Consider the following 57,671-nt stretch of genomic DNA (forward strand, 5'->3'; position numbering starts at 1 on the left):
CCTAGAGTGTCTCGTTCATCTGCATTAGCTTCAAAGGCTACAGGGTATCCTATAGCAAAAATGGCAGCCAAAATAGCTTTAGGTTATGGACTAGATGAAATAGAAAATGCCGTTACTAAAAAAACTTATGCTTGTTTTGAACCAACCTTAGATTATGTGGTTGTAAAAATACCTAAATGGCCTTTTGATAAGTTTTTTGCAGCTAATAGAACATTAGGAACTAAGATGATGGCAACAGGTGAAATTATGGCAATAGGAGCTAATTTCGAAGCAGCATTCTTAAAAGGAATAAGGAGCTTAGAAATAGGTAAATATTCTATGTTTCACAAGAAATTTGTAAATTCAAGTATGGAAGAATTAAGAGCGTGGGTTATGGCTCCAGATGATGAGAGAATATTTGCACTTGCAGAAATGTTAAGAAGAGATTATAGAGGGGAACATGTTGCTAGAATAACAGGAATAGATCCTTTCTTCATTGATAAATTAAAGTGGATTGTACAGGAAGAAGAAAAATTAAGAGCAAGCACTCTAGAAGATTTAGATAAAGAGTGGCTTCATAATTTAAAGAAAAGGGGATTTTCAGATAAGGGTATAGCTGATATGTTATCTGTAGTTCCAGAAGAAATAAATAAATTAAGAAGCATCTGGAATATAAAACCAAGCTACAAGATGGTTGATACTTGTGGAGGAGAGTTTGAAGCGTTATCTCCATATTATTATTCAACTTATGAACAATACGATGAAGTAGAAGTATCAGATAAGAAGAAAGTGATGGTTATAGGATCTGGTCCTATAAGAATTGGGCAAGGAATAGAATTTGATTATGCATCAGTTCATTGTGTAATTGCTCTTAGAAAATTAGGCATAGAGACTATAATAGTAAATAATAACCCAGAAACAGTAAGTACAGATTTCAACATGTCAGATAAGCTATATTTTGAACCATTAACTGAGGAAGATGTATTAAATATAATAGAAAAAGAAAATCCAGATGGAGTTATACTTCAATTTGGTGGTCAAACAGCTATAAAGCTAGCGAATTTCCTAAAAGAGAAAAATATAAAGACATTAGGAACTACAGCAGATCAAATAGATATGGCAGAAGATAGAGAAAAGTTTGATGAGATGTTAGAGAAATTAGGAATAGTAAGACCTAAAGGAAAAGGTGTTTGGGGTGTTGAAGAAGGTATTTCTGAAGCTTCGAAACTTGGATACCCAGTTTTAGTTAGACCATCATATGTTTTAGGCGGTCAGGGTATGGAAATTACTCATGATGAAGAGGAATTAAAATACTATTTAAAAAATGCCTTTGAAAAAGATAAAAAAAATCCAATCCTTATAGATAAGTATCTAATGGGAAGGGAAATAGAGGTAGACGCTATTTCAGATGGAGATGACATACTTATACCAGGAATAATGGAACACTTAGAGAGAGCTGGAGTTCATTCAGGAGATTCTATAACAATGTATCCAAGTCAAAATCTAAGCAGCTATATAAAAGATGAAGTTCTAAACTATACTAAAAAGATAGCTAAAGAAATTGGTATAAAAGGAATGATAAATATACAGTTTATAGAATTTGAGGGTGCTTTATATGTAATTGAAGTTAACCCTAGAGCTTCAAGAACGGTTCCATATATATCAAAGGTTAGTGGAGTTCCAATAGTTGATATAGCAACTAGAATAATGCTTGGAGAAAAGCTTAAAGATTTAGGTTATGGAGTAGATGTATATAAAGAACCAGAATTAGTTTCAGTTAAGGTTCCTGTATTCTCAACTCAAAAGTTACCAAATGTTGAAGTATCTTTAGGACCTGAAATGAAATCTACAGGGGAAGTATTAGGTATAGGTAGAAATTTAGAAGAGGCACTTTATAAAGGTATGGTAGCTGCAGGAATGTATGCTAAAAAGAATACTGGTAAGATTTTAGCAACTATTAAAGAACATGATAAAAAGGAGTTCTTAGAAATTGCTAAACAACTAGACGAATTAGGGTATAAATTTATAGCTACAAAAGGAACTGCAAGTATTTTAAGAACTATTGGAATAGATGCAGAAGTGGTTAGAAAATTAAATGAAGAAGAACCTAATATAATGGATGTTATAAGGAATAAAGAAGTGGATTTAGTTATTAATACTCCTACTAAAGGAAATGATTCTAAGAGAGATGGATTTATCCTTAGAAGAGCAGCTGTAGAAAGAAATATAGGTGTAATAACAGCTTTAGATACTTTCAGCGCATTAGTAGATATAAAAAGAAAAAAAGTATGCGATAGAGATTTAGAGGTATTTGATATAGCACATTAATTATCATCGAGAGTTTTGTAAAAAAATGCAGAACTCTCAATTTTTTTTGTTGACAACAAAACATGTGTTCGTTAAAATGTAATTATCGAATATATGTTCGAGAAAATTTTTAGGAATATATATAAAGTTTAAGCATATGATTTATTATGTAAATAGATTGAGATTATATAAGGGGGAAATCACAATGAAAAAAACTAGTGGGATATTTGTTAAAATTAATTACAAATTAGATAAGGAAAATAAGGGGTATATAAAAGATAACAGATCTAATAGTAAATCTAATGCCTTCAGTAAGTATTTGTTATGCGGTGGAAAGTATAATAAAGATGGAGGAACTATGATATTCCAAGTTGAGGATTTAAGAGAAGCTGAAGAGATAATAAACAATAATCCTTTTAAAGTTGCTAGTTTTTATTCTTATGAGATTTTAAGCAAAAATTATATAAACTTATATAATTAAAATTAATAGTATTTAAACACAAAAGAGTACCGCTAACTACGTACGAGGTAGTTTTGCGATACTCATTATATTTCATATTGTATTGAAGAAATCACTAAAGAAAGCTCAGTTAATAGATTTATGTTAATACCAACTCTATCATTATCTATAGAACTTTTAAGTATTTTAATTGTTGGCCTAAGTGGATAGTTAGGTGGAGTTTCTTCAACCATAGCTATTTCACCATTGCTAAGTTTAACAATAGTTCCAGTAGGAAAAGGAACTATGACTTTAGTGAAGGCCTCAACCAAATCTGGGTCAAAGTGAGTTCCTGAGCCAGCCATTATGAATTCTAAAGCTTCACATGGCGAAAGTGCCTTACGATATGGTCTGTCTGAAGTCAAAGCATCGTATACATCTGTAATGGCCACTATTTTTGCAAGTAAACTTATCTGATCACCTTTTAAAGACATTGGGTAACCAGAGCCATCTTCTTTTTCATGATGTTGAAGTATAACGAGTTTTGAATTAGAAGTAAGATTAATAGCATTTGATAGATACTCATATCCTTTTGATGGATGGGTTTTCATTAAAGCAAACTCCTCGTTAGTTAAGGATGAGTTTTTAATAATAATTTCTTTAGGAACAAATACTTTTCCGATATCATGAATAAGAGCACCTACACAGAGATCTTTAAGATCATTTTTAGATAAATTTAAGGACATTCCCATAACTAAGGAAAGTACAGCTACGTTAACACAATGTTGGTAGGTATAGGCATCCATACTTTTTATATCTACTAAATTTACTAACATTTGTTTATTAGATAAAATATTTTCTATTAACTCAGTTGCAACATTTAATATGTCATCAAAATATTCTTCTCTCTGTTTTATTAAAAGGTTTTTATTTCTAGAAGATAAATTTTGTGTGTCCAACGAGGTTAATATTCTTTCTACACTTGAAAAAGTCTCACGAACAACTCTAATAGATTTTTGTCTTAGTTCTGGCTGAATTATATCTTCAATTTCTCCATTACTGTATTCATCTGTTATATATAAAGAAAATATATTTATGCTTCTTATTCTTTTTACAAGGTTATCAGTTAATCTAACCCCTTCTCTCAGTAGTATTCTACCGTTTTCATCAAAAATAGTTTTAGCTAGATAACACCCTTCTTTTACACATTCAATAGGGATAAGCCTCATTTTAACACCTCATAAGTTAAGAATATGTATAATTATACTATAAATTATCGTAATAAGCCATAATTTGAAAGGTAATTAGTTATAATTAGACATGAAAAAATTAAGACACAATGATGTAAAATAATCATAATGAAAAATGTATTTATTTATAGTATATAAAGGTATAAAATAATTGGTAGAAGAACATAAGTTGATGGAGTGATATGATATGAGCGAAAATATGAAAGATAGGCCTATAGGTTTTTTTGATTCTGGATTAGGTGGTTTAAGTGTTATGAAGAAAGCGATAGAAGATATGCCAGAAGAAGAATTTATATATTTAGGAGATTCTATAAATGCTCCATATGGAATTAAAGAAAATATAGAGATAAAAAGGTTAACTCTAAATGGTATAGAGTTTCTTATAGATAAAGGAGTAAAGGGGATAGTAGTAGCTTGCAATACTGCTACATCTGTTGCTATAGAAGATTTAAGAATGAAGTACAAGGATATTCCTGTAATAGGAATAGAACCTGCCTTAAAGCCAGCTGTAGAATTAAAGAGAGAGGGAAAAATAATTATAATGGCAACCAATGCTACATTAAAGGAAAAGAAATTTGAGAAATTAATGGGAAAATATGCAGAGGATAATATAATAGTACCTCTCCCATGTCCTGGATTAGTGGAGTATATAGAAAATGGTATTTTAGAAGGCAAAGAAATTGATGATTTTTTAAGAAATTTATTAAAGGAACATATTGATAGTAAAATAGGATCAATTGTATTAGGATGCACCCATTATCCATTCATTAAAAAAGCAATCTCTAATATAGTAGGAGATGAAGTAGCGATTGTTGATGGTAGTAAGGGTACTTCTAGGGAATTAAAAAGACAATTAATGGAGATGAAATTAGTAAGTGATAGAAAAAGCAGAGGGAATATTGAAATTTTTAATACTTTGGGAAAAGACAAAATAGATTTATCGTTTTCATTAATAAATGTAAAATAAAGCTTTAAAAATTTAAGGAATTCTAAAATCCTTAAATTTTTTTGAAAAAAGTTTGTTAAAATATTGACAAAAAACTAGCAAGCTGATATTATAATAATATAAAGTAAATATTCAGAAAATTTAAAAAAAGCAATGAATTAAGATTAAAATATATTAAAAATATTAAGGGGTGCGTTGTTATGGAAATAAGAGTAATGGATTATTTAGGAGAAAACTTTGCAATAGAGGACGCAATATTACTAAGAAGCGTTATATCAGACAATATTGGAAGTGATATAGTTCTAGACTTTGATGGAGTTGATAGAATTCCTTCTACATTCCTATGCTGCTTGTTCAATGACTTGATATATGCCCAAGGAAGAGACTTTATTATTAACCACATTAATGTGAAAAACTTATCAAATTATGCTGACTATTCAAGAGTAGTAAAAGGAACAACATTTAATTAATAGAATTTGCCCATACGAAGCTATCCATTTGGATAGCTTTTATATTTTTATAAAATAGTATATAATCATTAATAAATGACAGGAATTATTTGGTGAGAAAAATATAATAATATATTATGAAACTAAATAAACCTAAGTATTTTATTAATTTTTTATATTTGGAAGGAGATTAAAAATGACTAAACCTTTAGTAACAATAACTATGGCAAATGGGAAAGAAATAAAAGCAGAGCTATATCCAGAGATAGCTCCAAATACAGTAAAGAATTTTATAAGCTTAATTAATAAAGGATTTTACAATGGATTGGTATTTCACAGAGTTATACCAGGATTTATGATACAAGGAGGATGCCCAGAAGGTGTTGGAACTGGTGGACCTGGATATTCAATTAAAGGTGAGTTTTCAGCTAATGGCTTTAAAAATGATTTAAAGCATACTAAGGGAGTTCTTTCAATGGCTAGAGCTATGCACCCAGATTCAGCAGGAAGCCAATTTTTTATTATGGTAGCAAACTCTCCACATTTGGATGGACAATATGCTGGATTTGGAAAAGTTATAGAAGGCTTAGATGTGGTTGATGAAATAGTTAGCGCAAAAACTGATTTCAGTGATAAACCATATGAAGATCAAGTTATGAAAGAAGTTAAAGTAGATACTTTTGAAGAAAAATACGACGAACCACAAACTCTATAAATCAAGGAGAAAATAGTATGTTAAACAATCATAAATCTATATTAATTTATGGTCTTGATAAAGAGGCACAGCAGGCATTGATAGCGCCTAATTATAGTACTATTGTTATCTCAAAAGAAATGGCTAATATGAAGCTTAAAGAGATTATAGATGGTTATAAGTTTGAGAGCAATGATAAGGAACTTCCAGAAGAAAAAGTAGTTATATTTAACAACTTCACTGATGAAGAACTTCAAGGAATGATAAAACTAATAAGAGCTGTAGCACCAGGCTGTATACTTGCAGTAGTTACGCCAACATCAATAGATTGGACATTTGCTTATTTAGTTGAACATTTGATGGAAGAAAGAGAGTGGTACAGAAGTCAGCAGAAAGGAAGAGCTTAGTTGAGTAGAGTCGGAGATAGGATAAAGATAGCTAGAGAAAGTAGTGGATTATCACAAAAAGCATTAGCTAAAAAACTTGGATTAGCAGAGAAGTATGTTAATGAAGTTGAGCTAGGTAGAAAAGTTATAAGCGAAGCTTTAATAGCTAAAATAGGGAAAGTTCTAAATACAGATCTAAATGATATCAGCATGGTTGTTACAGATGAAGATTTGAAAAAGGAACAACATATTGAAGCTCCAAAGAAAAAGATTTCTTCTGTTTCAGCGCCTAAGATGAATTTATCAGAAGTAAATGAAGATTGGAGCAGTGCATTTAGTTCGGTATTAAAAAAGGTACCTATTTACAACTATAATTTTGATAAAGAGTATGGTTACAGGGAATTGCCTATTCATTCAAACAAAATAAATGGATATTCAGTAGATAAAGTTTTTTATATATCAATTGAAGAAAATGATATGATGGGCTTTAGAATAGTAAAAGGTGATATAGCCTTAGTACATTCTGTAAAAGAAATTGAATCTAATGGTATATACTTAATTGAACACCAAAATAGTAGAGTGATAAGACAAATAAAGAAATTAGATGGAAATAAGATTCTATTAATAAGTAATAAGGGATCTATAAGTACTGAGACTGTTAATAGTAAAGAAATTAAGCTTTTAGCTAAATTAGATTTATTAGAAATTAAGTTATAAAAAGATAAGAAGTCATGGAGAAATTTCCTGACTTCTTATCTTTTTTATTATATATTTATTTCCAAAAACATAAAATGTTATATATAGTGTTTGAGGGGTGGTCATCGGTATAATTGAACATCTTTTAGCACAATATGAAATTTAAAACCATATAATGGATAATAGTAATTATGATAAAGGAGTTTTATGTTTTGGCAATTGGTAGATTAAAAATGCAATGTCTTTTAAAAGGAAGATATATACCTGTTGATAATTGTAAAATAACAATTACGCCTCAAAATGGTGAGGCACAAACCTATACACTTTCAACTGATAGCTCTGGACTAACCCCAGAGATAGATATCACAGCACCTCCTTTAGAATATTCTCAACAACCTATGGAATTAATGCCATATAGTTTATGTGATATTGCAGTAGAAAGAAGCGGATTTAATCCTGTTTTCATAAGAGGATGTCAAATATTCCCTGAGAATACAGCTATTCAGGAAGTTAATCTAGATGAAAATATGCAAAGAGCTGAAAGGGCAGAGATAATAAATATAGAAGCCAATACTCTTTTTGGAAACTTTCCTCCTAAGATACCTGAGGATCCAGTTAAACCACTTCCACCACCATCTAGCGGAGTAGTATTATCTCAACCAGTAGTACCAGAATTTATAATAGTTCATCAAGGAGGACCAAATTCTGCAGGTACAGACTACACAGTAAGGTATAACGATTATATAAAAAATGTAGCATCCTGTGAGATTTATTCAACATGGCCTGAAACAACTATAAGAGCGAATATATTTTGCATAATATCTTTTACATTAAATAGAATCTATACTGAATGGTATAGAGGAAAAGGAAAGCCATTTGATATAACTAACTCAACAGCTTTTGATCATGCCTTTAATTATGGAAGAAATGTATATGAGAACATAAGCGTAATTGTAGATGAAATTTTTTCAACTTATATAAAGAGACAAGGTGCTAGGCAACCTCTTTTAGCTCAATATTGTGACGGAGTTAGAGTTCAATGTCCAGGATGGCTTACACAATGGGGAAGTAAATATTTAGGTGATCAAGGAAGAACTCCTTATCAAATAATAACTAACTTTTATGGAAGTGATGTTGAGCTTACTACAGCTGAGCAAGTACAAGGAATTCCTAAATCATATCCAGGATATACTTTGACAATTGGTTCATCTGGTACTCCTGTAAGAACAATACAAGGATATTTAAATAGAATATCTCAGAACTATCCACTTATACCTAAGGTAAGTGTTGATGGACAGTATGGAGCTAAAACTGCCGAATCAGTAAGAGTGTTTCAAAGCATATTCTCGCTTCCACAAACAGGGAATGTAGATTATGCTACATGGTATCAGTTGTCTAATATTTACGTAGGAGTTACTAAGATAGCAGAATTAAGAGGCTCAGATGATGACAGGAATAGAATATTTGTACCACCTAAAGGAATTACGGATTTTTATAATCCAGTAACACCTTCATTTGTATATTCAGATGATTTATTATAAATATGTAAAAGCAAAAGAGCTAGGGTATCCTAGTTCTTTTGCTTTTAAACACCTTCATTATTAAATTTGGGAACAAAGGTATTAGAATCTGTGCCGCTCTCTTGAATAAAACCTTTAGTTATACCTATAGAAACTGCATAATCAATTAAAGAATCATAATGTTTAGGGTTTAGTGATTTATTTATTTCAGGGAACTTAAAGGCCCTGTTAAGAGGAGTATATTGATTCATTAAGCTTATATACACAGAATCACTAAACATAGAATATATCTCATCTAATACTTTCTTGGAATCGAATAAAAGACCAGGAAGCATTAAATGCCTTATTATTAATCCTTTTTTTACTATTCCATTGTCATCAAACTCCACTTCTCCAACCTGTTTAAACATTTCTTTCAAAATAGAAATAACATTATCATGATAATTATTAGAATCGGAATATTTAAGTGCATATTTATCATTAAAATATTTAAAATCAGGAAGATAAACATCAATATAACCTTCTAAAAGCTTAATGGTTTCTATGGAATCATACCCATTAGAATTATATACTATAGGGATAGACAAACCATTATTTTTAGCTATCTTTATAGCTTCAATTATTTGAGGAACATAGTGAGTTGGTGTAACTAGATTTATATTATTAGCTTTTTTTGCTTGAAGTTCTAAGAATATTTTACTAAGTCTATCTATAGAAACTATTTTACCGTTATAATCTTGACTTATTTCATGATTTTGACAAAATACACAAGAAAGATTACAGTGAGAAAAGAATACTGTTCCAGAGCCATTTTCACCAGAAATACAAGGCTCTTCCCAGAAATGAAGTTCAGCCCTTGCCACCTTTAAATCTACTCCTGCTTTACAGTATCCTAACATTCCTTTTGTTCTGCTTACTCTACACTTTCTGAAACATAATATACAACTATCTAATTCATTCATATAGTTCATAATAACACCTCAGAAAGATTATACATCCTAATGGGCTTTTAACCAATACTGCTTTACGTAGAAAAATACACATTGGAAAATAAATAGTAGACTAAGTACACCAAATACAGGATACAATACAGAAATTAAATTAGTGAAACCTATTTGAGAAATAGGTAAAGCAAATAAAATAACTATAAAGATTCCTTTCTTAAAAGAAATATTAAAACTCTCCTCTAAGCTTTTACTTATTGAATATACATCTGATACCTCTGTAGAAAACATTTCTAATAATATTATCATAAGAAGCATAACTTGAATAACTTTTCCAAAACGATTAGCTATATATAATAGTGGAATCTCGTATCTGTATATATAAGGCTGATTAAGCATTAGCATAATATTAATTAATATACATATAACAGTTAAACCGATAGCACCTAATGTAATTCCCCAGATTAAAGTGCTTTTCTTTTTAATTTCTTTGCTAAGAGGAGCTAGTACACCACTACAGCAAAGGATATTATAACCAGAGTATAAAATAGTAGATAAAATCCAATTGCTTTTCTGAACTGGGAATGATACTAAGGTCTTTATATTTATTGCATCTCTATAAAAAAATACGTAAAGAAGCATAATAGTAACTATGACCGTTATTAATGATGGGACTATAAAAGAATTTATTTCAATAAGTCCTTTAGTTCCTCTGAGTAATGTTAATATTGCGAATGCTGCCATAATTAAGGTTCCTACTAATTTTGGAATTCCAAAAAATTGATTAAGTAAAGCACCAGAACCAGCTAAGATTATTGAGGCACTTGATATTATATATAAAGTTGTAATTGACCCTAATATTTTGCCTAAAATATTAGGACTTACTTTATTTATAACATGAGAATAAGAATTTAAATTATAATCTACACTAATTTTAGATATTATAGAGCCCATAATTATATAAAATATTCCACATATAATTATTCCAATAAAACTTTTAATACCGTAAGAAGTAAAAAATTGTGTTATCTCTTTACCAGAAGCTAAGCCAGCACCTACTATAGTTCCTATAAATACGGCAGCGACTTGAAAGATTTTTTGGATTTCTTTACTCAAATATATCCCTCCTTGGTCTAAATATGTTAACTCACCTATGATAAATATATATATTAACTTATCCGTTTATTCCAGTATTAGCAGAATAAATACTTTAAATTATTTTGGAAAAGCTAATAATATAAATTAAAATTTGGAGGGATAAAGGTGAAGAGATTTCTGGCTTTTTTTATAATAGTTATAATGAGTACATTTTTTGGGGGCTGTTCGCAAAAGGAGAAAGATACTGAAGAAACTATACAAGATGCCTTTGATTACGAAAAGGGACAAAAGATAGCAGATCAATACATAGAAAATTTAGCTAAAGGACAGTTTCAACTTTTAGAAGATTTAAGTACGCCAGACCTAAGCAATAGTAATAAGTTAATAACAGAAAAAGGCGAAAAAATTATATCTTATAAAAAGATGGATACTAAAGAAACTGGAAAGAGCATGTACTACAGATATAGAGTTAATAGATGCAAGGAAGGATCTCCAAGAACTGATTTAGATGATATAATCATCCAAGTTGAGAGAAGTGAAAATGGGTATCTAGTATCAGACGTAACTGCTTCAACAGAAATAGAAGTATTTTCAACAGCTTCATCTCTACGTGTAAAATATAAAGATGAGGTTAGAAATTACTTGCTCTTAAGAATAAATAATTTACCAAAGGAAACTTACCCTAAGATAAATAAAGCTCCTATATATAAAGAAACAATACCAACAGAAGAATTTGGGAGTATAAATCTTGCTTATGAAGGCAAAAAGATAGCTATAACATCAAAAGATAAAACTAAGACATTTATAGGTATAGTTGAAATAGATTCAGAAGAAAAAAAGAAATCAACAGCTGATACAGGAAATTCAGAGATGACAGAGCAATTAGAACTTTTGGAAAGACCTATAGGTAAAAAGATAATACCTTTGGATTTAATATATGATAAAAATGTAGAGCAGCTTATCTTTTCTAAAGATGAAGATTCACTAGTAGTTCAGTATTCTGAAGCTAATAAGGGAAAAGGAATAAATATATATAAATCAAATAGTGGTGAGCTTCAAGATGTAAGGCTTGATGACATGTTCCCCAGAGAAAAATATAATGTTTTAATAAATAAATTAAATGAAAAAGATTTATACATAAAAATAACCCCATTAGAAGGAGTAAAAGGTATAAGAGAAGACGTCATAGGGGAATATTCCATAAATTTAAAGGATTTAAATATAACCAAACTATAATATAATACTTATATAAGATAATATTATAGAAAAAGGTGAGAACATGGACAATAAACTTTTGGGGAATAAAAGATATTTAAGCTTAAATCATTTTTTAAGAGAGAAGTTTGGAGAAAAGATATTTAAGATATCCTTAGATGCTGGATTTTCTTGCCCCAATAGAGACGGAAAGATAAGTAAAGGCGGATGTTTATTTTGCAGTGAAAGAGGTTCAGGTGACTTTGCTGGAGATAGGAACTTTTCAATAGAAAATCAGTTTGTTGACATAAAAAATATGATGGCTAACAAATGGAAAAGTGGAAAATATATAGCTTATTTTCAAGCGTATACTAATACATATGCACCAATAGATATCTTAAAGGAAAAATATAATGAAGCTCTTAAACAAAAGGATGTTGTAGGCTTAGCTATAGCAACAAGACCAGATTGTTTATCAGAAGAGGTTTTAGACTTATTAGAAGAGATAAATAAAAAGGTGTATGTTTGGATAGAGCTAGGTTTTCAAACGGTAAGTGATGAAACAGCGAGACTTATCAATAGAGGATATACATTAGATGTTTTTGAAAAAGCTTTAGAGGATTTAAGGAAAAGAAATATAGATGTTGTTGTACATACTATATTTGGATTACCTAAAGAAAATAAAGAAGATATGCTTAATACCATAAGATATTTAGCTGATAAAGATATTCAGGGAATAAAATTTCATCTTCTTCATTTGATGAAAGATACACCAATGGTAAAACTATATGAAAAAGGAATGATAGAGTTTCTATCTAAGGAAGACTATATAGATTTAATATGTCAATCAATTTGCATGTTACCACAAAATGTAGTTGTACATAGGCTAACAGGAGATTCTCCAAGAGAGCTATTAATTGGACCAATGTGGAGCTTAAAAAAGTGGGAAATATTAAATGAAATAGATAAGACAATGGAAGATAATGATTATTATCAAGGAAAATTTAAAAAATAGTTAGAAGGAAAAACAGAGTAGATATTTTTATCAACCCTGTTTTTTTTATTTACTAAAGTTTTGTGTATGGGAACAGTAGGCAATTGGAATAATATTTTAAGATTAGTAAAAAAATAGTTTAGCAAAAGTTTTTTAGAGGAGGGTTAAACCTAATGAAAAAAATAATGAAAACTATGGATGGGAATGAAGCAGCAGCTTATGCATCCTATGCATTTACAGATGTAGCAGCAATATATCCAATAACTCCATCAACACCTATGGCTGAGGGGGTAGATGAATGGGCTGCTCATGGTAAAAAGAATATGTTTGGTCAAACCGTAAAGGTTGCTGAGATGCAGTCAGAAGCAGGTGCAGCTGGTTCAGTACATGGATCACTTCAGGCTGGAGCATTAACAACTACTTATACAGCATCTCAAGGATTATTATTAATGATTCCTAATATGTATAAAATGGCTGGAGAGTTATTGCCAGCAGTGTTTCATGTAAGTGCTCGTGCTATTGCAACTCATGCTCTTTCTATATTTGGAGACCATCAAGATGTTATGGCATGCAGACAAACAGGCTTTGCTTTATTAGCGTCCTCAAATGTTCAAGAAGCGATGGATCTTGGATGTGTAGCACATCTTTCAGCAATAAAAGGAAGAGTTCCTTTTGCACACTTCTTTGATGGATTTAGAACTTCTCATGAATACCAAAAGATTGAAGTTATTGACTATGAAGATTTATATAAAATAGTGGATCATGATGCCATTCAAGCATTTAGAGATAGAGCTTTAAGTCCAGAACATCCAGTAGCAAGAGGAACAGCTCAAAATCCGGATGTATATTTTCAAGGCAGAGAAGTTTCAAATCCCTTCTATAATGCAATACCTGATATTGTAGAAGAATATATGGTAAAGATAGAAAATATAACAGGAAGAAGATATCATCCTTTTGATTATTATGGAGATCCAAGTGCAGAGAACATAATAGTAGCTATGGGTTCTGTATGTGATACCATAGAGGAATCTATAGATTATTTAAGAGGAAAAGGAGAAAAGGTTGGAGTAATTAAAGTTCATTTATATAGACCATTTTCAACTAAATACTTTTTTGATGTGTTACCTAAAACAGTTAAGAAAATAGCTGTTTTAGATAGAACTAAAGAACCAGGATCAATAGGAGAACCACTTTATCTAGATATAACAAAACTTTTTTATAATGAAAGCGAAAAACCAGTTATTATTGGAGGAAGATATGGTTTAGCATCTAAAGATACAAGACCATCACAGATTCTAGCTGTGTTTGATAATCTAAAACAAGAAAATCCTAAGGATAACTTCACTATAGGTATAGTAGATGATGTTACTAATACTTCTTTAAAAGAAGGACCAAGTGTAGAAACCACAGCAGAAGGAACTATAAGCTGCAAGTTCTGGGGCTTAGGTTCAGATGGAACTGTTGGAGCAAACAAATCAGCAGTTAAAATAATTGGAGATAATACAGAACTATATGCACAAGCTTATTTTGCTTATGATAGTAAGAAATCTGGAGGAAGTACCATATCTCATTTAAGATTTGGAAAGGAAAGAATAAGATCCCCTTATCTAGTTTATGAAGCAGATTATATAGCTTGTCATAATAGGTCTTATGTGTATAACTTTGATGTAATAAAGGGATTAAAGAAAAACGGTACATTTGTACTTAATTGTCCTTGGAGTGAAGCTGAATTAGATAAAAAACTGCCAGCATCACTTCGTAGATACATAGCAGAAAATAATATTAATTTTTATACAATAGATGCAGTAGGAATAGCTAGAAATATAGGACTTGGCGGTAGAATTAATATGATAATGCAAAGTGCCTTCTTTAAGCTTGCAAAAGTTATCCCAGTAGAAGATGCCGTTAATTATCTTAAAACCTCAGTAGAAAAAACTTATGGCAAAAAGGGCCAAAAAATAGTTGATATGAACAAAGCAGCTATAGACCAAGGAACAGAAGCCTTAGTAAAAGTTAATATACCTGAAACTTGGAAAAATGCAAAAGATGAAGCTGTAAAAGAAAAAGATGAACCTGAATTTGTAAAGAAAATTCAAAGAGTAATGGCTAAAAATGAAGGCGATGATCTACCTGTTAGCGCATTTGTAGGATTTGAGGATGGAACATATCCACTTGGAACCACTGCATATGAGAAGAGAGGAATAGCTGTAATGGTTCCAGAGTGGCAGATGGAAAAGTGTATTCAATGTGGTCAATGTGCGTATGTGTGTCCTCATGCAACTATTAGGCAATTTTTATTAGATGAAGAAGAGGCTAATAATAAACCTGAAACTCTAGTAACAAAACAAGCAACAGGAAAAGGGTTAGAGAAGTATCAATATCGTATTGCAATAAGTCCATTAGACTGTACTGGTTGTGGTAACTGCGCAGACGTATGTCCAGCTCCAGGAAAAGCTTTAATTATGAAATCAGCAGAAGAACAAATAGAAATTCACAAAGATCACTGGGAATTTGTTATGACCCTTAAACCTAAAGAAGATTTAATGGATAGAAATACATTAAAAGGAAGTCAATTAATAAGACCGTTATTAGAATTTAATGGAGCATGTCCTGGATGTGGAGAAACTCCATACATAAGACTATTAACTCAATTATTTGGTGAAAGAATGATGATTGCAAATGCAACTGGATGTTCTTCTATTTGGGGAGCTAGTGCTCCATCAATTGCTTATACAACTAATGCTGAAGGAAAAGGTCCAGCTTGGGCAAATTCTCTCTTTGAGGATAATGCAGAGTTTGGATATGGTATGTATTTAGGAACAAAGCAAATAAGAGATAAGCTAGCAAGTCTTATAGAAGAAGCTGCTAACTCTGACATAGATGAAGAATTAAAAGAAGCCTTTAACTCATGGTTAACAGGGATGGACAGTGGAGAAGAGTCAAAGCTTGCTAGCAAAAAGATTCTTAGCCTGTTGAAAAATGGAAAATATTCTAGTGATGAAAAGCTTCAAGAGATTTTAAAGAGAAAAGACTATTTAGTAAAACAATCTCAATGGATTATTGGAGGAGATGGATGGGCTTACGACATTGGGTTTGGGGGCTTAGACCATGTATTAGCTTCAGGAGAAGATGTAAATATATTCGTAATGGACACAGAAATATATTCTAACACTGGTGGTCAATCTTCTAAATCAACTCAAACAGCTGCTATAGCTAAATTTGCGGCCAGTGGTAAAAAAGTAAGAAAGAAAGACCTTGGAATGATGGCTATGAGTTATGGCTATGTGTATGTTGCACAGATTGCTATGGGTGCTAACATGAATCAAACAATAAAAGCTATAAAAGAAGCTGAAAGCTATAAAGGGCCATCAATAATTATAGCTTATGCTCCTTGCATAAGCCATGGTATTAAGATCGGTATGGGAAGTAGCATAAAAGAAGAAAAGAAAGCAGTAGACTCAGGATATTGGCATCTATATAGATACAATCCACAACTTAAGGATGAAGGAAAGAATCCATTTATGCTTGACTCAAAAGAGCCTAAGGAAAGTTATAAGGACTTCTTAAATGGAGAAATTCGTTTCTCATCACTAATGACTGTATTCCCAGAAATTGCAGATAAGATGTTTGACGCAGCTGAAAAAGATGCAAAAGAGAGATATGGAAACTACAAGAGATTATCAGAAATGAATTTTAGTGAATAGTTTTAGCTAAGTAGATATGTATCTAAGTAAGTAATTAGATACGTAATTGCATACTTAATTATCTATGTATCTAATTACTTAAGTATCTGATTATCTAATTACCTAAGTATCTAATTAGATAATTACCTGATTACTTAATTACCTAATTATCTAATTACCTAAGTATCTAATTAGATAATTACCTGATTACTTAATTACCTAATTATCTAATTATCTATACACCAATAGAGTATTAGTAGCATAAAAAGAGGCATCTCATTTTTTGAGACGCCTCTTTTTTTACTTCTCGTTAGCATCTACCCAATCCTTTGCATTACGTACTTCAGACACATTAGGTATAGATACCTTTGATATAGGTTTTAAACCTTCTATGTTTGCCCAAGCGGCAGTTTCATGGTTTTCTATAGGTAAAGACATATCCTTTTCTTTTTCATTAATATTTTTTTTAGTCATATAATCACAATCCTTTCTAGAAATATATTAGCTTTATTAGTATTTGCAAGATTAATGATATATTTCATATATTCTTAATGGTTAATGAGGAAAAATAAAACAATATTGCTATTGATTAACCAAGAAAAAGTTGTTAAAATAAAAACATAAACATTAATGAAAATCATTATCATTAGGAGGGAATTATGAAAAAGGTAGCAGTAATTTATTGGAGTGGTTCAGGTAATACTGAAGAAATGGCTAATTTAATAGCAAAAGGAGCTACAGAAGAAGGTGCAGAAGTTAAAGTTCTTTTAGTTTCAGATGCAACTCTTGAAGATGTTAAAGATGCTGATGTAGTTGCTTTAGGTTCACCAGCTATGGGGGATGAAGTAATTGAAGAAGGCGAAATGGAACCATTTGTTGAATCTATAAGTGGTGTTATAACAGGAAAACCTGTAGGTTTATTTGGATCATACGGCTGGGGTTCAGGAGATTGGATGGTTAGCTGGGTTGCTAGAATGAATGATTATGGTGCAAATGTTATAGAAGAAGGATTAATAGTAAATGAATTCCCACAAGGGGAAGAAGCTGATAAATGTGTTGAATATGGAAAGAAAATAGTGAAATAATAATCATAAAGTATTTTTTAGAGAGAGGTAGAAGAATGGAAAAAGAGAATAAACTTTTTTTTGAAATACTTAGTAAAATGGGTGAGGAAGATTATCTAAAAAACTTTTTTACTTATCTGTTATCTCCAGTCATAGCTGGTATTAAACCATCTTCTACTATTACGTTAACAAGAGGAGCAAAAGGTTTATACAATCTATGGCAGTCCATGGGGAAAAACTTTTTAGATGAAATAGGATTAAAGTCTATAAATTTAAGAGAAGATGAAAAGTCATTAGTTGCTCTTGTTTATAATGAAAATGCTCTAGGAGATACATTGTCTCAAGAATGTAATTTAACTTTTCTTGAAGACATAGGGTATTGTAGAGAGGATAAGATAGATGATTTATTAAGTGGCTTAATATCTAGATATGAAGAGGTTCATTGTCCTCACGAGTTAGGCATATTTTTAGGAATTCCACTTGAAGATGTAAAAGCATTTATGGAGTGTACTAGAGAAAATTGCTTAATGTGTGGATATTGGAAGGTGTATGGAGATAAAGAAAAAGCTACTAGGATATTTAATCATTATGATAAAAGCAAAGATATAGCAATGAAAGGTATCATGAAAGGGATAACCCTTAATAATATAATTTATGATATAAGAGAGAATTGGTATATATAGAAAAGAGAGTTCCTGTGGGTAAGGAACTCTCTTTTTAGAATTAAATAACTTGGAATATGTAGAATTTTAAATAATATGATTCATCTGATCCCCAAAGTATAGGATGGTCAGAAGATTGAGTTCTAAATTCCACTTGACGAAGTTGTCTTTTAGCATCTTTTGCAGCATCCATAATTGTCTCAGAAAGTAGCTCTTCACTCATATAATGTGAGCAAGAACAAGTGATTAAATAACCACCTTTTTTAACCATCTTAAGACCTCTAAGGTTTATTTCCTTGTAACCTCTTTTAGCACCTTTTATAGTATCTCTGCTTTTTGTAAAGGCTGGAGGATCTAAAATAACAACATCATATTGTTTACCTTCTTTAGACCAGTCAGCTAAAACATCAAAAGCATTATGACATTCAAACTTAACTGTATCAGATAAATTATTAAGCTTTGCATTTCTTGTTGCAAAATCAACAGCATGCTGAGATATATCTATTCCTAATACAGATTTAGCTCCAGCTATTCCAGCATTTAAAGCAAAAGATCCAGTGTGAGTAAAGCAGTCTAGTACGTCTGCATCCTTACATATTCTGTGGATAGCCTTTCTGTTTTCTTTTTGATCTAAAAAGAAGCCAGTTTTTTGACCATTTTCAATATCTACATAATACTTAACTCCATTTTCAACTATTTGAACCATAGTATCAAAAGGTTCTGTTAAGAATCCTTTTTTTTGTTCTAATCCTTCAATTTCTCTAGTTGAAATATCACTTCTTTCATAAATACCTTTAGCATTAAAATCTTCTTTTAAAATTTTAACAACAGTATCTCTGTATTTATCCATACCTAAAGTAGATATTTGAATTACATAATAATCTTCAAACTTATCTACAGTAAGACCAGGAAGAAAATCTGCTTCTCCAAAAATAAATCTGCAAGAAGAAGTGTCGATTATTTTTTCTCTATACTGCCAAGCCATAGAAAATCTTTCTCTAAAGAAAGCTTCGTCTATTTCTTCCTCAATATTTTTTGTCATTATTCTTATAGTAATCTTTGATTTATCATTAACATAACCCTTGCCTAAAAATATACCCTTAAAGTCATAAACTTCAACTATGTCACCATTAACATAGTCTCCATCGTATTCATTTATTTCATTGATATATATCCAAGGACGTCCGTGTAGAGACTTTTTGGTTAAACCTTTATGTAAATAGAATTTACAATCCATAATTTCACTCCTTAAATTAGACTAATATAAATTATAGCATAAAAGATTTGATTTACTAGAGGGCATTATTTCTATTGAAAAATATCTGATAAGTTATTACTATTATAATGTGAAGTAAATCTTGATTCAGATAAACTGGAGGGTAATTATATGAAAGAAAGAAAAAGAGGTATACTTATAACTATATTTTTAGTGCTTCAAGGAATTGGTGCCTTTTATGGAATGTTTGTTTATTATACTAATAAATGGGCTTATAATATGGCAAAGTCTAATTCACTACTTGCAGATACCTATCAGGTATTATCAAATACGGAAGTTGTAATAAATACGATAGTTTCATTAATAACTTTAATAGCTATTGTTGGAGTATTTAGGTGGTATAGTGGTTCTATTTATTTATATGTTGTAATTAATGCCATATCTTCAATTACAGGAATAATGTTTCAACCTAGTGCATCCATAATTGTATCGTACATAGTTAAAATGATTATAGTAGTGGCTATTGCAAAAAGCCTATTAGATAAAATAAAAACCCAATAGTTTGCATAATAAAAATGCTCTTCATTTCTAATACTATTATAGTAAGAAAGGAGGAGTGTTTTTATGTCTTGGGATAAAATAAGAGAAATGAACCTGTTTGATAAACTAAAGGATGAGGTAAAAAATATTCCTAGTGTGGACTCAAGCAAAATTGAAGAGTATATAACCGATCCTGAAAAATTGCAAGCTTTTAAAGATTATATTCATCAAGGATATGATTCTAGATCATTAGGAGAAGAAATGGGTCTAACTACTAATCAAGTTGAGATAATAAAGGAACTTTTAGGAAAATTATAATAAAAAAGATGTTGCTATAAATTTAATTAGCAACATCTTTTTTTTGTTTTTAAAAGCACAAAAAAAGTAATATTAAATAAAATATTAGCAGAAGAACTTGTTTGTAAAATAAAAAATTGGAATATAAAAAAGTTCTTCTCAATATTAATTTTATATGAACACTAAATATAGTGAAAAGGGAGACTAATAATGGGAGTTATAAGATACCCTAAATATACTCAAAGAGACTTATCTAGAAGTTTATTTGATATTAAAGGCGATAGATGTTTTAAACTAAGTATTAACTTATCAAGAGTTAAAAAAAATAAGGTTCTAATTATAGGGAGAAATCCCAAAAGACTAGAGGATGATAGTTGTAATAATGTAACTAAAAGAATAGTAAAATTTTTGAGAGCCAAAGAAGAGTATGGTAATTATATAAGTACTGTAGAGATGGTTAACCTTTTTGTGGTTTATGATTTCGAAGAAGTTCAATACAATAAGGGCTATAGAAATTTTATATGTGGAAATGAAGATAAATTTGAAATAGATGGGAAGCGTATAAAAAATGATGTGGTTATAAAACAGGCAATAGAAGAATCAAGCGAAATTATATTAGCATGGGGTGAACCTATAAAGGGAATAGAAAGTCTTTATAATGAAAGAATAGAAAAGGTATTAAAAATATTAAGAGACTGTTTAATAGAGTCTAATGAAGAAAAAAATATATATACAATAGGAGATCTTAGTGTAAAAGGATATCCTAAACATCCTTTAGCTTGGAGTTTTAGAGATGCTGTTAAAGTATACTAAAACATAAGATAAAACAGATACCCCTGTGATTTCACAGGGGTATCATAATAGGGAGATATAAAATGTTTACTAATACGAATAAGGGGAATACTATTCAAGAGATAACTGGCTATTAATTAACTCTTGAATCTTAGGAGTACATCTTCTTCCACAACAACCACCGGAACCAGCGCCTGTTGCTTTTTGTACTTCCTGAACGGTGTGTGCACCGTTTTTTATAGCATATTTAATTTTTGATCTAGGAATAGCCTTACATAAACAAACCTTAGTCAGTTTATCAAGTATCTCCTGATTTAAGTTGTTGTCCATAAGACTATAACCTCCAATCATTATTGGTTAAGGGGATAAATAGGTATTTGGAAAGTGGTTATTTCCTTGTACCTATATTAAAACATATTGCTATATGAAAGTCAATACTAATTAATAAAAATTATTAATTAAATAAATTAAACTTAAGTTTAAAACTTCACATGAAAAGTTTTACTTTATGATAAAGTATCACATTGACTTTTTAAAATCGCTATTATATAATTCATTTAAAGACTATGAACAGGGCAAGTACTTAGTTTTCTTTGTTTTTAGAGAGTAACTGGTTGGTGGAAAGTTACAATAAGAATTAAGGAAAATCACCTGGGAGTTGGAGGCTGAAATTAATAATATAGTAAGCTTTTCCCGTGTTCTTGCGTTAAAGGATAAAGTATGTTAGTACTTGATTTAATACTACTTCGCATAAAGTCGTTGAAATTTAGAAGTAGTTCGAACCTAAAGGTGGGATTGCGAATATAACTTCGTCCGTTAGGATGAGGTTTTTTTTATTGCTTTTTATAAAGAAAGGAGAATACAAATGTATAAAAAGATAGACACATCTAATGGCTTTTTGGATATGGAAAAACAAATAGCAAGTTTTTGGAAAGATAAAGATGTAATTAAGAAAAATTTCGATATGAACGAAGATGGAGAGTTTTTTACCTTCTATGATGGTCCTCCAACTGCAAATGGAAAACCTCACGTAGGTCACGTTTTAACAAGGGTTATGAAAGATATAATCCCTAGATTTAAGGTAATGAAAGGTTTTAAGGTAGTTAGAAAAGCTGGGTGGGATACTCACGGACTTCCAGTAGAACTTGAAATAGAAAAGAAGCTAGGTATATCAGGAAAAGAACAAATAGAAGAGTACGGTGTTGAAAAATTTGTTCAGGATTGTAAAGAAAGCGTATTTACTTACGTTAGTATGTGGGAGGAAATGACTAATAAAATAGGTTACTGGGTAGATATGGAGAACCCATATGTAACTTATCACAACACTTATATAGAGTCAGTATGGTGGGCTTTAAAACAAATGTGGAATAAGGATCTTTTATATAAAGGTCATAAAATAATGCCATATTGCCCAAGATGCGGAACTGGGTTATCTTCTCATGAAGTTTCTCAAGGGTATAAAGATGTTAAAGACTTAACTGCTATAGCTAAGTTTAAAGTTAAGGGAGAAGAAAATAAGCATATATTAGCATGGACAACAACTCCTTGGACGTTACCTTCAAATGTTGCGTTATGTATAAATAAGGCATATACCTATGTTGAAGTTAAAAAAGAAGAGGAAGTTTATATACTTGCTAAAGATTTAGTTTCTAAAGTATTAGGTGAAGAAGTTGAAGTTATAAAAGAATTTAAAGGCGAAGAGTTATTAGGCTTAGAGTATGAGCAACTACTACCTTTTGCTAAAGTTGAAGGTAAAGGCTTCTATATAGTTCATGGAGACTATGTTACTTTATCAGATGGTACTGGTATAGTTCATATAGCGCCTGCTTATGGTGAAGAGGATAGTTTAATAGGAAGAAAGTATAACCTTCCTTTCGTTAATTTAGTTAATGGAAAAGGAGAATTTGAACCAGAAGTTACTCCTTGGGCTGGAAAGTTTGTTAAAAAATGCGATGATGATATAGTTAAATATCTAGATGAGCATAATAAGCTTTTAAAAGCAGAAAAACATCTTCACTCATATCCTCACTGCTGGAGATGTGATACACCATTATTATATTATCCAACAGATAGCTGGTTTGTAAGAACTACATCTTTAAGAGATAAACTTCTTGAAAATAACAACAAAATAAATTGGTATCCAGATAACATTAGAACAGGAAGATTTGGTAAGTTCTTAGAAAATGTTATAGACTGGGGAATATCAAGAAACAGATATTGGGGTACTCCACTTCCTGTTTGGGAATGTGAATGTGGACACCAAGAATGTATAGGAAGTATTGAAGAATTAAAACAAAAAGGAATTAACGTTCCAGAAGATATAGAATTACACAAACCTTATATAGATAATGTTCATTTAAATTGTGAAAAGTGCGGAAAGGAAATGAAGAGATATTCAGAAGTTATAGACTGCTGGTTTGATTCAGGATCTATGCCATTTGCACAATTACATTATCCATTTGAAAATAAGGAAGCTTTTGAGAAAAACTTCCCAGCACAATTTATATCAGAAGCAGTAGACCAAACTAGAGGATGGTTCTATACTCTACTAGCAATATCTACAGCTATATTTGATACAAATTCTTTTGAAAATTGTATAGTTTTAGGTCATGTATTAGATAAAAAAGGTTTAAAGATGTCTAAGTCTAAGGGTAATGTTGTTGCACCTAATGATGTTTTAGACACAGTAGGAGCAGATGCTACTAGATGGCATTTCTATACTGCAAGTGCACCATGGTTACCTACAAGATTCTCAAAGGATGATGTTGCAGACACTCAAAGAAAGTTCCTAAGCACTTTATGGAATGTATACTCATTCTACGTTCTATATGCTGATTTAGATAAATTTGATGCAACTAAATACTCAGATTTTAAATCATCTAATGTAATGGATAAATGGATATTATCTAAGCTAAACACACTTATAAAAGTGGTTGAAGATAATTTAGAAGGTTACAAGATAACTCAAGCTGCATTATCTATTGAAGAGTTTGTAGATGAATTATCTAACTGGTATGTAAGAAGAAATAGAGCTAGATACTGGACTACAGAATTAAATGAAGATAAGATCGGAGCATATACAACTTTATATAAAGTTTTAGTTACTTTATCAAAAATAGGTGCACCATTTGTACCATTTATGACAGAAGCTATATACCAAAGTTTAGTTGTGTCTTTAGATGAAAATGCACCTGAAAGTGTACACTTAACTATGTGGCCAGAATATGATGCTTCAGCTGTTAATGAAGATTTAGAAAAAGAAATGGATTTAGCTTATTCTATAGTTAAAATGGGAAGAAGTGCTAGAAATACTGCTAACATCAAGAATAGACAGCCACTTTCAGAAATGTTAGTATCAACAGATTCTCTTCCAGATTATTATGGAGACATCATAAAAGATGAGCTTAATATTAAAGTTGTTGAATTTGGAGCTGATCTTTCAAAATATGTTAATTTTGAAATAAAACCTAACCTTCCTGTTTTAGGTAAGGCTTATGGAAAGATGATTCCTGGCATAAGAAAAGAAATAGCTGCTAGAAATCAAATGGATTTAGCTCAAAAGATACAAAACGGAGAAGTAGAAGTTATTAATGTAGATGGAACTGAAATAGAGTTAAATAAGGAAAGCCTATTAGTAACTATGCAGGGATTAGAAGGTTATGCTTTCTCTGGAGAAGGTTCTATAGGAGTAGTTTTAGATACAACAATAACTGAAGAACTAAAAGAAGAAGGACATTTAAGAGAAATAATATCTAAGATCCAAAACATGAGAAAAGAAAGTGGATTTGAGGTCGCAGATAGAATAAACTTATACGTTTCTGGAAATGAGTTATTAGAAAAAGTAGTTGAGAAATTCCAAGCAAATATTAAGACAGATACTTTGACTGATAATATTTTCTATAACGAAGATAAAAACTATGTAGAAGCTAATATCAATGGTGAAAAGCTTAGTATGTTAGTAGAAAAATTAAGTTAAATATTAATAAGCAATATGCCTTAAGGGTATATTGCTTATTGAATGTATATTATATTTTACGCTGAGGTGAAATTATGGAAAACAAAGGTAAAAAAGAAGGATTCTCCTCGTCTTTAGGAGTTTTCTTTGCAACACTAAGTGGGGCTATTGGATTAGGAAATATATGGAAATTTCCTTATGTAACTGGGGCTAATGGGGGAGCGGCATTTATACTTATATATTTTATATTTGTATTATTATTAGGAATTCCTTTGATGTTAAGTGAATTTTATATTGGAAGAAGTACTAAAAGAAATCCTTTTGGATCAATTGGGGCCATAGAAGAAAGTAATTATCATAATTTTAAGTTTAACTTTCTAAATAAGATAAGAAAAAGTGGAATCTTTAAACTTATAGGATGGCTGGGAGTTACAACAGCAGCATTTATAATGTTTTATTATTCAGCAGTTGCCGGATGGGTTTATGAATATTTATTTAAGGCAATAAAGGGTGACTTCTCACCACTTAAAAATCTTACAGGAGAAGAAGCTGTAAAGTTTACTTCAGACACATTTAACAATAGTGTTAATGGTACGTATACTCCTATGATATGGCAATTAGTTGTTTTGATTGTTGTATCTATAGTATTAGTAGCGGGAGTTAAAAATGGGATAGAGAAGGTCACAAAAGTATTAATGCCATTATTCTTACTTCTTATACTTCTTTGTGATATAAGATCATTAACTTTATCTAAAGCTGGAGAAGGATTAAGTTTTCTATTTACTCCAGACTTTTCTAAAGTAACAGCTGGAACATTACTTACAGCTTTAGGGTTAGCATTTTTTAAGCTAGCTTTAGCTATGGGAATATTAATTGTTTACTCAAACTATTATAAAAAAGATACAAACCTAATGGGCAACTCAGTTAAAGTAGCTATATCTGATACGGTAATATCATTAATGGCAGGAGTAGCTATATTTCCAGTAGTTTTTGAATTTGGGATAAGTCCAAGTTCAGGTCCAAGTTTACTATTTAAAAGTATACCACTAGCATTTGCACAATTACCTTTTGGGAATGGACTCTTGGCTATTTTCTTCTTATTAACAGCAATAGCAGCAACTACAGCTATGATTTCTCTAGTGGAAGCACCTGTAAGAATGTTCATGGAAGAATTTAATATGAGTCGAATTAAATCTGTAGGAATAACTTCAACAATAATATTTATAATAGGTGCTATTACAGTACATCCTAAGAGTATATTTGGAGCTGTACTTATTGGAAACAAAAATTTCTTTGATTTATTTGGTTTCCTAACAGATAATGTTATGATGCCTTTTGCTGCATTATTAACAGCAATATTTATAGGATACTTTATTAAAAAAGACAGCTTTAAACAAGAACTTACAAATTACGGACAGTTAAATAAAAATGTTAAGTATCTACCATACCTTAGGGTGTGTTTAAGATATATAATTCCTATATTAATTACAGTTATTTTCTTAAATAGTATAGGTGTATTTAATTAATTTGTTAAATTATATAAAAAATAGTAGAAATCAGCCCTAAATTTGTCATTTAGGGTTGATTTTAATTTTATAATTGATAAAATGGTAATTAGCTTATGAAAATAATTGAAAACTTTATTAAACTTTCGTATAATTAAGGGAGGAAAACGTTTAGTACGGATTAATTTAATAAAAGTGTTTAAAATATAATAAGAGCTGAACTTAGTAAAGTACCAAGTGGAAATAAATATAAAAAAATATTGTGATAAGCGGGAGTGATTTAGTTATGGCGACTTCTATTAAAGACGTTGCAAGAGAAGCGGGAGTTTCAATAGCAACAGTTTCAAGAGTTTTGAATGACATCGATGTTGTAAATGAGGAAACAAAAAAGAAAGTTGTAGATGCGATTAAGAAATTAGGCTACAGACCCAATATAGTTGCAAGAAGTTTAAAAACTCAAAGAACAAAGACAATAGGTATACTTATACCAGATATATCTAATCAATTCTATCCAGAAGTGGTTAGAGGAGCTGAAGATGTAGCTAATATTTATGATTATAATGTTATGCTATGTAATTCTGACTTTGATGTAGAAAAAGAAAAAGAATATTTAAGAGTTCTAAAAGAAAAAATGGTAGATGGAGTTTTATATATGAGTTATTCTCTACAAGATGAAATTTTAGGATTAATAAATGAATTAGACGTAAAAACAGTGTTAATTGAAACTAAAGATAAGGAAAGTAAGTTACCAAGTGTTACTATAGATAACGAAAAGGCAACTTATGAAGCTACTAGATATCTATTAGATAAAGGGCTAAAAAAGATAGCTTATATAGGAATAGAAAAAGAAGAATTAAATGCTTGGGCAGAGAGATTTAATGGTTATGAAAAAGCTATGAAAGAATCAGGATTTGAAATAGATCCTAAGAGAACATTCTTTGGTCCATTAAAAGTTAAAACTGGTAGTGAAGGCGTAGAGGCTATAGTTTCTTCAGGTGAATCTATAGATGGAATAATATGTGGTTCAGATGAAGTTGCTATGGGGGCTATAAATGCCTTAAGAGATAAGGGAATAAACGTTCCAGAAGACGTTAAAGTTATGGGCTTTAATAATATCTACTCATCAGCTGTTTTCTATCCTAAGATAACAACAATAGCTCAACCTATGTATGATATGGGATCAGTAGCTATGAGAATGCTTATTAAGCTTATAAATCAAAAAGAGTTAGAACAAGGACATTATGTTTTAGAACATGAGTTAATTGAAAGAGATAGCTGTAAATAGCATTTAGGAGTTCCAAAAGTTTGGGGCTCCTTTTTTATAAAAATATTTTGGAGAGAAATTTTAAAATGAATTTTAATTATAAGGTAATTGTAAGTAAGAGAAGAAAAACAGTAAGAGTAAAAATAGCATCAGAAAAAGAAGTAATCATATATTCTCCTTATAGAATTAGCAATAAGGAAGCAGAAGCTATAATTAATTCAAATATAAAACAAATAGAAAAACTTATAGACAAACTAGCAAAGCTTAGGGGACCATCCATACTAGAAAGAGGTTGGTTGTATATTTTAGGTGAAAAAGTTCCTGTAACTATAATTGAGAAAAAAGAAGAGGGGATAAGTTTAAAATACGATGGACAAAGAGTTTATTTATCTATAAATCCTAATCACAATCAAGATGAAGTAAGGGAATTAATAAAAAAATGGTATAAAAAAATTGCCAAAGAGTATCTAATAAGGCTCACTGTTGAAATGGCTGAGAAATACAACTTCACAGTAAACAGTGTAAGAATTAAAGATGTGAAAACTAGATGGGGAAGCTGTTCCTCAAAAAGAAATATTAATTTAAGTTATAAACTTATCATGGCACCTAAAGAGGTCGTAGGGTATGTGATTGTTCATGAATTATGTCATTTAAAAGAAATGAATCATTCAGAAAAGTTTTGGAGAGAGGTCTCCAATATAATCCCTAATTATAAAGTTTATTTAGAACATCTGAAAAAGTTTGGACACAATTATGAAGTTTAAGATGATTGAAAATTGACAAAGTGCAATCGATAATTTTTTTAGTGGAGAGTGGAAAGGTGAGAATTGAGAGTTAAGGAATAATTTACAATTAAAGGAGTTTCCTTAAGGAATTTCCTCTTTAAACTTTCCACTGTCAACTCTCAACTAAACTAAAGAATTCCTTCAGTTTTTAATATATCCTCAAGTTCTTGAACTTTTTGAGAAAGAGTCATAAACTTTTCTTTTAATACATCTTTTGAGTTATTGTCATCAATAACTTTTTCTATATCCTCTACAGTTTTTAAAGCTTCGTCAACTTCATGTTGAGCTAATTTTAGTTTGCTTTCTTCCATTTTAAATCTCCTTTTTTTCTTTAGGTTTAATATTAAGAATTAAATATACCTGCAATTTTATCCTATCACGTATTAATAAGTGCTTCAAGAAATTATTCTATAAAACAACTACGGTGCATATAGATTATTATGTCCAGAATTAGTAGAAAGGAGTACAAAATGATAAATTATATATGGTTCTTTATGATAGCCTTAGGAATAATAGTTGGAATGGTGACAGGAAAAGGTGCAGATATAAGCAAGGGGATAGTAGAGTCATCAGCATCCTCAGTAGAAATAGTTGTTGGACTAGTAGGAATGATGTGTTTTTGGTGTGGAGTAATGAAAGTTGCCGAAAAAAGTGGATTAACAGAAAAATTAGCTAAAGTTATGAAACCATTTTTGAGAATAATTTTTAAGGAAGCCTCCAAAGATGAAAAAGCTCTTGGAGCTATTGTTATGAATATTACTGCAAATATGTTTGGGTTATCTAATGCAGCTACTCCTTTTGGAATAAAAGCTATGGAGGAAATGCAAAGATTAAATAAAGATAAAAATAGAGCCTCAAATGATATGGCCTTATTTTTAGTATTAAATGCTGCTTGTATACAGTTAGTACCATCAACAATCATATCCATAAGAGCATCACTAAATTCAGAGAACCCAGCAATTATAATAATTCCTGCAATGATAGCAACTGGAAGCGCAGCATTGGTAGGAATAATATGCTGTAAAATATTACAGAGATATTTTTAGGAGGAGCCATGCTGAGATATTTAAGTTTGAGTATAATACCGATAATACTATTTATTATAATAACTTATGGAATGATCAAAGATAGAAAAGTTTACGAGTGGTTTGTAGAAGGGGCAAAGGATGGCTTAAGTGTATGTATTAGGATATTTCCATACCTTTTAGCTATGGTAGTAGGAGTAAAAATATTTAGAGAAGCAGGACTAATAGATATATTGAATTTTTTATTATCTCCGATAACAGTATTAATAGGATTACCTAAAGAGATACTCCCTTTAATCCTAATTAAACCTCTTTCAGGAAGTGGAGCAATAGGAGTATTTACAGATATTCTTAAAACTTATGGTGTAGACAATTATATAGGTTTGGTCTCTTCTGTAATTATGGGAACAACAGAGACAATTTTCTATACAATTACAGTGTATTTTGGAGCTGTAAAAATAAAAAAGATAAGACATACTCTATGGGCAGCGGTTATGGCAGATATGACTGCTATAATTATGGCTTTAATAGTTGTAAAAATAATACTGTAAAATTATTGACAAAAGGTATAGATTACCTTATTATAAGATTATAGATAATATTTAATAATTTTATAATTATGAGGTGATTAGGGTGATAGAAATAATTAATGCGACTAAAAGTTATAATGGTAGAGTTAATGCCGTGGATGACATATCACTTACCATTAACAATGGAGAAATATTTGGTTTCTTAGGACCAAATGGAGCAGGAAAAACAACTACGATAAAGATGCTTACAGGCATAGCTGAGGCTACAAAAGGTGAGATTTTAATAAATGGAATAAGCATAACTAAAGATCCTATACTTTATAAAAAACAGTTTGGATATGTTCCAGATAATCCAGATATGTTTTTAAGAATGAAGGGAATAGAATATCTAAACTTTATTGGAGATGTTTATGATGTTTCTGCAGATGAGAGAAAAAAAGTAATTTCTGAATTAGCAACAAGGTTTTCTATGGAAACTGCTTTAAGGGATAAGATACAAAGTTACTCTCATGGAATGAGACAAAAAATAGTGTTAATGGGAGCACTTCTTCATAAACCAGATGTTTGGATATTAGATGAACCTATGACTGGTTTAGATCCAAAATCAGCATATATACTTAAGGAAATGATGAGGGAGCATGTTGAAGAAGGAAAAACAGTATTCTTTTCAACTCATGTTTTAGATGTAGCAGAAAAATTATGTGATAGAGTAGCTATTATAAATAAAGGAAAATTATTATTTTGTGGAACTCTCGAAGAAATAAAAGATCAATTTAAGGTAGATGAATCCTTAGAAAAAATGTTCTTGGAGATGACTGAAAATGAATAAGTTAGTTACTATAACCAAGTTTTTTTTAAGAAATTTCTATGAGAGTTTAACATCTAATGTAAAGTCAGGCGGACAAAAGGCATTAACTATAGTAGCCATGGGATTTATTCTTATAATGCTTGCTGTTCCAATTACTCTTTTTGTAACAGTAAGCTATGGAGTATTAGACCACTTTAATCAAAGTGAGCTAATTTTAGGAACCTTGTTTAATGGAGCTTCCACAATTATATTTTTATTTGGGATAGCTGGAGTAATGAGTATATTTTATTTTAATAATGATATAGAATGGATACTTCCATTACCCATAAAAGCATCTCATATAGTCATAGGAAAATTTCTAACCTTACTAGTTTATGAATATATAATATTGTCAGTTATAATACCAGCACTTATAGCTTATGGAGTATTATCTGGTAGCGGTATATTTTATTACATAACCGCATTAATAGTCTACATTACTATTCCAGTTATTCCTATAGCTTATGGAGTTATATTGAGTTTTATATTGATGAGATTTACGAATCTTTCTAAATATAAGGATGCATTTAAAGTAGTTACTGGTTTAATAGGATTGTTTTTAGGTCTTGGGATTAATTTCTTAGGTCAGAGGATAGGAAATGGTGCAATGACTATGGATAATGCTCAAGATATTCAAGAAATATTTGGGCAAGGGTCTCTTTTAGATAAAATGAATACAGTATTTATAAATACTAAAGTTTCTGCTTATGCTTTAAGTGAAAGTGGAACTTCTAAAGGATTTATTAATTTAGGACTACTAATTTTAATTGTTTCTTTAGTAATGATAGTTCTATATGTTTTAGCAGAAAAAGTTTATATAAAGGGAGTAGTTGGATTATCAGAATCCTCTTCAACTAAAAAGAAGTTAAGTAATGAGGAGCAAAAAAGTCTTATAAAGCAAAACTCTGCTCTTAAGGCTTGGATTATGAGAGAAATAAAAATATTATTTAGAACTCCTTCCTATATAGTTAATTGTATATCAACATTGATATTACCTATAATTATATTCGTTATTCCAATGTTAAGTACAGGTTCAGGAGGAATATATCAAGTTTCTAACTTTATAAATAGCTTAGATAACAAAATTATAATAGTAGGAATATACATGGCGTTTTTAGCTTTTTCAGTAAGTGCAAATTCAATAGCTGCAACTTCAATATCTAGAGAGGGTAGAGAACTTCTTATAATAAAATATCTACCTACAGATACAAGAGTTAAGTTGTTTGCTAAGGTTATTGTAGGTATACTTTTAAGCAGTGTTACAAATATAATATGTAGTGTAGCCCTAGTAGTGTTTAAAGTAGATGTGTATGTAATTCTATTATCACTTTTAATGGGTGAGGTTGTAATAACTTTAATAAGCATTATTGGAGTTATAGTAGACAGCTATAGTCCTAAACTTTATTGGGAAAATGAGCAGCAGGCAGTTAAAAACAACTTAAATTCCTTAAAGGTTATGGGAATAGGTATTGTTATAGGAATTTTAGGCTTAGTAATTTTTGTTGCTGGTAATTTAATTTCTAATGTGATTGGTATATTAGGTATTTTAATATACTTAATAATATTAATAGGGGTAAGTTACAAACTTCTAATAAGCAAGGCTACAAAAAAAGTTGAAAAACTTGAATAAAAAGAGAACTTTTATGAGACTTTAATCGTCTATATATATGAAGGAATAAAAAAAGAGGAGAGGGAAATGGAAAGGGATAAGTTGAACTCTACAGATGATGATATCACAAGAATAAGTTATGGAATAGCCTTTGGATCAGGTATAGGAGTAGTATTAGGAGCAGTTATAAGCAATGTTCCTCTAGGATTTTCATTAGGAGGGGTCAGCGGTATCCTAATATCCATTGTATATAACTTTGTAGTAAGAAGTAAAAAAGGCAAAAAGTAATGATTAGTAATATAAAGAAGCAGCTTTAAGAATAAAAACCTTAAAGCTGCCTATTTATTTTTGAGCCACTTTTTTAAATTTTTTCCTATATAATAAGTAAACCAATGAGCCATCTATTATCCATTGAAGAGTTGTTATAATCCAAACATAAACAACTGAGAGTTTAAGTGTATAAATAACTATAAACATTAAAGGAAGTCTTATTATCCAGGAAGAGAACAATGCAACCTTAAAGGGAGTTTTTGTATCTCCAAGTCCTTTTAAACTACCACCAACAATCATAGATATTGCCATAAAAGGTTGTTCTATAGCTGCTATCATTAAACAATAAGTACCTAATTTTATAACCTCGGTTTCAGAAGGAGTTATAAAAAGTCGTATTAATGGGTTTGGTATTACTAAAAATAAAATTGAGCAAAATAGCATAACTATAACACCTAGAAAAATAGAGGTATTAGCATATTCTCTAGCTTTTTTATAATCGCCTTGTCCTACCTTATGGCCTACTAAAGTTGTAGCAGCAACAGCAAACCCCCAACCAGGCATAAAACTTATAGATTCAATAGTAGTTGTAATTTGATTAGAGGCAAAAGCTATGGTTCCAAGAGAAATTATAAAAATATTGCTTAAAAGTCTGCTTATACTGAAAGCACCTTCTTGAAGAGAAGAAGGGATAGATAATCTTATAAGTGAAGAAAATCTCTCAAACTTAAATTCTGTTATATATTTTAATCTAGGTTTAATAGTTGAGTATTTAGAAATATAAATTAGGATGAATATAAAGCCTACAATTTGAGCAAAAGAGGTAGCGATAGCAGCTCCCTTAACTCCTAACTCAGGAAATCCAAACTTTCCGAATATAAGTAGATAATCGAAAGAAATATTAATAAGATTTATTATTATAGAAGCTAAAAGAGGAATTTTAGTATTACCAGAACCCCTTAAAGCACCATTTAAAGCATTCATAAGCATAGAGAAAAATACTCCTATTGAAGCAATCTTTAAATAAGTTCCTCCTAAACTTATAACCTCATTGTCAGCACCAGCTAAACCTAAAATATTTTCAGAGAACAAGAAAAAGGTTAAGGATAATATAAGAGCTATAACTAACCCAGAAGCGAATCCTAAGGTAGCGTATTCTTCAGCCTTGTCTTTTTTATTTGCTCCAATATTTCTAGCAACTAAGGAAGTTATACCTATAGATATACCAGAAGCTATAAGTATGTTAGAAAAGGTTGAGATTATTTCTGAACCAAGACCAACAGTGCTTACAGCAAGATTTCCTCCATATCTTCCTACCATCATGGTATCGAAAACCCATATCATCATGTAAAGTATCATTTCGCCTACAGCAGGTAAGGCAAGTCTTAATACTTCACCAATAGTATTTTTATTAATGTTCATAAAAACTCCTTTCAAAACAGTTTTTAAACCAACATTAACTATTATATACTAACCTAATAAAAAGGCAAAAAAATAAGGAAATTCCATAAGGAAAATCCTAAAATCATTGGGATATTTTCTCTATATTAAATTTTATTTAGAGACTAATTAATTGTTTGTTTTATGGGTATAAGGGTTCTAAAAGCTTTTTCTCAGGGCTTAGCCCCATGCCTGAGATGCTTTTAGAAATTATGTATAATAGCCCCCTTAAATGCCTAAGGCATGAATGTATTGTATCACAAAAATATACTAACTCATCTTCAAACTTATAAAGTAGACAAGATATCAAGAAAAACAAAGAATGCCATATAAAAACAAGTATATTTTCATAAAGTGACTTAATTTAGCCTATTATTATTATTATTCAAATGTTATAATTTATGCAGAAACACAAATTAAGGACAAATGTATTTCTCTGAGAAACACAAAGGAGTGATAAAATGAATGAAGAGAAGTTTTATATAGTAAATGGAAAGATATTACCTGATATATTTATAAAGGTTATGAAGGTTAAAGAGCTTATATACAGTGAACAAGTAAAAGATATTACTGAGGGAGTTAAGAAAGTTGGGATAAGTAGAAGTGCTTATTATAAATATAGGGACGCAATATACCCAATGAATGAGCCTATTAATAGCAGAAAAGTTATATTAAATATATTGCTTTCTCATGAAGCAGGAGCCTTATCTAGAGTATTAGATCTTATAGCTGAGTATAAGGGAAATATACTTACAATAAATCAAGATATACCTATAAATTTAACTGCTAATGTAACAATAACTGTAGATGTATCCAATATAACAATAAAAGCAAAAACCTTACTTGAAAGTATAGATGCACTTCCTAATGTTGTTAAAACCAGAGTTTTGTTTGTAGAATAGTATGCTATAATTAAGTTAAGCATTAAAGAAGCAAAGGAGAGAAGTTATGAAGGCAGAAGTTTTTATAAAAAATAGAGAGAATTTATTCAAAGCTGTGGAAGAAAATAGTGCGGTAATATTATTTGCAGGAAAAGCACCTAAAAAAACAGCTGATGAAGCATATAGTTTTACACCTAATAGAAGTTTTTATTATTTAACAGGAATAGATGAAGAAGAAATAACTTTAATATTGGTAAAAAAGAAGGATGAGCAAAGAACAATATTATTTGTAAAAGAACCAGACTTAGAAATGGAAAAATGGGTTGGGAAAAGTATAAGAGCGAATGAAGCAAAAGAAAAAGGTGGATTTACAGAAGTTCTATATACTAAAGAATTTGAAGGAACTATACATGGACTTATATTTAAAGAAGAAATAGAGAAAGTATATTTTGATTTAGAAAAAGATGGTTTCGCTGAAAGAGAAACTTTAGTTGAAGAGTTTGCAAGAAATCTAAAGAATAAATATCCTCAAGTTTCAGTAAAAAATATATACAACAGTATAGCAGAACTTAGACTTGTAAAGTCTAGTGAAGAAGTAGAAAACATGCAAAAAGCTATAGAGATTACCATTGAAGGGGTAGAAGCTTTAATGAAGAATTCTAAACCAGGTATGATGGAATATGAACTTGAAGCTTATTATGATTTTAGTTGTAAGAGAAGAGGCGCAACGGACGCTGCATTTAAGACAATAGCAGCTGCTGGAGTTAATGCTACAATACTTCACTATGTTGATAATAATTCTATAATTAATGATGGAGACTTAATATTATTTGATTTAGGTTCACAATATGAATATTATAATGCAGATATAACAAGAACTTTCCCTGCAAATGGTAAGTTTACAGAAAGACAAAAACAAGTTTATGAAGCTGTACTTAGAGTAAACAAAAAGGTAATAGATGAGATTAAACCAGGAGTTAATTGGGGAGACATAAACACTAAAGCTACAGATTGGGTTGCAGAAGAATGTATAGCTTTAGGATTAATAGACGATAAAAAAGATGTAAGAAAATACTATTGGCATTCTATAGGTCACAGCCTGGGATTAGATACTCATGATGTGGGTAAAAGAAATGTTGAGCTAAAACCTGGAATGGTATATACAGTAGAACCTGGGATTTATATAGCAGAAGAGGGGATAGGAGTAAGAATAGAAGACGATATATTAGTTACTGAGGATGGAAATGAAATATTAACTAAGGCAATGATTAAAGAAGTTAGTGAAATAGAAGAATTCTTCAGAAATCGTTAATTATTAAGTGTTTATTAATATTAGAGTAATATTAGAATTAAATGGTATAATAATATTAATAAGAATGTATGGGAGATGATTTAAATGATAAATGATCTTAAGAAGTTGTTGTTAGCTGGAGTGGGTGCCGTAGCTACAACTTATGAAAAAGCATCTGAGGTTGTAGATGAGTTAGTTGAAAAAGGCAGATTAACTGTAGATGAAGGTAAAGAGCTTTCAGAAGAATTAAAAAGAAACTTTACTACAAAAGCCACAGAAAAAATTAATGAAATAAAGTCAGTAAACAAAGAGAGTTTAGAAAAGGTTATTTCAGAACTTGGATATGTTAAAAAAGAAGAGATAGATAAACTAAAAGTAAGAATAGAGTTTTTAGAAAATAAACTAGATCAAATGTAGACTAAAGGGTTTCCCTTTAGTCTATTTATTAATTATTGCTTAGTGACAGGGAAACAGGAGTGATTTATTTGAACAGAAGTACTTTTAATAGGTTTAGAGAGATAATTAGAGTACTTACCTATTATGGTTTTGGGTATTTTGTTGAAGAGAAAATACTAAATAAAAAACAGAAGGTTGAAAACTTTAGAAAAGCTTTTGAAGATTTAGGACCAACTTTCATAAAAATAGGGCAGATACTTAGTACTAGACCAGATATTATTTCAGAAGAATATATTGAAGAATTAAAAAAGCTTCAAAATGATGTGGTTAAGGTTCCTATAGAAGATATTAAAAGAACTTTTCAAGAGGAACTAGGAAGAGATATAAATGAATGTTTTTTAGAATTTAATGAAGAACCTATAGCTTCTGCATCTGTTTCTCAAGTTCATGAAGGAGTTTTAAAAAGCGGAGTAAAGGTTGTAATAAAAGTTCAAAGACCAAACATAAAAGAACTTATGAGCCAAGACATGAGGATTTTAATGAGGCTTACTAGAATGGCAAAAGGAAAGTTTAAAGAAACTTTAATTGATCCAATGGAAGCTTTAAAAGAAATACAGAACATTACAGAAAAAGAATTAGACTTTAGGATAGAAAAAGACAACTTAAAGAGATTTAAGAGAAATAATAGAGATGTAGTACCACTTCATGTTCCAGAAGTTTATGATGAATATTCAACTGCTAGAATTTTAATTATGGAGAAAATAGAAGGGTATAAGATAACAGATAAATATAGCCTAATTCAAGATGACTATGAATTAGAAGACATATCAAGAAAATTGGTATCCATATATTTTAAGCATATTTTTAAGGATGGCTTTTTCCACGGGGATCCCCATCCAGGTAATATTCTAGTATCTGACAATAAAATTTGCTTTATAGATTTTGGGATAATGGGGGAAATAAGTCCTTACCTAAGAGAATGGTTTAATAAGGTAATAATAGCTTTAGCTAAAAAAGATATAAATAAGCTAGTTGACTTTATATTAGCAATAGGAATAAAAAATGGAACTATAAATAAAAGTAACTTGTATGAAGATATAGAAGGATTTTTAGATGTTTATTTAGGCACTTCATTAAAGAACATAAAAATATCTAGGATGCTTCAAGAAATAATGGCCATATCATCTAAAAACAATATTTTAATGCCTACAGACTTAGTTATATTAGCTAAAAGCATGGTAATATTTGAAGGGGTGATCGCAGAGTTATCTCCTGATTTAGACATATTAACAATGGTTATAGCTATAATGGGCAATGATAGCAAATTATTTTTTTTAAATGATTTAAGCAAAGAAGACATAGCATTAAAACTTTACAAATTCATTGAAAGTTCTATAGAGCTCCCAGAAAAAGCTGTTAGTTTTATGGATAGTGTAAAAGGTGGAAGGGCAAAAATTAACCTACAGATAAATGAGTTAGATAAATCAATGGATAGATTCAGTAAAATGGTGAATAGAATGGTATTTTCCATGATAATTTCAGCTATGATAGTAGGCTCATCACTAATAATAGATTATAATGGGGCACCACAATTTCATGGGGTCTCAGTAATAGGTTTATTTGGATTTTTTATAGCTGCTATATTAGGAGTTTGGCTTGTTATAAGCATAATAAGATCTGGAAATATATAAAGTGAAACTTAGCTTCAGAGGGAGTTTTATCTCACACTGAAGGTTAGTTGAACTAATCTAGGGGCTAGACATCAGATAAAATAATTCTTGATAAAATTTTTGCTACAATGTATAATTCAATAAAAGTGAATATTTTAGAGATAGAGGCGCAAGGTTTAAAAGTATCTTCATGGAGCTAAGCACAGAGAAGTGAAGAGAAAGGAAATATTGCCGAAGTGTGTAGTTAATGCTTTAAAACTATACAACTGGTCTTATATAGAATATATATAAGATTGTCACAAATAATGTTTGTGGAGTGCTATCCAATGGAAACTGTTGTTGATATTTTTCAGTACATACAGAGCCTTGGATTACTCCAAGGCTCTTTTTAATATTGGGGAACACTTTTAGATAATAACAGCCTTAATTAATAAACATAAAAGAAAAGATGTGCAAGTGAAAAATAAAAAACTTGCATTTGTAAATAGAAATATATTTACATTACAACATTTTATGTTAGAATTGAATTTAGGCGGTAAATAAAAATTCATTTGGGGGTATATTTAATGTATAAAATTCCTAGTTCTATGATGACGCAACATCCAGACAACGTAGATACTTATGTATCTATACAACAAGAACCACAAGAAGCAATTGACGGTCTTACATTTCAGGAGAAAGGTGGACTTGGAATAAATGAGATAATGATTGACTTTGAAGGTAAGTTAACACCATATCATCAAACTTCTCAGGTGGCTTTAGGATTAATCTCTAATGGGATAATTCCAGGAAAGGATGTAGCTATAACGCCAAGAATTCCTAATGCGAATAAGGAATCAGTATTTAGACAATTAATGAGTATAATGTCAATAGTAGAAACCAATGTTCAAGCTTATCAAAACACAGGTGTGCAGGCTATAAAAGAGGTTGTAGTACCTATGGTTGAGACTGGAGCAGAAGTTTGCCAATTCCAAGATAGAGTAAACTCTGTTATTGAACTTGGAAACAAAAACTATGATGTTCAATTTGATTTAAATAGTATAAGAATAATTCCACTAGTAGAAGGGGTTCCTTCATTAGTAAATATAGATACAATTTTTGATGAGTTTTATCATACCTCAGAAGATAAAGGAGATAAGCTTGAATCTTTAAGATTTATGCTAGCACGTTCAGATTCTGCTATGTCTTATGGATTAATATCAGGAGTATTATCTGTAATACTTGCAATAGATACAGCTTATAAGTGGGGAAAAGACCATGGAGTAGAAGTATATCCAATCCTAGGTTGTGGCTCACTTCCATTTAGAGGACATTTCACTAATGATAATGTTGAAAGTATGATTAAAACTTACTCAGGTATTAAGACTTTTACACTACAATCAGCTTTAAGATATGACCATGGAAGAGATAAAGCAAAAGAAGTAGTAAATAAATTGAATGATAATATAGATAAATCAGTTCATAGAAACTTTAATCAAGAAGATATAGAACTTATGAAAGAATTCATAGGAATATTTTCAAAATATTATCTTCAAACCTTCTTAAAAATAATAAACACAGTAAGCTTTGTATCAGACTTTATCCCTAAAAATAGAGATAGACTTACTAAGAGTAAAACTGGTTTAGACTATACTAGAGATCTTCCAGAAATAGATAAAATAGCAAACTGGGTTAAAGATGAGAAATTAAAAAATGAATTATTATCAATAGACCTAAACGTAGAATATTCAGTGCCAAGAGCTATTTCTTACACTGGAGCTATGTATACCCTAGGAATACCACCAGAATTCGTAGGAATGGGTAGAGGTCTTAGAGAAATAAAAGAAAAGTATGGACAAGAAGGAATAGATAAACTAAAAGAATTCTATCCTCAAATAAAAAAAGACTTTAGATTTGCAGCTTTGTTTGCTAATCCTAAAGTTTCAAAAAGAATAATAGATGAATCCGCAAGATTAGAATATGCAGAGGATCTAGAATTAGTAAATGAAATATTAGACTTAGGTATTGATTTTGAATACCTAAATGATAATGAATTCTACCATACATTACTTAAAACAACTCGCCCAATCATAATGCATCTAATAGGTTCAGAAGAAGATTTATTAGAAAATAAAACAGAAGAACTTAAGATTCTAAATGAGTGGATTATAAGAATGGGTAAATTAAGAGGAAGTATGGGTTAATAAGATATTTAGATTATAGTTGTATTTTGTATGTAAATAAATGTAACTAGATTAAAAAAACTAATAAACATTGTTAAGTATATTAATAGAAACACCTCTTATTAATTGAGTTAATAAGAGGTGTTTCTCTATTTATATGGTTATTTTATTTTTTAAGTAAATATAGAATTTTATAAAATGGAAAGTAAGCTTGACATTGATGAAAGGGAGTGTTAGTATTTAAATATGGAAAGTAAACTTAACATTAAGAGGAGTGGTAGGGTGAAAAATCGTTTAGAGGAAATACGAAAAAAACGGGGGATAAAGCAAGAGGAGTTGGCTACTATACTCGAAGTATCAAGACAAACTATTGGTTCCTTAGAGAATGGCAGATATAATCCTTCTATTATATTAGCTTTTAAGATTGCTAAGTACTTTAATATGAGTATAGAAGAAATTTTTATTTATGAGGAGGAATAAGTAAAATGAAAAAAGAAGCGAAGTATTATTATTTATCAGTATTTGGATTTATATTATTGGGTTTAGGGTTATATTTAAGTAAAACAATTATTGAAGCAGAGGGAATTATGAGAGCATTACCATATGTATGCATAGGATTAGGCTGTGGAATATTAGGTCATGGTATAGGCGAGATTATAAGTTATAAGGCATTAAAAAATTCCCCTGATATTAGAAAACAAATAAACATTGAAAAATTAGATGAACGAAATATTTTAATAACAAGTCGTGCAAAAGCAAAAGCATATGACATGATGATATTTATATTTGGAGCTTTAATGCTTACTTTTGCTTTGATGAGAATTGATATGATAGCTATTCTTCTTTTAGTTTTTGCATATTTGTTTATTATTGCTTACGGATTGTATTATAGTTATAAACTAAATAAAAAATTATAAATATTAAGCCTTACTCTGAATATTTCAGAATAAACACCTTTTATTAGTTAAATAAAAAGGTGTTTTTATTTATATATTATAATATAAGAAGTACTTATATCTATGAATTATCAATAATTAAAGCTATTTCCCCAGCACCAACTACTACAACACGGTCATCATCTAGAATAGTTCCTAAGTTTACTGTATCGTTTATGTTATCAAATTTTTTAAAGAAGGTTTGGTTACCATTAGCATCAATTATAGCTAGACTTACAGAGGTGTTTTGGCTCACAAGTGTAGCACTAGCCTTAACTTGTATAGCATTTGTAATATCATATACACCCTCTTTGTAAGTATTTGATTCAGAAATTATTTTTGGTGTTTCAGTTAAATTCATAAAAGTTGATAAAATAATTGGTATTAATAAAGTTAGTTTCATCATATGCACCTCACTTTATATAGTTTCTTTAAGTTTAGATGGAAATATTCATAGCTTAGTTTAGGAGTTTATTTTTCTTGAAAAAAGAACATATGTTTGCTATGCTTATAATAGCATATGTCATAGAAAGGAAAAGATACTAATGTTAACTATAAAGCAGAAAAAGGTCTTAGATATAATAGATGAGTATATAGAGAAAAATAAAATTTCACCTACAATTAGAGAGATTCAAGAGCTAGTTGGACTAAAGTCTACTTCTACTATCCACGAATATATTAAGAGACTAGAGAAAAAAGGGTATATATCCAGAATAGATGCATCACCAAGAAGTATTAAGGTTGAAAAGAGGGATTAGTAGATGAAAAATGTAATTTATTTTTCAGGAGAAGATGTAGAAGTAAATGGTATAGAAACTAAAATGTACTTACACTATAGGATAGACAAAGAAAATTTATATCACATAAATAAGGGGTTAGAGTTAAGCAAGGATGAAGCTATGGATTTAAGTATATATGATTATGGAAGGATGATATATAATCAATTAACAGGTACGATAACCATAGAATTAGATAAATATGAACAGAATTTTGATTACAAAGTAATTGAGACCTTATGGGCTAGAGATAAATTTTTTAGAGTTATTGCAGATATTGAATCTTAAAAGAATGTGAGCAAAATAAAAAAGAGACTATTGAATTAGCAGATTAAAATTCTGTTATCCGATAGTCTTTTTTTAGTTTATATTTTATAATAGATTAATTTAAGATTAAAATGTACAATAGTTCTTTTTTAATTATCTTCATCCAAATCCCCATCCGTATCTAAGGTTGGATTAAAATATTTATTAACCAAAACAGCTATAACAATTCCGATAGCAGTATCTATAATTCTATTTATTGCATAAAGATAGGTTACACCACCTCTAATATTTATCATTATAGCTAGAAAAACAACACAACTAATAGATATAGAGGGCTGCTTTTTTAATATTACTCCCGTATATATTACAATTACTATTCCAAGGCTTATTAAAACAGATGTTGGAATAGGAATATAAGGTTCAATAAAAATGAAAATTATTCCGTGTAAACCACCAATCAAAGTTCCTATTAATCTATTTTTTCCTGCAAGCACAGAATTTTTAACAGAATCTCCTGTACAAATAACAGCAGCTATACAAGCATAAAAGGGAAGTTCTCTATTTAAAATCTCAAACAATAAAATACATGCTAATACAGAAAGAGCAGTTTTAAGATTTCTAAGTCCTATTTTAGGCAATTTATTTATCTTAAAGTTCATATTTACCTCCTAAAAAAGAAAATCATTAGTTACAAAGTTATAGTTAAATAATACTATAAATCCATATTAAAATACACCCTTGGGTCTAAAGTGAAATCATAATGTTATAATATACTTAATGAATTTATTGGAAATTAAAGAGGGGATATTGATGTTTAAAATAGGTGAGTTTTCAAAACTAACACAGGTTTCCATAAGAATGCTTAGATATTATGATGAAATAGGTATATTAAAACCAGCAGAAATAGATAGGTTTTCTTCTTATAGATTATACTCAATAGAACAGATACCTAAAGTTAATAAGATAATATTTCTAAGAGACTTAGGTTTTAGTATTGCTGAGATATCAACAGCTATTAATAAATGGGATGATAATTTTATAGCTAATGAGTTGCAACAAAAACAAAAAGAAATAATGGACATCATTGAGGCAGAGAGGGATAAACTATCCAAAATAGAAATAGCCATGGAAGATATAAAAAAAGAAAAAATCCATATTAACTATAGTGTTTCAATTAAGAACATTCCTAGTTATAAGGTACTCTCCTTAAGAAAAGTTGTCCCAAACTATTATTCAGAAGGCGATATGTGGATTGAAATGAGTAACTTTGCAAAAGAAAACAATATATCAATATCTGATAATACTTTTTCAATTTATCATGATACTGAATATAAAGAAAAAGAAGTAGATATTGAACTTTGTGCAGTTGTTGAAAAGTTTAGAGAAGATAAAGATGGATTTGCATACAGGCATACTGAAGCAGTTCCATTAATGGCTTCTACCATGGTATATGGAGATTTTAAAAACATTGGTAAAGCTTACCTTTCTTTTGGAAATTGGCTTCAAGAGCATAAAAAATATAAAATGACAGGACAAAGCAGACAAATAGTTCATAGAGGACCCTGGAATGAAGAAAATCCTCAGGATTACTTAATAGAAATTCAAATCGCATTAGAAGAAAAACTTTAATATTTTTTATTGACTCTCACATAATGGTAGGTTATACACTGAACTTGTGATATAAATAAACATTATTTGGGAGGTATGTATTATGAAATTATTTGAAGTGAATTCTATTGGGAAGGTTAAAGTTGGAGAAGAGGGTACATTTATAAAACTTGACAAACAGTATGTTGAAGGGCTGAAAGCCTTAGAGGGATTTAGCCATATTGATGTTATATGGTGGTTTAGTGATTTTGATAATAAAGAAGCAAGGGACACAATTGAAACACAAAAACCTTATAAAAAATCACCAGATATTATGGGAGTATTCTCAACTAGATCCCCACTTAGACCTAATCCAATTGCATTAACTGTTGTTAGTATTTTAAGTATTGATTATGATAAAGGAGTTATTAGAATTCCATATATTGATGCCTATGATGAAACTCAAGTTATAGATATAAAACCTTATACTCCAAGCCTTGATAGAGTAGAATCTCCAGAAGTACCAGATTGGTGCTCACACTGGCCAAAGAGTTTAGAAGAATCAGCATACTTTAACTGGGAAGATGAGTTTAATTTTAAATAGAAATAATATGTTAAGGGTTCAACCAAAAGGTTGAACCTTTAATTATGTTTTGGTATGAAGGTAAATAGGTGACAATATATGTAACAATATAGATTATTTGGGGTAAATGTGATAAAATTAGTCGAACAAACTAATATAGAAATGAGGGGTATAATGGGGAGTAAAAAGATTGAAATTTCTATATGTGATGATGAATCTATAATTCAAAATGCCGTTAAAAAATTATGTGAAAAGTATTTAGATGAACACGATATGGATTATAGAATAGAGTTGTTTGATAATGGGACAAGTCTTATAAAGTATGAGGGAGATATAAATATATTATTTTTAGATGTTGAAATGCCTGGAATAAATGGATTCCAGGTAGCAAAAGAGCTAAATAACAAACATGATAATATATTTATTATTTTTATAACTAGCCATTCAAACATGATTAAGGAAGCCTTTAAGGTTAAGGCTTTTAGATACCTTTACAAGCCTTTAGATCATGAAGAATTTTTTGAGGCAATAGAGGAGGCCATAAAAGAATTTACTGAATCACATAGCATTATCATAAAACAGAGAGAAGAGAGTATTTTAATAGAGAAAAAAGATATTCTTTATATAGAGTCATTGGGGGAGGGTTCAGCTATACATACTAGAGAAAACAATTACGTAACTACCAATTCTTTAAAAAAATGGAAAGAAGAGTTGGGTAATAGACATTTCTTTCAATGTCATAAATCCTTTATAGTTAATTTTCAGAATGTAATAAAAATAGAGAGTGGACATTTTCTATTAAAAAATAACAAAGAGACACCTGTATCTATTAGGAATAGAAAGGTAGCTAAAGATAGGTTTATTGAATATATTAGTCAAAATGCTAGATATGTTTAGGGAGATACTACATGGGTAATTTTTATTGGATTATTTTGTACATATTAGATTTTATAAAATTGTATTTGATTATAGTTAAAATAATGGGTTATGAACATAAGAAAAATAGTAAAATATTTATTGGTGGATTGATAGGGACCATATTGGCAGTAACCCTTGCTAAATATTGCGGCTTAGATACATGGATAACTTATATAGTTGGAACAATTGATATGATTACAATGACAGTATACTTAAAAAACTATAAAAATGTTTTTTTAGTGATTCTAATATTTCAAATAATAGCTGTTATTGATGCATTATTTGGAGGTATATATGCGCTATTAGGAGGATATAATATTAAAATCATTTTAGACAGTTATATTTTTAGTTTTTTTGCTAATTTACCAAGTCTTATTTTTTATTTGGTATTATACGGAGGGGTAAAGATAATTAAAATAGAAAGATTAGTTATTAGCAAAAAATTTATAGGAATTTTATTGCTTGGAGTTATAGGAGTAGGGCTATATTTATTACCAGTGCAAGCATTAGGGTTAATGCATAAAAATGATACGATGAAAACGTTCACTATAATAGGGATAAGTCTAAGTGGAATAGCTTTTATAGCTATATGCGTATACTTAATAATATTAGATAAAAATAATAAATATTATAAAGAGTCTCTAATTATAAATGAGAAGTTGTTGGAGCAACAAAAAGATTATTACTCTATGTTAATTGAAAAAGATAAAGATACAAAGAGATTTAGACATGACATAACAAATCATTTTTATTGTATGAAGATATTGTTTGAAGATAAAAAGTACGACGAGCTTTATTCTTATATAAAGGATATTCAGGGAACTATCGATAAGTTAGGTAGTAGCTTGCAGACTGGTAATGATATAGTTAATATTGTAGTAGGTGATGTGCTAGGTAACAAAATCAACAATGATATAAAGCTAAAGTGGAGAGGAAAACTTCCAGATAAATTAAAAGTATCCAATATGGATTTGTGTATTATTTTCTCTAATATCATTAAAAATTCAGTAGAAGCAGTAGAAAAAATATCAGAGAATATAGAGAAAAAAATAGAAGTTGAGATAAAACAATTAGAAAACAATATTATAATTAAAGTAAAAAATCCTATTAGTGAAAAAGTTAATATAATTGATGACAAATTAAAAACTTCTAAATTAGATAAAAACAATCATGGGTTTGGTAGTTTAAATATTAAAGAAGCAGTAAAAAAATATGGAGGGAATATTAAATATAACATTTCGAAGGAAAGCTTTTTAGTTGAAATTATATTTAGTGATATAATTATGAATTAACGTTCATCTATATTTATTTAACGTTCATCAGAATAGTTGAAAAACAATCTAAAGTGTATGGTATAAATTACGCTATAGATTGTTTTTTTATTTTGTTGGATAGAAGGTGAAAGAATGTTATTGAGCGCAGAATGGCTTTGGAAATTGTTGGGATGGAAGTAACGGTAATTATAAAAATATAAATCAATAACAAGGGTGGGAAATAAGTGAGCTATAAAAAGTATTTGGTTAAACAACATGATATGACAGACTGTGCAGCAGCCTGCCTTGCAACTATAAGTATGTATTATAAAAAAGAAATAACAATAACAAAACTTAGAGATATTTTAGGGACAGATATCAAAGGAACCACCCTAAAAGGTTTAGAGGATGGAGCTAAAAGACTTGGGTTTGATACTAAAGCTATAAGGGTGGACAAGGATAGCTTTCAAAGTAAATATACTCTTCCAGCTATAGCACATATTATTACGGATGAAGGTCTTAGCCATTTTGTAGTTGTACATAAAGTTAAAAAGGATAAGGTTACTATTTTAGATCCAGCTAAGGGAGTAAAAAAGGAAACTGTAGATGAGTTTTTTAAAAGCTTTGATGGAATTCTTCTTTTACTTATTCCTAACAATGAGTTTTCAGCAGGTAAGGATAAAGCTTCAGGAATACTTTCAAAGTTTATAGCTATTTTATTACCTCAAAAAGCATTATTTATTTATAGTATTATAGCCTCAGCTATATTAACTATTTTAGGAATAGCGTCATCATTTTTTAACAAGTTCCTTATGGATGAGATTCTGCCCTATGGGCTAAAAAATCAACTTACAGTTTTTGTAATAGGATTTTTAGTATTAGGAATAACCCAGATTGGATTATCAGCTATAAGACAACATATGCTTTTATATTTGTCACAAAAGATAGATATACCTTTACTTTTAGGATATTTTAAACATGTATATAAGTTACCAATAAAGTTTTTCACTACAAGAAAGGTAGGAGACATATTAACAAGATTTAGTGATGCTTTTACTATAAAAAATATATTGACATCTGTATCATTATCTTTAATTATGGATATCGTTTTAGCATCAGTATCAGCAGTGATTTTATACATAATGAACTCAACACTTTTTGTAGTAGTTTTAATATTAACAATTATAAGTGCAGTTTTAATATATGCCTTTAAAGGGCCCTACAAGAAAATTAACATACAGCAAATGGAAGCAGGAGCAAGGCTTAACAGCCAGATTATAGAAAGTTTAAAAGGGATAGAAACAATAAAGGTTCTAGCAGCAGAAGAAAAAAGCTTAGAAACCTTAGAGAAACAGTATATTAAGACTTTAAAGATTGCTTTCAAGGAAGGTGTTTTATCTAATATACAAGGTTCCATATCCTCTGGCGTTTCAACCATAGGTAATCTTGTGCTTATGTATTTAGGAGCAACTATGGTTATAGATGGAAAGATATCCTTAGGAGGATTAATGGCATTTACATCTCTATCAGGATATTTTATGAGTCCAATAGGAAGGATAATAAGCCTACAACTTAGTATTCAAGAAGCAAGTATATCAATGAAAAGAATATCTGAAGTCTATGAAGTAGATAAGGAACAAGAAACAGCAAATAAGATAGATATTGAAACAATAGATGAGGATATAGAACTTGAAAATATAACTTTTAGATATGGAAGCAGAGCTCAAGTACTTAAGAATATAAATATAAAAATACCTAAAGGTAAAAAAGTTGCTTTAGTAGGGGAATCAGGAAGTGGAAAAACCACAGTGTCTAAACTTTTGCTTAAGTATTATACCCCAGAAGAAGGAAAGATTAAGGTTTCTGGGTATGATATTGAAGAACTTGATTTGTATGCCTTAAGAAAAGCTATAGCTTATGTACCTCAGAATGTAGAATTATTCTCTGGAAGTATTAGAGAAAATATAATTTTAGGAAAAGAAAATGTAAGCTATGAAGAAATTAAAACAGCCTGTGATAATGCTAGCTGCAGTTCCTTTATAGAAAGACTTCCAGCAAAGTATGATACTTTTTTAGACGAAGCTGGTGGAGGATTATCTGGAGGAGAAAAGCAGAGATTAGCTTTAGCGAGAGCTTTAGTTAAAAAGAGTAAATTCTTAATCTTAGATGAAGCAACTAGTAATTTAGACTTTATAAGTGAAGCTAAAATATATGACACCTTATTTAATAAAGGCAAAAATCTAACCATGTTAATTATAGCTCATAGACTTTCAACCATTAGAAGCTGCGATATAATCTATGTTTTAGATAAAGGGGAAGTAGTAGAAGTAGGAAGTCATGAGGAGTTATTAAATAAAAAAGGGTACTACTATAAGCTTTATATAAGTCAGGTAGGAGAAATAGAACCTAAAACCATTGAAGAAAATAAAGAAGAGGGTACTTTAATGGAAAATAAAGATGTGGGTTTAGAAGAGGGGGAAGAGTATGAATATAACTGAGAAAATAGTAGTGAGAGAAAATAAAACTTTAAAGTTAAATAATGTATTAGTTAGAGAAGTAAGTGAAAGTGAAATTATGAATATAGATAAAGTAGCCTATATGATGGATAGCTACATAAAATCAAAGGGAAACTCAACTCTAGGACCTATGATAAATTACACAACAGCAGAAGCAGACGAAAATGGACAGCTTAAGCTAATATTAAAACTAATGGTACAACTTAAAAGTCCTTTGCATAATGTTGAAACACCTTATGAACTTAAAAATCAACTAAGGGTTACAAACTGTTTGTTTGCAAGATTTACAGAAAAAGAAGAACATCTCCAGTTTGCATATTCAAAACTTCAGCTTCATGCCTTTGAAAAAGAGATAAAGCTAAAAGGTGACAGTTATACAGTTTTTGTGGATAAGAAGGAAGACGGAAGTATGGTTGCGGACATCTTCATGGAAATACAAAAGGGAGGACAGGAACTTGAAAGTCTATAATATAAATGAAATAACAGATAGTAAGTTACTGTATGATAAGAAACCTCCTAGATTTATGATATATATAATTTTTATAGTGGTAGCCTTACTTACAGCCTTTATAGTATGGTCAACTAAATCAGTAAAGACTTATGTGGTAAAAGGGCAGGGCCGTATAACTACTAATGATAAGTTTAACATAATGAGTAAAGTATCTGGAGAAATAAAAGAAGTGCATATAGAAGAAGGAAAAGAAGTTAAAGAAGGAGATGTACTTTTAGTAATGAATTCTCCAGATGCAAAATATCAGATTGAGCAGGCAACAGGGCAGATAGATTTATTAAACAAAAGGATAGAGCTTCTTAAAAGAGCTGAAAAAGATGCTACTAATCTATCTAACAATTTTAGTAAAAATAATTCTGAGGAATTAGAGTTTTATAATAGATTGCAAAATAATTATGCTAAAAGAAAAGACTATGAAGTCAATGAAGAAAGATTAAGGAAGCAAGGCTATGAAGAGGATCAAATAAAACAGTATAAAGATCAAGCTAAAATAAAGCTAAATCAGCTTTATTATGAAACTATATTAAGTTTCACAACAGAGAAGCAGCAATTAGAATTAGAAAAAAGTAAGTTGGAATCACAGAAAGCCTCTATAGATAATTCAACTAATGAGTATAAGTTACTTTCTCCTATAACAGGGAAGGTACATTTAAATACGTCCTTTAATAGAGGAATGGTTCTACAAGGAGGAAATCTTTTAGGAACTATAACAAATGAAGAAAGTGAAAAAATAGTAGAAACTTTAATACCAGGAACAGACAGACCAAGAGTAAAGGTAGGAGATGAAGTATCCATGTCAGTAGGAGGACTAAATCAAGCAGAATACGGAACCGTAAAAGGAGAAGTAATAAGCATAGATGAGGACGCCACCATAGATAATGAACAAGGAAATATATACTTTAAACTTAAAGTTAAACCAGAAAAAACCTATCTAGAAGATAAAAAAGGACAGGAAGTTAACCTAACATTAGGGATGGTAACAGAAACAAGAGTTAAATATGAAAAAATAACCTATATGAAATACTTTATGGAGCAGATAGGAATTAAATTAAGTTAGTCATTAGAAGTCAATATAGTTAAATATAGTTAGCTCGAGATAACTAGAAAGATTATAGAAACTTTTAATATAAATAAACACAAAATTATGATAAAATGGAAGGACGAGAAAATGAGCGCATTTGTTTTAAACAGAAATTATGAATTACAATTACCAAGCAGCTTTGTGGATGTTGACAGAGAGGAAATGGAGTATGTTGATGGGGGAATAACTAACTTAGAACAGTTAGCGGATCTTTTGCGTGTTACACCAAGTACATCGTATTGGTGGGGAAGAGCATGGGATTTATCAGGAGACATACGTACGAAGATAGGAAATAAATTTGGAGATGTATCTCGTGACATAAGTGTGGGTACTTTATTGGTGGCTTCAGCAGCAACAGCCTTAGCTGGATTAGGATTATATTTTAATGTTTTGGGTGGACTGACTAGTTATGCATTAGGTAATATTGGTGCAAAGTTAAGAGATGCTACTGGGGGCGCAACGTTAAGTTTTAATGCATCTGCATTTCATGTTAATCCATGGTGATGATAAAAGATATAAATGAATTAAGAGAGAATTTAAATTTTTAGTAGTATATAGAAGCTCAGAATAATGAGTGTATACAGCATATAAAATAATATGCTGTATACAAATTTTTTATGTTGATTCCGTAGTGCAGTTCAAAAGTTTATATAAAGATAAATAAAGTAAAGTCTAGTTAAATTAATAATGTTAATACGAAATTTGAACTACGCTGTAAATTGTTTAAGTAATTTAACATATGAGATATGTTTATTATATGTGTAAAAATTAGGAGCGGTAAATATATTAAAACGGGCGGTGTTAAATTTGATAAATAACCTTAAAAATAAAAATTTCGTATATGGTTCGGCTTTATTACTTATAATGTCATTTGTTTATAAGACGAGTAGCGAATTAGGCAGTAAATTAGATTTAAGCTCAGAAGGCTATATTATAGTATCAAGCATGCTAGATTTGCTTATTAAAATAATATTAGTAGCAATTATATCAATAGGAATAAAAGAATGGATAGAAAAAAGTTAGAATTTCAGAAATTGTCTAACTAATACAGATTTCAAATTTAATTGTATAAAAAATGAGTCTGTCAATATTTTTGTGTAAGCTTTAGAAAAATAAAGTTTAATTTAATAAGGTTGGAGAGTAAGTATAGGACTCCAACCTTATTCTACGTGCGCCCAGCATGGGAGCAGTCTAACGGGTAGCAAACTGAGTCCTAAAGGACTCAGTTAGGATATCCGAACACAGACATGCTATATGGGGAAGTAAATTATTCCGATAATAATTGAGAGATATTAATTGAAATTTTTAGTATATATTTAGAGCTTAAGCTTAATAACCACAGGGGTTGCCACAAAGCAACTCTTATTTTTATACGATTAAACATATATTATCTACGTTTATTGCAGAAATAACATAAGTGACAAGGTACATGGTAAAATAATTTCAGAAAGTATTGGTTTAGAAAATAGGATTTGACTTTTAAAGGAGTATCACTATGGAGAAGTTGAGCAGAGTATTGGATCTTTTTATTATTGTAATTAGTAGTATTGTAAATATACTATGCATGATTGCCATAACTAAAAATCCAGTATATGGACTAGCAAGTATTATGATACTATATTCTATATTTCATTTTATAAAGCAAAAATATTTAAAAATGAAATTTAAGATGGAGACATTTGCAATGGCACTTGTAATTCCATTATTAATACTAAGTGTTTTGATTGCAAAATATAGAGGGTAATGGTAGCTTTAATAATTCTTAACATATATTTAGAATTATTTTTATAGAAGTTACAGTAATTCCAATATAAAAATTATTCTTATCACTCACCTTTATTAAGTATCATTAGATTTCTCAAATGATTTCCAGGAATATATATAGATGTCTATATAACTATATATAGTGTTTAAGGGGCTTCAGGGATTTTATCAGTAAAAGTAATGGAAGTTTTACGATAATTATTTCTGTTTTTTATTTTTTTAACGATTAATCGAAAATTTAATACGTTAATTACATAAGTAACTGAAAATACAAATAACATGATAAAATATATTAAAGTTTGAAATAAGCCATGAGGTTGAGAAAAGATGGACACAGAGTATTTGGAGGAGCAGAATTTATCCAGCATAAAGGTTGGAATTGTGCTGATAAATTATTTAATTGCAGTTCTTGGGGGATATAAAAAGTTAGGTATATATTTGACCATTAAGCTAGAGGATAGTGGAGGAACTTATATTAATCCTTTAATACAGATCTTTTTATATTGTGTCATTATAGCTATTTCAGTATGGGGAATGTATCCCTTGATTAAAGAAGGTTTTTATAATTTTAAGAAAAAGCATTTTAAAGACGCGTATTCAATTTTATTAGTTGCAGGAATGGTAATAGGAATAATTTTCTTTATATTTTGGATATTAGATATAAAAATATCTTTAAACATGATGGAAAAATATGAAGCATATTGGAATTCAATTACCATAGTTATTATGATAGTGAAATTAATTTTTGTATGGATAAGTTGAGTATGAGCTCAGTAAGTAGAAAAGGAGAAAATATGAATAAGAAGATAAAGATATTAGCTATATTGAATATAATCAGTTACGTAGTAATGGGATTATTAACTTACATAAGGATTACTGATTTGGTTAGCTACTTAGATAATGGATTTAAATTTGTTTTAGGAAACATGCCTTTAATACTAATTGTATGTACATCATTTATACTTGTAACAGACACATTTAAAGAGTTTAAAATTATTAAGATGGAGGCTATAGTGGATTGGGTCGTAAGAATAGCAGCCTTTGGAATTACCTTGATAAATACGGACAAGCGTTATATAAAATTTCTAATATTAGTATCACTAGTAATTAATATTGTTATTGAATACAAAATGAATAAGAAATTAATGAACACTCATCAAGAGTTTGTTAAAGAGGAACTTGTTTTGAGTGATGAAGAGAAGAAAAATCTTAGGAATTTTACTTTAGCAATTAATTCAGGCATGTTTTCTATATTTGTATTTTCAGGTGGAGCATTGTCTTTACCTATTACTAAAAACATGGAAGGGACAACAAAGTTGAGTTTTGTACCTGTTATTATTTCGTTATTAGTATTTAGATGGTTTATAAAAATCGCTCACAAAAATTACGAGTCTTATTTTCTAGATAAAGAAGAAGGTAAAAGAATCTTTAAAAGAGATATTATATGTGCATCTATAGGATATCTAATATGTTTGATTCTCTCCTTTGTTCCTATGACTCAGGAGTTATATTCTCTAGTAACCTTTATTGGTATACTGTTTATGCTTCCTTATATAGAAACTATGCGAAGGAAATCTTTAAGATTAAGGGCTATAAGGGATAATTTAGATAGAGAAGTCTTTAATAGTTTACTATTGGGGGATGAAGAGAATTAATAAGATTACAAAAGGGTTCAGCAAAAAATGCTGAGCCCTAATATTTTATTCTAAGGTAATGTCAAATTCTTTGACATTTTTCTCTGTGAGTTTAGCAGAGTAGAAGGAAACTAAAGATCCATTTTTACTGGTAAATATATTTTGTCTCAATATTTCTGTAACCAACTCTGTTATTTCCTCCTTAGTTACATCGCTTCTAACATCTGCAATTGTTATATTGGTTTTAGCCCCACTTTCAGTTATAAAAGAAAGGCTAAGAGAATAATCCATATTTTCACCACCTTTGCTAAAAGATTTTTCCGGCTATTCACTCTTTGATAATACTGACAGTTCGTCTAATAGATACTCATTTGTTTCTGGAGCTAAAATCTTAGAAATAGCATTAGCTACTGCATATATGCTTTCATCAGTAGCATCGAGCTTTATATTAGAAAAAGTCTTTTTTCTAAAAGTGGTCTTACCGTTTTTATCTACTCCGGACTCCATCTCTACAATTAGGGATTTTGTCCGCAAGTTTTTAATGACAGCCATGTGATTTTCCTCCTAAATTTATTATAGGTAGACACGCTCCGTCTAAGAGCTTTTTGCTTACACCTATGTTATTTAGGATATACAAAACAATCAAGAATTGTGATGATATTTGTTGAAAAAATGGTTGTTTGTTCTTGCATACCGAGCAATAATCTAAAAGTTAAAATAAATATTTAAATATATAAATAAGTATTTAAATGTGCAAATAAGCAAATAAACAATTAAACAGGTAAACAATTAAACAGGTAATCAATTAAACATTTGAGTAGATGTGCATTTATGAAGAAACAAATTCATATAATTATGAATAAGATAAAATTATGAGGTTTTTATATGAGTAAAATAGAAGAAAATGAAGAGATAACAGGGAGAAAGAAGGAAGAATATCCTAAGGGTGCAATTTGGACAGATGGAGATGTATTAGATGAGGTTGTAATTAAGGAATTTGATATTGCAGAAGATTTAAAGGAAAGAAATGTTAGTGTTTATTCAGATGATGAAGTAGAAGGTCAGAAGATAGTAGATACCTTTACCTACAGCGAAGTCTTTAAAAAAGAAGAAGATTTTTCTATAAGAAAGACATTTACTATGAGAAAATCAACAGCTAGACTGCTTGTTAGATTAAAACTTGTACATCCGAATGTAAATATAAGAACAAATACGATAATAGACCGGGCGATAAGATATTATTATAAACATATTATTGAAGATGGAGCCTCACAAGAGGAGGAAATATAAAAATGATTATTTGGAGGATTAGTATATATGAAAAAAATAAGCGAAGAGAAGATAACTAAAACTTATAAGATAAAAATTTCTACAGCAAGAATTCTTAATGAGATTAAATTAATGCATCCCAATGTTAGTGTAAGTGCTAGTGAAATAGTAGATAACGCTATAAGACATTATTATGAAGCAACAAAAGAAAGTGGTGGATTTAAAGAATAGCAAGTGAGTTCCCTTAAGACTCACTTGCTATTATCTTTCTTTTTACTAAAGGTATAAACAAAAAGTATGATAAGTATTATAGCACAAGCTATAACAACTGGATCTACCATTTTGTGTATTGGTTTTTCCTCCAGCTCAACTTTTGACAGGTAGGAGTATTTATCCTGATTAATTATAGATGCTTTTATAGAATCTGTTTTGTTGCCTGGATTATATCTTTCAGCAAATACTAAAAGACGATCATTTGCAAGAGTACCATGATAACAGGTAAGAAGAGTTATCATATCCTTGCCTTCAATTATTGAAAGATATTCCTCTTGATCAGGCATTATTAGCTTATTTCCTGTAACTTTATAATAAAGAGTTTCTATTTTATTTGTAATTGTGATCTCATCTCCAGGTTCAAGTTCGGGTAAATCAGTGAAGAGCTTTTTTACTTGTCCAGTGTGACCTGCTATAACAGAGTTAGTATTCTCCCCACCAACTGGTATACTAGTCCCTTTTATTACAGCTACTCCATTACTTAAATGTTCCTCAGTGACATCTAAATAAATGGGAAGGGTTTGGTGAATTTTATCTATATTAATGTAAGCAAAGATTGTATCATCATTATTTTCTAAATAAGGCTCTGCTTTAGGAGCATCTTTCAAATCTTCATTTTTAGAGGTTTGGTTATTTAAAGAATACTCCATATAAGTATTGCTAACGGCCGTATAATTATAATAGAGATTTGATAAGGTTGGGTATAGAAATACAATCATACCCAATATAAATATGAAGATATATCTCTTTTTCCCTAAGAGTTTATTAAATTTCATTTTAATCAAACCCCTCTTTTTCTTGATTAATATCTTCGGTGAAAACTATCTTTTCCTTCAAACCTTTTCTCTTTTTAATATATTTAGATGATGTATAGATTACTATAATGATAACTAAAGTAATAGATGCAAAGAGTATTTTGTTATTTTTGTTTGTAGTATTACTAACTTCTATTTCTGTATTGAGGACTTCTTCCCTATATTCTATACGATGGCCCCTAACTAAAAGTCTATGAGAATTAATCATGTAGGGGGTACAAGTTAAGAGTGTACAGTAGTCTTCATTAGGAGTTATTACTAAGTCATTAAAGTCTGTTGGCTCTACTACCTTAATTTGATCTACTTCATAAGCTATAGTACCTCCTATATTTTTGATATAAAAATTATCTCCAACCACTAGTTTGTCTAATTCAGTAAAGAACTTAGCAGTAGGCAATCCCCTATGACCAGTTAAAACAGTATGAGTATTTTTACCACCAACAGGTAGAGAAGTTCCTTCTAAGTGTCCTATTCCGTTCTGAAGAACAACTTCAGATGTTCCTGCATAAATGGGGTCGTTTATAGATATTTTAGGAATAATAATATATCCTATCTGCTCATTGACTTTAAGCATTTTAGCGTATTCTTCTACTCCAGCACTTAATTTTTCTTGAGTATAAGGGTCTTCTAATGAGTTAATATTATTTGCTCCAAATAGGTATTCATTATAGGAGTAGGCTAGATTTAGTTTTTTACTGATTTCAGTATC

The 57,671-nt window shown here is 29.9% G+C and carries 62 protein-coding genes, 1 riboswitch and 1 other annotated feature (2 of these 64 running past the window's edge); of the genes, 48 read left to right on the forward strand and 14 right to left on the reverse strand.

Annotated elements, in window-relative coordinates; all coding sequences use genetic code 11:
* Positions 1-2,307: the 3' portion of a carbamoyl-phosphate synthase large subunit gene (carB, locus tag BUA92_RS13615; protein ID WP_073020302.1), read on the forward strand. It extends 900 nt beyond the left edge of the window; only the last 2,307 of its 3,207 coding nucleotides appear in the window; its start codon lies off the left edge, out of view; its stop codon occupies positions 2,305-2,307.
* A gap of 184 nt (positions 2,308-2,491) precedes the next feature.
* Entirely contained in the window at positions 2,492-2,767 is a 276-nt protein-coding gene (locus tag BUA92_RS13620) for a YciI family protein (RefSeq protein ID WP_073020305.1), read from the forward strand.
* A 65-nt stretch (positions 2,768-2,832) separates the two neighbouring features.
* On the opposite strand, the gene BUA92_RS13625 is transcribed toward BUA92_RS13620, so the two are convergent.
* Entirely contained in the window at positions 2,833-3,954 is a 1,122-nt protein-coding gene (locus BUA92_RS13625) for an HD-GYP domain-containing protein (RefSeq protein ID WP_073020307.1), read from the reverse strand.
* Between the two features lie 208 nt (positions 3,955-4,162).
* Here BUA92_RS13625 and murI point away from each other — a divergent pair, with 208 nt between their 5' ends.
* From murI to BUA92_RS13655, 6 genes are all read left to right on the forward strand, one after another.
* Positions 4,163-4,942 carry a glutamate racemase gene (gene murI / locus BUA92_RS13630; protein WP_073020309.1) on the forward strand — a complete coding sequence of 260 codons (780 nt, stop codon included), beginning with the start codon at positions 4,163-4,165 and terminating at the stop codon, positions 4,940-4,942.
* Between the two features lie 179 nt (positions 4,943-5,121).
* Positions 5,122-5,391, forward strand: a complete 270-nt coding sequence (locus BUA92_RS13635) for an STAS-like domain-containing protein (protein ID WP_021804312.1) — start codon at positions 5,122-5,124, stop codon at positions 5,389-5,391.
* Between the two features lie 175 nt (positions 5,392-5,566).
* Positions 5,567-6,085, forward strand: a complete 519-nt coding sequence (locus BUA92_RS13640) for a peptidylprolyl isomerase (RefSeq protein ID WP_073020311.1) — start codon at positions 5,567-5,569, stop codon at positions 6,083-6,085.
* Positions 6,086-6,102: 17 nt separating this feature from the next.
* Entirely contained in the window at positions 6,103-6,471 is a 369-nt protein-coding gene (locus tag BUA92_RS13645) for a DUF3783 domain-containing protein (protein ID WP_073020313.1), read from the forward strand.
* Positions 6,472-7,167, forward strand: coding sequence for a helix-turn-helix domain-containing protein (locus BUA92_RS13650; protein WP_073020315.1), 696 nt, complete (start codon positions 6,472-6,474; stop codon positions 7,165-7,167). It begins immediately after the preceding gene.
* Positions 7,168-7,337: 170 nt separating this feature from the next.
* Positions 7,338-8,687: a peptidoglycan-binding domain-containing protein gene (locus BUA92_RS13655; RefSeq protein ID WP_073020317.1), complete on the forward strand. Its 1,350-nt coding sequence runs from the start codon at positions 7,338-7,340 to the stop codon at positions 8,685-8,687.
* Between the two features lie 44 nt (positions 8,688-8,731).
* Here the strand turns inward: BUA92_RS13655 and BUA92_RS13660 are convergent, their stop codons facing one another.
* Both BUA92_RS13660 and BUA92_RS13665 read right to left on the reverse strand, forming a co-directional pair.
* Positions 8,732-9,637 carry a radical SAM protein gene (locus BUA92_RS13660; protein ID WP_073020319.1) on the reverse strand — a complete coding sequence of 302 codons (906 nt, stop codon included), beginning with the start codon at positions 9,635-9,637 and terminating at the stop codon, positions 8,732-8,734.
* Positions 9,638-9,664: 27 nt separating this feature from the next.
* Positions 9,665-10,726, reverse strand: a complete 1,062-nt coding sequence (locus tag BUA92_RS13665) for a YkvI family membrane protein (protein WP_073020321.1) — start codon at positions 10,724-10,726, stop codon at positions 9,665-9,667.
* Positions 10,727-10,873: 147 nt separating this feature from the next.
* On the opposite strand from BUA92_RS13665, the gene BUA92_RS13670 reads away from it, so the two are divergent.
* The 3 genes from BUA92_RS13670 to nifJ all read left to right on the forward strand — a co-directional run bounded on the left by BUA92_RS13670 (position 10,874) and on the right by nifJ (position 16,600).
* Positions 10,874-11,944 carry a hypothetical protein gene (locus BUA92_RS13670; RefSeq protein WP_073020323.1) on the forward strand — a complete coding sequence of 357 codons (1,071 nt, stop codon included), beginning with the start codon at positions 10,874-10,876 and terminating at the stop codon, positions 11,942-11,944.
* A 43-nt stretch (positions 11,945-11,987) separates the two neighbouring features.
* A complete protein-coding gene (gene mnmL, locus BUA92_RS13675) occupies positions 11,988-12,917 on the forward strand; it encodes a tRNA modification radical SAM protein MnmL/YtqA (RefSeq protein ID WP_073020325.1) in 930 nt (309 codons plus the stop codon).
* Positions 12,918-13,069: 152 nt separating this feature from the next.
* Complete coding sequence (gene nifJ, locus BUA92_RS13680) at positions 13,070-16,600, forward strand: pyruvate:ferredoxin (flavodoxin) oxidoreductase (RefSeq protein WP_073020327.1); 3,531 nt, start codon at positions 13,070-13,072, stop codon at positions 16,598-16,600.
* A 279-nt stretch (positions 16,601-16,879) separates the two neighbouring features.
* Here the strand turns inward: nifJ and BUA92_RS13685 are convergent, their stop codons facing one another.
* The gene (locus BUA92_RS13685; RefSeq protein ID WP_073020329.1) at positions 16,880-17,053 is read right to left on the reverse strand and encodes a CDIF630_02480 family spore surface protein; all 174 of its coding nucleotides are present in this window, start codon (positions 17,051-17,053) and stop codon (positions 16,880-16,882) included.
* A 185-nt stretch (positions 17,054-17,238) separates the two neighbouring features.
* Between BUA92_RS13685 and BUA92_RS13690 the strand changes: the two genes are divergently transcribed.
* Complete coding sequence (locus tag BUA92_RS13690) at positions 17,239-17,664, forward strand: flavodoxin (RefSeq protein ID WP_073020331.1); 426 nt, start codon at positions 17,239-17,241, stop codon at positions 17,662-17,664.
* Between the two features lie 35 nt (positions 17,665-17,699).
* Complete coding sequence (locus tag BUA92_RS13695; RefSeq protein ID WP_073020333.1) at positions 17,700-18,326, forward strand: DUF3793 family protein; 627 nt, start codon at positions 17,700-17,702, stop codon at positions 18,324-18,326.
* A 40-nt stretch (positions 18,327-18,366) separates the two neighbouring features.
* Here the strand turns inward: BUA92_RS13695 and BUA92_RS13700 are convergent, their stop codons facing one another.
* Positions 18,367-19,542 carry a class I SAM-dependent rRNA methyltransferase gene (locus BUA92_RS13700; protein WP_073020335.1) on the reverse strand — a complete coding sequence of 392 codons (1,176 nt, stop codon included), beginning with the start codon at positions 19,540-19,542 and terminating at the stop codon, positions 18,367-18,369.
* A 150-nt stretch (positions 19,543-19,692) separates the two neighbouring features.
* On the opposite strand from BUA92_RS13700, the gene BUA92_RS13705 reads away from it, so the two are divergent.
* From BUA92_RS13705 to BUA92_RS13715, 3 genes are all read left to right on the forward strand, one after another.
* Positions 19,693-20,082 (forward strand): hypothetical protein, encoded by a 390-nt coding sequence (locus tag BUA92_RS13705; protein ID WP_073020337.1) that lies wholly within the window; start codon positions 19,693-19,695, stop codon positions 20,080-20,082.
* Between the two features lie 63 nt (positions 20,083-20,145).
* Positions 20,146-20,379: a hypothetical protein gene (locus tag BUA92_RS13710; RefSeq protein WP_073020339.1), complete on the forward strand. Its 234-nt coding sequence runs from the start codon at positions 20,146-20,148 to the stop codon at positions 20,377-20,379.
* 189 nt (positions 20,380-20,568) lie between these two features.
* The gene (locus tag BUA92_RS13715) at positions 20,569-21,171 is read left to right on the forward strand and encodes a DUF1643 domain-containing protein (RefSeq protein WP_073020340.1); all 603 of its coding nucleotides are present in this window, start codon (positions 20,569-20,571) and stop codon (positions 21,169-21,171) included.
* 90 nt (positions 21,172-21,261) lie between these two features.
* On the opposite strand, the gene BUA92_RS13720 is transcribed toward BUA92_RS13715, so the two are convergent.
* Positions 21,262-21,480, reverse strand: coding sequence for a (2Fe-2S)-binding protein (locus tag BUA92_RS13720; protein ID WP_021804327.1), 219 nt, complete (start codon positions 21,478-21,480; stop codon positions 21,262-21,264).
* 227 nt (positions 21,481-21,707) lie between these two features.
* Positions 21,708-21,970: a binding site (T-box leader), on the forward strand.
* A gap of 45 nt (positions 21,971-22,015) precedes the next feature.
* Here BUA92_RS13720 and ileS point away from each other — a divergent pair.
* From ileS to BUA92_RS13740, 4 genes are all read left to right on the forward strand, one after another.
* Entirely contained in the window at positions 22,016-25,126 is a 3,111-nt protein-coding gene (ileS, locus tag BUA92_RS13725; protein WP_073020341.1) for an isoleucine--tRNA ligase, read from the forward strand.
* A gap of 74 nt (positions 25,127-25,200) precedes the next feature.
* The gene (locus BUA92_RS13730) at positions 25,201-26,631 is read left to right on the forward strand and encodes a sodium-dependent transporter (RefSeq protein WP_073020342.1); all 1,431 of its coding nucleotides are present in this window, start codon (positions 25,201-25,203) and stop codon (positions 26,629-26,631) included.
* Between the two features lie 265 nt (positions 26,632-26,896).
* Positions 26,897-27,895, forward strand: a complete 999-nt coding sequence (locus tag BUA92_RS13735; RefSeq protein WP_073020343.1) for a LacI family DNA-binding transcriptional regulator — start codon at positions 26,897-26,899, stop codon at positions 27,893-27,895.
* Positions 27,896-27,960: 65 nt separating this feature from the next.
* Positions 27,961-28,638, forward strand: a complete 678-nt coding sequence (locus BUA92_RS13740; protein ID WP_139259348.1) for a M48 family metallopeptidase — start codon at positions 27,961-27,963, stop codon at positions 28,636-28,638.
* 149 nt (positions 28,639-28,787) lie between these two features.
* Here the strand turns inward: BUA92_RS13740 and BUA92_RS13745 are convergent, their stop codons facing one another.
* Positions 28,788-28,970: a hypothetical protein gene (locus BUA92_RS13745; protein ID WP_073020345.1), complete on the reverse strand. Its 183-nt coding sequence runs from the start codon at positions 28,968-28,970 to the stop codon at positions 28,788-28,790.
* A 159-nt stretch (positions 28,971-29,129) separates the two neighbouring features.
* Here BUA92_RS13745 and BUA92_RS13750 point away from each other — a divergent pair, with 159 nt between their 5' ends.
* The 5 genes from BUA92_RS13750 (at position 29,130) to BUA92_RS13770 (ending at position 32,958) form a co-directional block, all read left to right on the forward strand.
* Positions 29,130-29,705, forward strand: a complete 576-nt coding sequence (locus BUA92_RS13750) for a nucleoside recognition domain-containing protein (RefSeq protein WP_073020347.1) — start codon at positions 29,130-29,132, stop codon at positions 29,703-29,705.
* An 8-nt stretch (positions 29,706-29,713) separates the two neighbouring features.
* Positions 29,714-30,235, forward strand: a complete 522-nt coding sequence (locus tag BUA92_RS13755) for a spore maturation protein (RefSeq protein ID WP_073020349.1) — start codon at positions 29,714-29,716, stop codon at positions 30,233-30,235.
* Between the two features lie 82 nt (positions 30,236-30,317).
* Positions 30,318-31,043 carry an ABC transporter ATP-binding protein gene (locus tag BUA92_RS13760; RefSeq protein WP_073020351.1) on the forward strand — a complete coding sequence of 242 codons (726 nt, stop codon included), beginning with the start codon at positions 30,318-30,320 and terminating at the stop codon, positions 31,041-31,043.
* Positions 31,036-32,691, forward strand: coding sequence for a putative ABC transporter permease subunit (locus tag BUA92_RS13765; RefSeq protein ID WP_073020353.1), 1,656 nt, complete (start codon positions 31,036-31,038; stop codon positions 32,689-32,691). The genes BUA92_RS13760 and BUA92_RS13765 overlap by 8 nt, the downstream gene beginning before the upstream one ends.
* A 66-nt stretch (positions 32,692-32,757) precedes the next feature.
* A complete protein-coding gene (locus tag BUA92_RS13770; RefSeq protein WP_073020355.1) occupies positions 32,758-32,958 on the forward strand; it encodes a hypothetical protein in 201 nt (66 codons plus the stop codon).
* A gap of 54 nt (positions 32,959-33,012) precedes the next feature.
* Here BUA92_RS13770 and BUA92_RS13775 read toward each other — a convergent pair whose 3' ends face one another.
* Entirely contained in the window at positions 33,013-34,362 is a 1,350-nt protein-coding gene (locus tag BUA92_RS13775; RefSeq protein ID WP_073020357.1) for an MATE family efflux transporter, read from the reverse strand.
* Between the two features lie 479 nt (positions 34,363-34,841).
* On the opposite strand from BUA92_RS13775, the gene BUA92_RS13780 reads away from it, so the two are divergent.
* The 7 genes from BUA92_RS13780 (at position 34,842) to BUA92_RS13810 (ending at position 41,697) form a co-directional block, all read left to right on the forward strand.
* Positions 34,842-35,282 (forward strand): ACT domain-containing protein, encoded by a 441-nt coding sequence (locus BUA92_RS13780; protein ID WP_073020360.1) that lies wholly within the window; start codon positions 34,842-34,844, stop codon positions 35,280-35,282.
* Between the two features lie 46 nt (positions 35,283-35,328).
* The gene (locus BUA92_RS13785; RefSeq protein ID WP_073020362.1) at positions 35,329-36,573 is read left to right on the forward strand and encodes an aminopeptidase P family protein; all 1,245 of its coding nucleotides are present in this window, start codon (positions 35,329-35,331) and stop codon (positions 36,571-36,573) included.
* Between the two features lie 84 nt (positions 36,574-36,657).
* Positions 36,658-36,969: a phasin family protein gene (locus BUA92_RS13790; RefSeq protein ID WP_073020364.1), complete on the forward strand. Its 312-nt coding sequence runs from the start codon at positions 36,658-36,660 to the stop codon at positions 36,967-36,969.
* Between the two features lie 68 nt (positions 36,970-37,037).
* Entirely contained in the window at positions 37,038-38,639 is a 1,602-nt protein-coding gene (locus BUA92_RS13795; protein ID WP_073020366.1) for an ABC1 kinase family protein, read from the forward strand.
* A gap of 133 nt (positions 38,640-38,772) precedes the next feature.
* A riboswitch (Lysine riboswitch) is annotated at positions 38,773-38,948 on the forward strand.
* Positions 38,949-39,184: 236 nt separating this feature from the next.
* A complete protein-coding gene (gene ppcA / locus BUA92_RS13800) occupies positions 39,185-40,801 on the forward strand; it encodes a phosphoenolpyruvate carboxylase (RefSeq protein WP_073020368.1) in 1,617 nt (538 codons plus the stop codon).
* Between the two features lie 261 nt (positions 40,802-41,062).
* Complete coding sequence (locus BUA92_RS13805) at positions 41,063-41,260, forward strand: helix-turn-helix transcriptional regulator (RefSeq protein WP_073020370.1); 198 nt, start codon at positions 41,063-41,065, stop codon at positions 41,258-41,260.
* Positions 41,261-41,265: 5 nt separating this feature from the next.
* Positions 41,266-41,697, forward strand: coding sequence for a DUF6442 family protein (locus BUA92_RS13810; protein WP_073020372.1), 432 nt, complete (start codon positions 41,266-41,268; stop codon positions 41,695-41,697).
* 100 nt (positions 41,698-41,797) lie between these two features.
* Here BUA92_RS13810 and BUA92_RS13815 read toward each other — a convergent pair whose 3' ends face one another.
* Positions 41,798-42,118, reverse strand: a complete 321-nt coding sequence (locus BUA92_RS13815) for a hypothetical protein (protein ID WP_073020373.1) — start codon at positions 42,116-42,118, stop codon at positions 41,798-41,800.
* Between the two features lie 142 nt (positions 42,119-42,260).
* On the opposite strand from BUA92_RS13815, the gene BUA92_RS13820 reads away from it, so the two are divergent.
* Both BUA92_RS13820 and BUA92_RS13825 read left to right on the forward strand, forming a co-directional pair.
* On the forward strand, positions 42,261-42,473 hold the full coding sequence (locus tag BUA92_RS13820) for a LexA family protein (RefSeq protein WP_073020375.1): 213 nt from the start codon (positions 42,261-42,263) through the stop codon (positions 42,471-42,473).
* A 3-nt stretch (positions 42,474-42,476) separates the two neighbouring features.
* The gene (locus BUA92_RS13825; protein ID WP_073020378.1) at positions 42,477-42,779 is read left to right on the forward strand and encodes a hypothetical protein; all 303 of its coding nucleotides are present in this window, start codon (positions 42,477-42,479) and stop codon (positions 42,777-42,779) included.
* Positions 42,780-42,907: 128 nt separating this feature from the next.
* On the opposite strand, the gene BUA92_RS13830 is transcribed toward BUA92_RS13825, so the two are convergent.
* Complete coding sequence (locus BUA92_RS13830) at positions 42,908-43,417, reverse strand: FUSC family protein (protein WP_073020380.1); 510 nt, start codon at positions 43,415-43,417, stop codon at positions 42,908-42,910.
* Positions 43,418-43,568: 151 nt separating this feature from the next.
* Between BUA92_RS13830 and BUA92_RS13835 the strand changes: the two genes are divergently transcribed.
* The 12 genes from BUA92_RS13835 (at position 43,569) to BUA92_RS13890 (ending at position 54,626) form a co-directional block, all read left to right on the forward strand.
* A complete protein-coding gene (locus BUA92_RS13835; RefSeq protein ID WP_073020383.1) occupies positions 43,569-44,387 on the forward strand; it encodes a MerR family transcriptional regulator in 819 nt (272 codons plus the stop codon).
* An 82-nt stretch (positions 44,388-44,469) separates the two neighbouring features.
* Positions 44,470-44,949 carry a tRNA (N6-threonylcarbamoyladenosine(37)-N6)-methyltransferase TrmO gene (tsaA, locus tag BUA92_RS13840; RefSeq protein WP_073020385.1) on the forward strand — a complete coding sequence of 160 codons (480 nt, stop codon included), beginning with the start codon at positions 44,470-44,472 and terminating at the stop codon, positions 44,947-44,949.
* A gap of 153 nt (positions 44,950-45,102) precedes the next feature.
* Positions 45,103-45,825: a LytR/AlgR family response regulator transcription factor gene (locus tag BUA92_RS13845; RefSeq protein WP_073020387.1), complete on the forward strand. Its 723-nt coding sequence runs from the start codon at positions 45,103-45,105 to the stop codon at positions 45,823-45,825.
* 11 nt (positions 45,826-45,836) lie between these two features.
* On the forward strand, positions 45,837-47,138 hold the full coding sequence (locus tag BUA92_RS13850) for a sensor histidine kinase (protein WP_073020389.1): 1,302 nt from the start codon (positions 45,837-45,839) through the stop codon (positions 47,136-47,138).
* A 206-nt stretch (positions 47,139-47,344) separates the two neighbouring features.
* Positions 47,345-49,597: a peptidase domain-containing ABC transporter gene (locus BUA92_RS13855; protein WP_073020391.1), complete on the forward strand. Its 2,253-nt coding sequence runs from the start codon at positions 47,345-47,347 to the stop codon at positions 49,595-49,597.
* Entirely contained in the window at positions 49,584-50,084 is a 501-nt protein-coding gene (locus BUA92_RS13860; protein ID WP_073020393.1) for a hypothetical protein, read from the forward strand. The genes BUA92_RS13855 and BUA92_RS13860 overlap by 14 nt, the downstream gene beginning before the upstream one ends.
* On the forward strand, positions 50,071-51,183 hold the full coding sequence (locus BUA92_RS13865; RefSeq protein ID WP_073020396.1) for an HlyD family secretion protein: 1,113 nt from the start codon (positions 50,071-50,073) through the stop codon (positions 51,181-51,183). Before BUA92_RS13860 ends, BUA92_RS13865 begins: the two co-directional genes overlap by 14 nt.
* A 111-nt stretch (positions 51,184-51,294) precedes the next feature.
* The gene (locus BUA92_RS13870) at positions 51,295-51,711 is read left to right on the forward strand and encodes a hypothetical protein (RefSeq protein WP_073020398.1); all 417 of its coding nucleotides are present in this window, start codon (positions 51,295-51,297) and stop codon (positions 51,709-51,711) included.
* A 294-nt stretch (positions 51,712-52,005) separates the two neighbouring features.
* Entirely contained in the window at positions 52,006-52,230 is a 225-nt protein-coding gene (locus BUA92_RS13875) for a hypothetical protein (protein ID WP_175550911.1), read from the forward strand.
* Positions 52,231-52,702: 472 nt separating this feature from the next.
* Complete coding sequence (locus tag BUA92_RS13880; protein ID WP_073020403.1) at positions 52,703-52,951, forward strand: hypothetical protein; 249 nt, start codon at positions 52,703-52,705, stop codon at positions 52,949-52,951.
* 347 nt (positions 52,952-53,298) lie between these two features.
* Positions 53,299-53,733: a hypothetical protein gene (locus BUA92_RS13885; protein ID WP_073020405.1), complete on the forward strand. Its 435-nt coding sequence runs from the start codon at positions 53,299-53,301 to the stop codon at positions 53,731-53,733.
* A gap of 32 nt (positions 53,734-53,765) precedes the next feature.
* Positions 53,766-54,626 (forward strand): hypothetical protein, encoded by an 861-nt coding sequence (locus tag BUA92_RS13890; RefSeq protein ID WP_139259349.1) that lies wholly within the window; start codon positions 53,766-53,768, stop codon positions 54,624-54,626.
* Between the two features lie 45 nt (positions 54,627-54,671).
* Here BUA92_RS13890 and BUA92_RS13895 read toward each other — a convergent pair whose 3' ends face one another.
* Positions 54,672-54,896, reverse strand: a complete 225-nt coding sequence (locus BUA92_RS13895) for a DUF2922 domain-containing protein (protein ID WP_021804352.1) — start codon at positions 54,894-54,896, stop codon at positions 54,672-54,674.
* Positions 54,897-54,929: 33 nt separating this feature from the next.
* A complete protein-coding gene (locus BUA92_RS13900; RefSeq protein ID WP_021804353.1) occupies positions 54,930-55,157 on the reverse strand; it encodes a DUF1659 domain-containing protein in 228 nt (75 codons plus the stop codon).
* Between the two features lie 333 nt (positions 55,158-55,490).
* Between BUA92_RS13900 and BUA92_RS13905 the strand changes: the two genes are divergently transcribed.
* Together BUA92_RS13905 and BUA92_RS13910 are read left to right on the forward strand one after the other, a co-directional pair.
* Positions 55,491-55,895, forward strand: coding sequence for a hypothetical protein (locus BUA92_RS13905; RefSeq protein WP_073020410.1), 405 nt, complete (start codon positions 55,491-55,493; stop codon positions 55,893-55,895).
* A gap of 27 nt (positions 55,896-55,922) precedes the next feature.
* Entirely contained in the window at positions 55,923-56,105 is a 183-nt protein-coding gene (locus tag BUA92_RS13910) for a hypothetical protein (protein ID WP_021804355.1), read from the forward strand.
* Positions 56,106-56,125: 20 nt separating this feature from the next.
* On the opposite strand, the gene BUA92_RS13915 is transcribed toward BUA92_RS13910, so the two are convergent.
* Positions 56,126-56,923, reverse strand: coding sequence for a class C sortase (locus BUA92_RS13915; protein ID WP_073020412.1), 798 nt, complete (start codon positions 56,921-56,923; stop codon positions 56,126-56,128).
* A 1-nt stretch (position 56,924) separates the two neighbouring features.
* On the reverse strand, positions 56,925-57,671 hold the 3' portion of the coding sequence (locus tag BUA92_RS13920; RefSeq protein ID WP_083553529.1) for a class C sortase. Its footprint extends 195 nt past the window's final position; only the last 747 of its 942 coding nucleotides appear in the window; its start codon lies beyond the right edge, outside the window — the gene reads right to left on this strand; the stop codon is at positions 56,925-56,927.

The sequence above is a fragment of the Clostridium intestinale DSM 6191 genome (assembly GCF_900130055.1).
GTDB lineage: Bacteria > Bacillota > Clostridia > Clostridiales > Clostridiaceae > Clostridium_T > Clostridium_T intestinale.

Excerpts from the sequence above, each read along its gene's own strand:
- BUA92_RS13885 (WP_073020405.1), top strand. The coding sequence starts at position 53,299 with ATGGACACAGAGTATTTGGAGGAGCAGAATTTATCCAGCATAAAGGTT.
- BUA92_RS13685 (WP_073020329.1), bottom strand. The coding sequence starts at position 17,053 with ATGACTAAAAAAAATATTAATGAAAAAGAAAAGGATATGTCTTTACCT.
- BUA92_RS13755 (WP_073020349.1), top strand. The coding sequence starts at position 29,714 with ATGCTGAGATATTTAAGTTTGAGTATAATACCGATAATACTATTTATT.
- BUA92_RS13910 (WP_021804355.1), top strand. The coding sequence starts at position 55,923 with ATGAAAAAAATAAGCGAAGAGAAGATAACTAAAACTTATAAGATAAAA.
- nifJ (WP_073020327.1), top strand. The coding sequence starts at position 13,070 with ATGAAAAAAATAATGAAAACTATGGATGGGAATGAAGCAGCAGCTTAT.
- BUA92_RS13775 (WP_073020357.1), bottom strand. The coding sequence starts at position 34,362 with ATGAACATTAATAAAAATACTATTGGTGAAGTATTAAGACTTGCCTTA.
- BUA92_RS13845 (WP_073020387.1), top strand. The coding sequence starts at position 45,103 with ATGGGGAGTAAAAAGATTGAAATTTCTATATGTGATGATGAATCTATA.
- BUA92_RS13780 (WP_073020360.1), top strand. The coding sequence starts at position 34,842 with ATGAATGAAGAGAAGTTTTATATAGTAAATGGAAAGATATTACCTGAT.
- BUA92_RS13810 (WP_073020372.1), top strand. The coding sequence starts at position 41,266 with ATGAAAAAAGAAGCGAAGTATTATTATTTATCAGTATTTGGATTTATA.
- ppcA (WP_073020368.1), top strand. The coding sequence starts at position 39,185 with ATGTATAAAATTCCTAGTTCTATGATGACGCAACATCCAGACAACGTA.
- BUA92_RS13890 (WP_139259349.1), top strand. The coding sequence starts at position 53,766 with ATGAATAAGAAGATAAAGATATTAGCTATATTGAATATAATCAGTTAC.
- BUA92_RS13690 (WP_073020331.1), top strand. The coding sequence starts at position 17,239 with ATGAAAAAGGTAGCAGTAATTTATTGGAGTGGTTCAGGTAATACTGAA.
- BUA92_RS13905 (WP_073020410.1), top strand. The coding sequence starts at position 55,491 with ATGAGTAAAATAGAAGAAAATGAAGAGATAACAGGGAGAAAGAAGGAA.
- BUA92_RS13715 (WP_073020340.1), top strand. The coding sequence starts at position 20,569 with ATGGGAGTTATAAGATACCCTAAATATACTCAAAGAGACTTATCTAGA.
- BUA92_RS13655 (WP_073020317.1), top strand. The coding sequence starts at position 7,338 with ATGATAAAGGAGTTTTATGTTTTGGCAATTGGTAGATTAAAAATGCAA.
- BUA92_RS13820 (WP_073020375.1), top strand. The coding sequence starts at position 42,261 with ATGTTAACTATAAAGCAGAAAAAGGTCTTAGATATAATAGATGAGTAT.
- mnmL (WP_073020325.1), top strand. The coding sequence starts at position 11,988 with ATGGACAATAAACTTTTGGGGAATAAAAGATATTTAAGCTTAAATCAT.
- BUA92_RS13900 (WP_021804353.1), bottom strand. The coding sequence starts at position 55,157 with ATGGCTGTCATTAAAAACTTGCGGACAAAATCCCTAATTGTAGAGATG.
- BUA92_RS13700 (WP_073020335.1), bottom strand. The coding sequence starts at position 19,542 with ATGGATTGTAAATTCTATTTACATAAAGGTTTAACCAAAAAGTCTCTA.
- BUA92_RS13740 (WP_139259348.1), top strand. The coding sequence starts at position 27,961 with ATGAATTTTAATTATAAGGTAATTGTAAGTAAGAGAAGAAAAACAGTA.
- BUA92_RS13860 (WP_073020393.1), top strand. The coding sequence starts at position 49,584 with ATGAATATAACTGAGAAAATAGTAGTGAGAGAAAATAAAACTTTAAAG.
- BUA92_RS13745 (WP_073020345.1), bottom strand. The coding sequence starts at position 28,970 with ATGGAAGAAAGCAAACTAAAATTAGCTCAACATGAAGTTGACGAAGCT.
- BUA92_RS13825 (WP_073020378.1), top strand. The coding sequence starts at position 42,477 with ATGAAAAATGTAATTTATTTTTCAGGAGAAGATGTAGAAGTAAATGGT.
- BUA92_RS13870 (WP_073020398.1), top strand. The coding sequence starts at position 51,295 with ATGAGCGCATTTGTTTTAAACAGAAATTATGAATTACAATTACCAAGC.
- BUA92_RS13815 (WP_073020373.1), bottom strand. The coding sequence starts at position 42,118 with ATGAAACTAACTTTATTAATACCAATTATTTTATCAACTTTTATGAAT.
- BUA92_RS13730 (WP_073020342.1), top strand. The coding sequence starts at position 25,201 with ATGGAAAACAAAGGTAAAAAAGAAGGATTCTCCTCGTCTTTAGGAGTT.
- BUA92_RS13895 (WP_021804352.1), bottom strand. The coding sequence starts at position 54,896 with ATGGATTATTCTCTTAGCCTTTCTTTTATAACTGAAAGTGGGGCTAAA.
- BUA92_RS13705 (WP_073020337.1), top strand. The coding sequence starts at position 19,693 with ATGAAAGAAAGAAAAAGAGGTATACTTATAACTATATTTTTAGTGCTT.
- murI (WP_073020309.1), top strand. The coding sequence starts at position 4,163 with ATGAGCGAAAATATGAAAGATAGGCCTATAGGTTTTTTTGATTCTGGA.
- BUA92_RS13640 (WP_073020311.1), top strand. The coding sequence starts at position 5,567 with ATGACTAAACCTTTAGTAACAATAACTATGGCAAATGGGAAAGAAATA.
- BUA92_RS13785 (WP_073020362.1), top strand. The coding sequence starts at position 35,329 with ATGAAGGCAGAAGTTTTTATAAAAAATAGAGAGAATTTATTCAAAGCT.
- BUA92_RS13790 (WP_073020364.1), top strand. The coding sequence starts at position 36,658 with ATGATAAATGATCTTAAGAAGTTGTTGTTAGCTGGAGTGGGTGCCGTA.
- BUA92_RS13830 (WP_073020380.1), bottom strand. The coding sequence starts at position 43,417 with ATGAACTTTAAGATAAATAAATTGCCTAAAATAGGACTTAGAAATCTT.
- BUA92_RS13695 (WP_073020333.1), top strand. The coding sequence starts at position 17,700 with ATGGAAAAAGAGAATAAACTTTTTTTTGAAATACTTAGTAAAATGGGT.
- BUA92_RS13635 (WP_021804312.1), top strand. The coding sequence starts at position 5,122 with ATGGAAATAAGAGTAATGGATTATTTAGGAGAAAACTTTGCAATAGAG.
- BUA92_RS13710 (WP_073020339.1), top strand. The coding sequence starts at position 20,146 with ATGTCTTGGGATAAAATAAGAGAAATGAACCTGTTTGATAAACTAAAG.
- BUA92_RS13735 (WP_073020343.1), top strand. The coding sequence starts at position 26,897 with ATGGCGACTTCTATTAAAGACGTTGCAAGAGAAGCGGGAGTTTCAATA.
- BUA92_RS13750 (WP_073020347.1), top strand. The coding sequence starts at position 29,130 with ATGATAAATTATATATGGTTCTTTATGATAGCCTTAGGAATAATAGTT.
- BUA92_RS13645 (WP_073020313.1), top strand. The coding sequence starts at position 6,103 with ATGTTAAACAATCATAAATCTATATTAATTTATGGTCTTGATAAAGAG.
- BUA92_RS13850 (WP_073020389.1), top strand. The coding sequence starts at position 45,837 with ATGGGTAATTTTTATTGGATTATTTTGTACATATTAGATTTTATAAAA.
- BUA92_RS13915 (WP_073020412.1), bottom strand. The coding sequence starts at position 56,923 with ATGAAATTTAATAAACTCTTAGGGAAAAAGAGATATATCTTCATATTT.
- ileS (WP_073020341.1), top strand. The coding sequence starts at position 22,016 with ATGTATAAAAAGATAGACACATCTAATGGCTTTTTGGATATGGAAAAA.
- BUA92_RS13770 (WP_073020355.1), top strand. The coding sequence starts at position 32,758 with ATGGAAAGGGATAAGTTGAACTCTACAGATGATGATATCACAAGAATA.
- tsaA (WP_073020385.1), top strand. The coding sequence starts at position 44,470 with ATGAAATTATTTGAAGTGAATTCTATTGGGAAGGTTAAAGTTGGAGAA.
- BUA92_RS13625 (WP_073020307.1), bottom strand. The coding sequence starts at position 3,954 with ATGAGGCTTATCCCTATTGAATGTGTAAAAGAAGGGTGTTATCTAGCT.
- BUA92_RS13720 (WP_021804327.1), bottom strand. The coding sequence starts at position 21,480 with ATGGACAACAACTTAAATCAGGAGATACTTGATAAACTGACTAAGGTT.
- BUA92_RS13765 (WP_073020353.1), top strand. The coding sequence starts at position 31,036 with ATGAATAAGTTAGTTACTATAACCAAGTTTTTTTTAAGAAATTTCTAT.
- BUA92_RS13620 (WP_073020305.1), top strand. The coding sequence starts at position 2,492 with ATGAAAAAAACTAGTGGGATATTTGTTAAAATTAATTACAAATTAGAT.
- BUA92_RS13835 (WP_073020383.1), top strand. The coding sequence starts at position 43,569 with ATGTTTAAAATAGGTGAGTTTTCAAAACTAACACAGGTTTCCATAAGA.
- BUA92_RS13660 (WP_073020319.1), bottom strand. The coding sequence starts at position 9,637 with ATGAACTATATGAATGAATTAGATAGTTGTATATTATGTTTCAGAAAG.
- BUA92_RS13880 (WP_073020403.1), top strand. The coding sequence starts at position 52,703 with ATGGAGAAGTTGAGCAGAGTATTGGATCTTTTTATTATTGTAATTAGT.